Annotated in this window: 59 protein-coding genes (2 of these 59 only partly in view); 32 read left to right on the top strand and 27 right to left on the bottom strand. The window is 58.0% G+C overall.

Features of this window, described 5'->3' with window-relative positions; all coding sequences use genetic code 11:
- From coaBC to RUE5091_RS10935, 3 genes are all read right to left on the bottom strand, one after another.
- On the bottom strand, positions 1-654 hold the 5' portion of the coding sequence (coaBC, locus tag RUE5091_RS10945; RefSeq protein ID WP_058281955.1) for a bifunctional phosphopantothenoylcysteine decarboxylase/phosphopantothenate--cysteine ligase CoaBC. The gene continues 543 nt to the left of window position 1, outside the view; only the first 654 of its 1,197 coding nucleotides appear in the window; its start codon is at positions 652-654; its stop codon lies beyond the left edge, outside the window.
- 63 nt (positions 655-717) lie between these two features.
- Positions 718-1,533: a ChaN family lipoprotein gene (locus tag RUE5091_RS10940; protein ID WP_058281954.1), complete on the bottom strand. Its 816-nt coding sequence runs from the start codon at positions 1,531-1,533 to the stop codon at positions 718-720.
- Positions 1,530-2,408: an RNA polymerase factor sigma-32 gene (locus tag RUE5091_RS10935; protein ID WP_058281953.1), complete on the bottom strand. Its 879-nt coding sequence runs from the start codon at positions 2,406-2,408 to the stop codon at positions 1,530-1,532. Before RUE5091_RS10935 ends, RUE5091_RS10940 begins: the two co-directional genes overlap by 4 nt.
- 100 nt (positions 2,409-2,508) lie before the next feature.
- On the opposite strand from RUE5091_RS10935, the gene cobU reads away from it, so the two are divergent.
- Genes cobU through RUE5091_RS10915 form a run of 4 tightly spaced genes read left to right on the top strand, consistent with a single transcriptional unit; the run spans position 2,509 to position 6,108 of the window.
- Positions 2,509-3,030 (top strand): bifunctional adenosylcobinamide kinase/adenosylcobinamide-phosphate guanylyltransferase, encoded by a 522-nt coding sequence (gene cobU, locus RUE5091_RS10930; protein WP_058281952.1) that lies wholly within the window; start codon positions 2,509-2,511, stop codon positions 3,028-3,030.
- Positions 3,027-3,605 (top strand): histidine phosphatase family protein, encoded by a 579-nt coding sequence (locus RUE5091_RS10925; protein ID WP_058281951.1) that lies wholly within the window; start codon positions 3,027-3,029, stop codon positions 3,603-3,605. The genes cobU and RUE5091_RS10925 overlap by 4 nt, the downstream gene beginning before the upstream one ends.
- Positions 3,606-3,663: 58 nt before the next feature.
- Positions 3,664-4,548: a glutathione S-transferase gene (locus RUE5091_RS10920; RefSeq protein ID WP_058281950.1), complete on the top strand. Its 885-nt coding sequence runs from the start codon at positions 3,664-3,666 to the stop codon at positions 4,546-4,548.
- 45 nt (positions 4,549-4,593) lie between these two features.
- Positions 4,594-6,108 (top strand): YifB family Mg chelatase-like AAA ATPase, encoded by a 1,515-nt coding sequence (locus tag RUE5091_RS10915; protein WP_058281949.1) that lies wholly within the window; start codon positions 4,594-4,596, stop codon positions 6,106-6,108.
- Here the strand turns inward: RUE5091_RS10915 and gshB are convergent.
- The 3 genes from gshB to rsmI all read right to left on the bottom strand — a co-directional run bounded on the left by gshB (position 6,105) and on the right by rsmI (position 8,329).
- On the bottom strand, positions 6,105-7,037 hold the full coding sequence (gene gshB, locus RUE5091_RS10910) for a glutathione synthase (RefSeq protein ID WP_058281948.1): 933 nt from the start codon (positions 7,035-7,037) through the stop codon (positions 6,105-6,107). The two genes, RUE5091_RS10915 and gshB, sit on opposite strands and share 4 nt — an antisense overlap.
- Before the next feature lie 61 nt (positions 7,038-7,098).
- Positions 7,099-7,470: a YraN family protein gene (locus RUE5091_RS10905; RefSeq protein WP_058281947.1), complete on the bottom strand. Its 372-nt coding sequence runs from the start codon at positions 7,468-7,470 to the stop codon at positions 7,099-7,101.
- 1 nt (position 7,471) lies between these two features.
- Complete coding sequence (rsmI, locus tag RUE5091_RS10900; protein ID WP_058281946.1) at positions 7,472-8,329, bottom strand: 16S rRNA (cytidine(1402)-2'-O)-methyltransferase; 858 nt, start codon at positions 8,327-8,329, stop codon at positions 7,472-7,474.
- 88 nt (positions 8,330-8,417) lie between these two features.
- Between rsmI and RUE5091_RS10895 the strand changes: the two genes are divergently transcribed.
- Genes RUE5091_RS10895 through murJ form a run of 3 tightly spaced genes read left to right on the top strand, consistent with a single transcriptional unit; the run spans position 8,418 to position 13,907 of the window.
- Positions 8,418-9,590, top strand: a complete 1,173-nt coding sequence (locus RUE5091_RS10895) for a penicillin-binding protein activator (protein ID WP_058281945.1) — start codon at positions 8,418-8,420, stop codon at positions 9,588-9,590.
- Complete coding sequence (locus RUE5091_RS10890; protein WP_058281944.1) at positions 9,550-12,369, top strand: [protein-PII] uridylyltransferase; 2,820 nt, start codon at positions 9,550-9,552, stop codon at positions 12,367-12,369. Before RUE5091_RS10895 ends, RUE5091_RS10890 begins: the two co-directional genes overlap by 41 nt.
- Positions 12,366-13,907, top strand: a complete 1,542-nt coding sequence (murJ, locus tag RUE5091_RS10885) for a murein biosynthesis integral membrane protein MurJ (RefSeq protein WP_058281943.1) — start codon at positions 12,366-12,368, stop codon at positions 13,905-13,907. The genes RUE5091_RS10890 and murJ overlap by 4 nt, the downstream gene beginning before the upstream one ends.
- Here murJ and RUE5091_RS10880 read toward each other — a convergent pair whose 3' ends face one another.
- On the bottom strand, positions 13,908-14,594 hold the full coding sequence (locus RUE5091_RS10880) for a rhomboid family intramembrane serine protease (RefSeq protein ID WP_058281942.1): 687 nt from the start codon (positions 14,592-14,594) through the stop codon (positions 13,908-13,910).
- Between the two features lie 86 nt (positions 14,595-14,680).
- Between RUE5091_RS10880 and trpS the strand changes: the two genes are divergently transcribed.
- From trpS to RUE5091_RS10815, 13 genes are all read left to right on the top strand, one after another.
- On the top strand, positions 14,681-15,709 hold the full coding sequence (trpS, locus tag RUE5091_RS10875; RefSeq protein ID WP_058281941.1) for a tryptophan--tRNA ligase: 1,029 nt from the start codon (positions 14,681-14,683) through the stop codon (positions 15,707-15,709).
- Positions 15,710-15,767: 58 nt separating this feature from the next.
- On the top strand, positions 15,768-16,631 hold the full coding sequence (locus RUE5091_RS10870; protein ID WP_058281940.1) for a branched-chain amino acid aminotransferase: 864 nt from the start codon (positions 15,768-15,770) through the stop codon (positions 16,629-16,631).
- A gap of 65 nt (positions 16,632-16,696) precedes the next feature.
- The gene (locus tag RUE5091_RS10865; protein WP_058281939.1) at positions 16,697-17,152 is read left to right on the top strand and encodes a universal stress protein; all 456 of its coding nucleotides are present in this window, start codon (positions 16,697-16,699) and stop codon (positions 17,150-17,152) included.
- 9 nt (positions 17,153-17,161) lie between these two features.
- On the top strand, positions 17,162-17,755 hold the full coding sequence (locus RUE5091_RS10860) for a 2-hydroxychromene-2-carboxylate isomerase (protein WP_058281938.1): 594 nt from the start codon (positions 17,162-17,164) through the stop codon (positions 17,753-17,755).
- 69 nt (positions 17,756-17,824) lie between these two features.
- Positions 17,825-18,388: a NifU family protein gene (locus RUE5091_RS10855; protein WP_058281937.1), complete on the top strand. Its 564-nt coding sequence runs from the start codon at positions 17,825-17,827 to the stop codon at positions 18,386-18,388.
- Positions 18,378-18,962: a tRNA (adenosine(37)-N6)-threonylcarbamoyltransferase complex dimerization subunit type 1 TsaB gene (tsaB, locus tag RUE5091_RS10850; RefSeq protein WP_058281936.1), complete on the top strand. Its 585-nt coding sequence runs from the start codon at positions 18,378-18,380 to the stop codon at positions 18,960-18,962. Before RUE5091_RS10855 ends, tsaB begins: the two co-directional genes overlap by 11 nt.
- Positions 18,959-19,372, top strand: a complete 414-nt coding sequence (locus RUE5091_RS10845) for a GNAT family N-acetyltransferase (protein WP_058281935.1) — start codon at positions 18,959-18,961, stop codon at positions 19,370-19,372. Before tsaB ends, RUE5091_RS10845 begins: the two co-directional genes overlap by 4 nt.
- Before the next feature lie 159 nt (positions 19,373-19,531).
- Positions 19,532-20,530 carry a BMP family lipoprotein gene (locus RUE5091_RS10840; RefSeq protein WP_058281934.1) on the top strand — a complete coding sequence of 333 codons (999 nt, stop codon included), beginning with the start codon at positions 19,532-19,534 and terminating at the stop codon, positions 20,528-20,530.
- Positions 20,531-20,615: 85 nt separating this feature from the next.
- Positions 20,616-22,145, top strand: a complete 1,530-nt coding sequence (locus RUE5091_RS10835) for an ABC transporter ATP-binding protein (RefSeq protein ID WP_058281933.1) — start codon at positions 20,616-20,618, stop codon at positions 22,143-22,145.
- Positions 22,146-22,148: 3 nt separating this feature from the next.
- Positions 22,149-23,243: an ABC transporter permease gene (locus RUE5091_RS10830; RefSeq protein ID WP_058281932.1), complete on the top strand. Its 1,095-nt coding sequence runs from the start codon at positions 22,149-22,151 to the stop codon at positions 23,241-23,243.
- Entirely contained in the window at positions 23,243-24,253 is a 1,011-nt protein-coding gene (locus tag RUE5091_RS10825; RefSeq protein WP_058281931.1) for an ABC transporter permease, read from the top strand. The genes RUE5091_RS10830 and RUE5091_RS10825 overlap by 1 nt, the downstream gene beginning before the upstream one ends.
- 344 nt (positions 24,254-24,597) lie before the next feature.
- Entirely contained in the window at positions 24,598-25,518 is a 921-nt protein-coding gene (locus RUE5091_RS10820; protein WP_058281930.1) for a sulfite exporter TauE/SafE family protein, read from the top strand.
- Between the two features lie 2 nt (positions 25,519-25,520).
- The gene (locus tag RUE5091_RS10815) at positions 25,521-26,288 is read left to right on the top strand and encodes a TIGR02186 family protein (RefSeq protein WP_058281929.1); all 768 of its coding nucleotides are present in this window, start codon (positions 25,521-25,523) and stop codon (positions 26,286-26,288) included.
- A gap of 3 nt (positions 26,289-26,291) precedes the next feature.
- Here RUE5091_RS10815 and RUE5091_RS10810 read toward each other — a convergent pair whose 3' ends face one another.
- From RUE5091_RS10810 to RUE5091_RS10785, 7 genes are all read right to left on the bottom strand, one after another.
- On the bottom strand, positions 26,292-27,020 hold the full coding sequence (locus tag RUE5091_RS10810; RefSeq protein WP_058281928.1) for an SDR family oxidoreductase: 729 nt from the start codon (positions 27,018-27,020) through the stop codon (positions 26,292-26,294).
- On the bottom strand, positions 27,017-28,549 hold the full coding sequence (locus tag RUE5091_RS10805; RefSeq protein ID WP_058281927.1) for an ATP-dependent DNA helicase: 1,533 nt from the start codon (positions 28,547-28,549) through the stop codon (positions 27,017-27,019). The genes RUE5091_RS10810 and RUE5091_RS10805 overlap by 4 nt, the downstream gene beginning before the upstream one ends.
- 60 nt (positions 28,550-28,609) lie before the next feature.
- Complete coding sequence (locus tag RUE5091_RS10800; RefSeq protein ID WP_058281926.1) at positions 28,610-29,248, bottom strand: acyl-homoserine-lactone synthase; 639 nt, start codon at positions 29,246-29,248, stop codon at positions 28,610-28,612.
- An 84-nt stretch (positions 29,249-29,332) separates the two neighbouring features.
- The gene (locus tag RUE5091_RS10795; RefSeq protein WP_058281925.1) at positions 29,333-30,052 is read right to left on the bottom strand and encodes a helix-turn-helix transcriptional regulator; all 720 of its coding nucleotides are present in this window, start codon (positions 30,050-30,052) and stop codon (positions 29,333-29,335) included.
- On the bottom strand, positions 29,991-30,209 hold the full coding sequence (locus tag RUE5091_RS22905; RefSeq protein WP_112297167.1) for a hypothetical protein: 219 nt from the start codon (positions 30,207-30,209) through the stop codon (positions 29,991-29,993). The genes RUE5091_RS10795 and RUE5091_RS22905 overlap by 62 nt, the downstream gene beginning before the upstream one ends.
- A gap of 205 nt (positions 30,210-30,414) precedes the next feature.
- Complete coding sequence (gene ccrA / locus RUE5091_RS10790; protein WP_058281924.1) at positions 30,415-31,701, bottom strand: crotonyl-CoA carboxylase/reductase; 1,287 nt, start codon at positions 31,699-31,701, stop codon at positions 30,415-30,417.
- A gap of 135 nt (positions 31,702-31,836) precedes the next feature.
- The gene (locus RUE5091_RS10785) at positions 31,837-33,201 is read right to left on the bottom strand and encodes a 1-acyl-sn-glycerol-3-phosphate acyltransferase (RefSeq protein ID WP_058282073.1); all 1,365 of its coding nucleotides are present in this window, start codon (positions 33,199-33,201) and stop codon (positions 31,837-31,839) included.
- Between the two features lie 144 nt (positions 33,202-33,345).
- On the opposite strand from RUE5091_RS10785, the gene RUE5091_RS10780 reads away from it, so the two are divergent.
- The 3 genes from RUE5091_RS10780 to deoD all read left to right on the top strand — a co-directional run bounded on the left by RUE5091_RS10780 (position 33,346) and on the right by deoD (position 36,485).
- Positions 33,346-35,313, top strand: coding sequence for an ethylmalonyl-CoA mutase (locus tag RUE5091_RS10780; protein WP_058281923.1), 1,968 nt, complete (start codon positions 33,346-33,348; stop codon positions 35,311-35,313).
- A gap of 123 nt (positions 35,314-35,436) precedes the next feature.
- Entirely contained in the window at positions 35,437-35,754 is a 318-nt protein-coding gene (locus tag RUE5091_RS10775) for an H-NS histone family protein (RefSeq protein WP_058281922.1), read from the top strand.
- Between the two features lie 17 nt (positions 35,755-35,771).
- Positions 35,772-36,485, top strand: coding sequence for a purine-nucleoside phosphorylase (gene deoD, locus RUE5091_RS10770; protein ID WP_058281921.1), 714 nt, complete (start codon positions 35,772-35,774; stop codon positions 36,483-36,485).
- Between the two features lie 258 nt (positions 36,486-36,743).
- On the opposite strand, the gene RUE5091_RS23250 is transcribed toward deoD, so the two are convergent.
- The 12 genes from RUE5091_RS23250 to RUE5091_RS10715 all read right to left on the bottom strand — a co-directional run bounded on the left by RUE5091_RS23250 (position 36,744) and on the right by RUE5091_RS10715 (position 46,171).
- The gene (locus RUE5091_RS23250; RefSeq protein ID WP_165590765.1) at positions 36,744-36,884 is read right to left on the bottom strand and encodes a hypothetical protein; all 141 of its coding nucleotides are present in this window, start codon (positions 36,882-36,884) and stop codon (positions 36,744-36,746) included.
- A gap of 153 nt (positions 36,885-37,037) precedes the next feature.
- The gene (locus tag RUE5091_RS10765; RefSeq protein ID WP_058281920.1) at positions 37,038-37,286 is read right to left on the bottom strand and encodes a hypothetical protein; all 249 of its coding nucleotides are present in this window, start codon (positions 37,284-37,286) and stop codon (positions 37,038-37,040) included.
- Between the two features lie 87 nt (positions 37,287-37,373).
- Positions 37,374-38,153, bottom strand: a complete 780-nt coding sequence (locus RUE5091_RS10760; protein WP_058281919.1) for a succinate dehydrogenase iron-sulfur subunit — start codon at positions 38,151-38,153, stop codon at positions 37,374-37,376.
- Between the two features lie 96 nt (positions 38,154-38,249).
- Positions 38,250-39,908, bottom strand: coding sequence for a glycosyltransferase family protein (locus RUE5091_RS10755; protein WP_058281918.1), 1,659 nt, complete (start codon positions 39,906-39,908; stop codon positions 38,250-38,252).
- Positions 39,909-39,976: 68 nt separating this feature from the next.
- Positions 39,977-41,785 (bottom strand): succinate dehydrogenase flavoprotein subunit, encoded by a 1,809-nt coding sequence (gene sdhA / locus RUE5091_RS10750; RefSeq protein WP_058281917.1) that lies wholly within the window; start codon positions 41,783-41,785, stop codon positions 39,977-39,979.
- A 22-nt stretch (positions 41,786-41,807) separates the two neighbouring features.
- The gene (locus tag RUE5091_RS10745; RefSeq protein WP_058281916.1) at positions 41,808-42,179 is read right to left on the bottom strand and encodes a succinate dehydrogenase, hydrophobic membrane anchor protein; all 372 of its coding nucleotides are present in this window, start codon (positions 42,177-42,179) and stop codon (positions 41,808-41,810) included.
- Positions 42,180-42,190: 11 nt separating this feature from the next.
- Positions 42,191-42,574, bottom strand: a complete 384-nt coding sequence (sdhC, locus tag RUE5091_RS10740) for a succinate dehydrogenase, cytochrome b556 subunit (RefSeq protein WP_058282072.1) — start codon at positions 42,572-42,574, stop codon at positions 42,191-42,193.
- Positions 42,575-42,781: 207 nt separating this feature from the next.
- On the bottom strand, positions 42,782-43,450 hold the full coding sequence (locus RUE5091_RS10735; protein WP_058281915.1) for a DUF1194 domain-containing protein: 669 nt from the start codon (positions 43,448-43,450) through the stop codon (positions 42,782-42,784).
- A 54-nt stretch (positions 43,451-43,504) separates the two neighbouring features.
- Positions 43,505-44,533, bottom strand: coding sequence for a MaoC family dehydratase (locus RUE5091_RS10730; protein ID WP_058281914.1), 1,029 nt, complete (start codon positions 44,531-44,533; stop codon positions 43,505-43,507).
- Positions 44,533-44,739 (bottom strand): DUF1737 domain-containing protein, encoded by a 207-nt coding sequence (locus RUE5091_RS10725; RefSeq protein WP_058281913.1) that lies wholly within the window; start codon positions 44,737-44,739, stop codon positions 44,533-44,535. Before RUE5091_RS10725 ends, RUE5091_RS10730 begins: the two co-directional genes overlap by 1 nt.
- 12 nt (positions 44,740-44,751) lie before the next feature.
- Positions 44,752-45,306, bottom strand: coding sequence for an NnrU family protein (locus RUE5091_RS10720; protein ID WP_058281912.1), 555 nt, complete (start codon positions 45,304-45,306; stop codon positions 44,752-44,754).
- A 7-nt stretch (positions 45,307-45,313) separates the two neighbouring features.
- Complete coding sequence (locus tag RUE5091_RS10715; RefSeq protein WP_058281911.1) at positions 45,314-46,171, bottom strand: HpcH/HpaI aldolase/citrate lyase family protein; 858 nt, start codon at positions 46,169-46,171, stop codon at positions 45,314-45,316.
- 169 nt (positions 46,172-46,340) lie between these two features.
- On the opposite strand from RUE5091_RS10715, the gene RUE5091_RS10710 reads away from it, so the two are divergent.
- Positions 46,341-46,640, top strand: coding sequence for a hypothetical protein (locus RUE5091_RS10710; protein WP_058281910.1), 300 nt, complete (start codon positions 46,341-46,343; stop codon positions 46,638-46,640).
- Here RUE5091_RS10710 and RUE5091_RS10705 read toward each other — a convergent pair.
- Positions 46,637-47,392 (bottom strand): sulfite exporter TauE/SafE family protein, encoded by a 756-nt coding sequence (locus RUE5091_RS10705; protein WP_058281909.1) that lies wholly within the window; start codon positions 47,390-47,392, stop codon positions 46,637-46,639. The two genes, RUE5091_RS10710 and RUE5091_RS10705, sit on opposite strands and share 4 nt — an antisense overlap.
- Before the next feature lie 161 nt (positions 47,393-47,553).
- Here RUE5091_RS10705 and mdh point away from each other — a divergent pair, with 161 nt between their 5' ends.
- From mdh to RUE5091_RS10670, 8 genes are all read left to right on the top strand, one after another.
- A complete protein-coding gene (mdh, locus tag RUE5091_RS10700; protein ID WP_058281908.1) occupies positions 47,554-48,516 on the top strand; it encodes a malate dehydrogenase in 963 nt (320 codons plus the stop codon).
- A gap of 320 nt (positions 48,517-48,836) precedes the next feature.
- On the top strand, positions 48,837-50,030 hold the full coding sequence (sucC, locus tag RUE5091_RS10695; RefSeq protein ID WP_058281907.1) for an ADP-forming succinate--CoA ligase subunit beta: 1,194 nt from the start codon (positions 48,837-48,839) through the stop codon (positions 50,028-50,030).
- An 82-nt stretch (positions 50,031-50,112) separates the two neighbouring features.
- Positions 50,113-50,514, top strand: a complete 402-nt coding sequence (locus RUE5091_RS10690; protein WP_058281906.1) for a hypothetical protein — start codon at positions 50,113-50,115, stop codon at positions 50,512-50,514.
- 13 nt (positions 50,515-50,527) lie between these two features.
- A complete protein-coding gene (gene sucD, locus RUE5091_RS10685) occupies positions 50,528-51,415 on the top strand; it encodes a succinate--CoA ligase subunit alpha (RefSeq protein ID WP_058281905.1) in 888 nt (295 codons plus the stop codon).
- A complete protein-coding gene (locus RUE5091_RS23080; RefSeq protein WP_131726299.1) occupies positions 51,415-52,134 on the top strand; it encodes a hypothetical protein in 720 nt (239 codons plus the stop codon). The genes sucD and RUE5091_RS23080 overlap by 1 nt, the downstream gene beginning before the upstream one ends.
- Before the next feature lie 91 nt (positions 52,135-52,225).
- Positions 52,226-52,768 (top strand): DUF805 domain-containing protein, encoded by a 543-nt coding sequence (locus tag RUE5091_RS10680; protein ID WP_058281904.1) that lies wholly within the window; start codon positions 52,226-52,228, stop codon positions 52,766-52,768.
- A gap of 57 nt (positions 52,769-52,825) precedes the next feature.
- Positions 52,826-53,530: a sulfotransferase family 2 domain-containing protein gene (locus RUE5091_RS10675; protein ID WP_058281903.1), complete on the top strand. Its 705-nt coding sequence runs from the start codon at positions 52,826-52,828 to the stop codon at positions 53,528-53,530.
- Positions 53,531-53,568: 38 nt separating this feature from the next.
- A protein-coding gene (locus tag RUE5091_RS10670) for a 2-oxoglutarate dehydrogenase E1 component (RefSeq protein ID WP_058281902.1) crosses the window boundary here: on the top strand, positions 53,569-55,961 show its 5' portion. 565 nt of this gene lie beyond the right edge of the window; 2,393 of the gene's 2,958 nt are visible here — the first part of the coding sequence; it begins with the start codon at positions 53,569-53,571; the stop codon falls past the right edge of the window.

Below are 55,961 nucleotides of genomic sequence, written 5' to 3'. Positions count from 1 at the left end.
CACTGCCGTGCCCTGCGCCCCGGACGAGCGGTTGGCGATGTAACGCACCGGGTCAATCGGTTCATGAGTCGGCCCCGAGGTCACCAGCACACGCCTGCCGCTGAGCGGGCCTTGACCCAGTTCAACCTCAATAGCAGCGACAATCTCCAAAGGTTCGGACATGCGACCGGGGCCATATTCACCGCAAGCCATATCACCCTCGTTCGGGCCGACAAAACGGACGCCGTCGGCCTGCAACTGATTCAGATTACGCTGGGTCGCCGGATGGTCCCACATCCGCACATTCATCGCCGGGGCACACAGAACCGGCGTGTCGGTGGCCATCAACAGGGTCGAGGCCAGATCGTTCGCCAGCCCAGTCGCCATCTTTCCCATCAAATCCGCCGTCGCGGGAGCCACAACGATCAGATCCGCCGAGCGCGACAGTTGGATATGCCCCATCTCGGCCTCATCCGTCAGGTCAAACAGATCGCGATAGGCTTTCTCACCAGTCAGAGCCGCCACGGACAGGGGCGTTACGAATTCCTCGGCCGCGCGGGTCAGCACCGGCGTCACCGCGGCACCGCGTTCCCGTAAACGCCGGATCAGGTCCAGCGACTTATAGGCCGCGATCCCGCCGCCGATAATCAGCAGAATGCGTTTCGATGCCAGCATAATGAGCCCTTCCTGTCCCGGTCGGCCCCGACATTAGGCAAGGGGGCCTGACAGTTCCAGCGGTTAATTCTGCTTTTGAAACGCCCGACATGGGTCTTCGCGTTCCATACTGGGGCTGTCGATCACCGCGTCGAAGGTGCCGTCCACCACGCCATCCTCGGATTGGCCAAGCACAAAGACTTTCAGACCCGGGTGCAGTCGGGACAGAAAGGTAGGAATGCCCCGATCCTTGCGGGCATGGCCATTCCCGGTGATTACCGCAACCGGACCACCGGTTTCGTCCTTAGCGCGCAGGATGGCGCGGGTCAGAACCGCATCGCGCAGGCGCTGAATGGCCACCAGCTGCGGCAAGGTACTTTCGGGGATCGCATCGCAATGGGCGGCCAGTTGATCCGCTTCGCGCGCGGTCTGTTCGTCGGCCGGTAAAGGCACGGTCAGGCCGTAACGCGCTGCATCCGCGCCCAACGCAGTGGCCGCGCCTCGCTCCATCGCAGCACGGGCAGCGGCTCGCGGAACCATAGCCCCATAGACGGGCGCGTCTGATGCCTGAAACACCGGGTAATACATGCTGAGCGGCGGCCATCCGGATTCGAGCCAGTCCAGAATGCGCGCAAGCTCTTCGGGGTCGGATACGGCCTTGTCTGCAAGGCGTTGCGCGCCTTCCTCGGTCACCATCTCCCACACGACGGCCGAGGGTTTGATGGCCTTCAAGGCCTCGGCCTGAATGACATGGTGCTGCGGGTTGTCATGGATTTCGCCCAAGATTACTACATCTGCCGAGGTCATCGCGGCCAAAACATCATCGGAGATCACATCATCGGCATGGCCAGGCTTGACCATAACCACTAGTGCACAAACAAGAATCGCAAGCTGTCTCATGCGATGAAGTGTTGCACCTCGCGCGACTGGGCTTCAAGGTTCTTGCGCATTTTCACAAAAGCCGCGGCCTCAAGCTGACGCACGCGTTCCTTGGACAAGCCAAGCTCCTGCCCCAGGCTTTCCAATGTCCGACAAGGATCGCGCAGCTTGCGTTCGCGCACGATAAAGCGTTCACGGTCGTTCAACGATTGCATCGCCGTCACCAACCATTCGCGCAGTTGTTCGGTATCGTGGCTGTTTTCGACCGTCTCGGCGGCTTGCGCACGTTCATCTTCCAGCGCGTCGATCCATTCCCGACCGTCTTCATCCGCGGATTGCACAGCGTTCAGCGAAAAATCAGACCCCGAAAGACGCCCCTCCATCATCTCGACATCACGCAGGGGCACACCAATTTCGGCTGCAATCATCTGATGCAATTGATGACGATCAAGATCCATCCCTTCTGTCGCCGCTTCTCGCTCCAACCGTGCCTGAACCCGACGCATGTTAAAAAACAGCGATTTCTGGGATGAGGTCGACCCGGTTCGCACCATCGACCAGTTGCGCATCACGTAGTCCTGAATGCTCGCCTTGATCCACCATACCGCATAGGTCGAAAAACGCACGCCACGGTCGGGGTCGAATTTGTCGGCGGCTTTCATAAGACCCAACCCGGCCTCTTGAATCAGGTCATTCATCGGCGCGCCGTATCGTTTGAACTTGGCCGCCATCGAAATCGCCAGCCGCATATAGGCTGTGATCAGCCGATGCAGTGCTTGTTCGTCACGGTCGTCACGCCACGCATAAGCCAGCTTTAATTCAGTTTCTGCGTCCAGCAATTCGGCTTTCATCGCCTGCCGGGACATCGAAAAATCGGTTCCATTATCCAGTGCCATGGAAATCTCCCCTTTTCACAGGCGCGGGCCGGACTTGCCTTACGGACCTAGGGTCGATACGCAGAACAAAACCGGGTGGATCACCAGAAAGGTAATTATAGTGTATCCGGATGTAACCTTTGTGTTGGGCGGTGCGGCCTCTGGCAAATCAGCTTTCGCCGAGCAACTTGTTGTTTCATCAGGTAAAAGTCGCGTTTATCTCGCCACATCACAAGTGTTTGATGATGAGATGCGCGACAAGATTCAGCGCCATATCACGCAACGCGGCGCAGGTTGGAAGACAGTTGAGGCCCCCTTCGATCTTGGCCCGGTCCTGTCCGATCTGACCCCCAATCATGTCTGCCTGATCGACTGCGCTACCATGTGGCTGACCAATCATTTATTGGCCGAAAACGATCTGGAACAGGCGCAGACCGCGCTGATGCAGGCCCTGCGAACCTGCTGCGCTCCAATTGTTATCGTCTCGAACGAGGTCGGCCATGGTATCGTCCCGGACAACGCTTTGTCCCGCCGGTTCCGCGAGGCTCAGGGACGGCTGAACATCGCGCTGGCTTCACAGGCTGATCTCGCCGTGCAGGTCACCGCGGGGCTTCCGTTGGTGCTGAAAGGGCAATTGCCATGACGCGGCTTCATCTTGTCCGCCACGGGCCGACCCATGCGAAGACCATCGTTGGCTGGTCCGACGTGCCTGCGGACCTCGGCGATCACGCCGCTATCGCACGGTTGCACGACCACCTGCCGGCCAAGGCATTGGTGGTATCGTCCGACTTGTTGCGTGCTGCCGATACGGCATCGGCTATTCAGGGCAAACGCCGACGCCTGCCGCATCACAGCGACCTACGCGAGATTCATTTCGGCGCATGGGAAATGCGCAACTTCAAAGAGATCGAGGCCGAGGACCCCGATCTGGCCTTTGCTTATTGGGACAACCCCGGCGATGTGCGCCCGCCCCAGGGTGAAAGCTGGAACGAGGTTCGTGCCCGTGTCGATGCCGTGGTCGACCAGTTTGTTGCTGATCACACAGGCCAAGACCTGATCATCGTGGCCCATTTCGGCGTGATCCTGACTCAGGTGCAGCGCGCCCTTGACGTTGACGCGCAAGAGGCGTTCAGCCATCGCATCGACAACCTCTCGGTCACTGACATCACCCATCACGGAGGGCATTGGTCGGTGGGGCGGATCAATCACTGTCCGTGATAACACCCCGCACAAATCACTGATTTACTGAAGGACCGCGCCGCGTCATCGTAATGGCATGACTTATGATTTGTTTATCGGAGACCGCCTGTTTTCCAGCTGGTCCATGCGCGGATGGCTGATGCTGGAAATGTTTGGCCTACCCTATCGAAGCAAAATGATTGGCCTTTATTCCGGCACCATGACCGAGGATATGAAACCGCTGACCCCAGCGCGCCTTGTGCCTGCCTTGCGCCTGCCGGATGGCACTGTGGTGGGTGAAAGCCTCGCCATGGCTGAGACATTGGCCGAACGGCACCCTGAGGCCGGGATGTGGCCCGAGGATCCCGCCGCCCGCGCAACGGCCCGATGGCTGTGCGCCGAAATGACGGCCGGGTTTACAGCTTTGCGTGGAGAATGCCCGATGCAGCTGTTGCATTGCTGGCATGGATTTAACCCATCGCCTGAAACGCTGGCCGATCTAAACCGGATCGAAACCCTCTGGGCCCATGCTCGCACTATATCCGGAGCAGAAACCGGGCCGCTTTTCGGCAGCTATTCTCTGGCGGATGTGTTTTACACGCCCGTCGCTGCACGCATCACCGGTTACGGTTTGCCGGTGTCTAAAGGCAACCGAGGCTATTGTTTGGAATTGCTGTCCGATCACGCGGTCCGGCAATGGCGCGCCATGGGGTTGACCGTGTCCTATGATCCGTTTCCTTACACATTGGACCTGCCGTCACAGCCATGGCCCATCGGCGCGCAAATCGATGCACGGTCAGTTGAAAACGGGCCATCGATCAACGACACCTGCCCCTTTTCCGGCAAAGCGGTCACTCATTTTCTGGAACTGGATGACCAATGCTGGGGGTTCTGCAACCAGTTCTGCCGCGACCAAACAGTCGCGGACCCCGGTGCCTGGCCAAAATTCTTAGCAATGACTGGCGCCGTTAACCATTCTTAAACCGTGACCATGGCAGCAACGACTTGTTAACCAAACAGGTCGTACATGGTCTCCCGTTCTCATACCGTTGCTTTCCAAGGGGTCGACGCCCGCCCGGTCGAGGTGCAATGCGCCGTCTCGCCGGGTCTGCCCGCCTTTTCCATCGTCGGCCTGCCCGACAAGGCCGTGTCCGAGGCCCGCGATCGCGTCCGCAGTGCGCTGAGTTCGATGGCCATCGCGTTGCCGTCGAAACGGATCACCATCAACCTGTCCCCTGCCGACCTGCCCAAAGAAGGTAGCCATTTCGACCTGCCCATCGCCGTCGCATTGCTGTCTGCATTGGAAATCATCCCTGCGGATGCGGCCGAAGGAGCCGTTTCGTTGGGTGAGCTATCGCTGGACGGCTCCCTGGTTCCGGTTGTCGGGGCACTACCCGCCGCCATGACCGCCGCCGCCGAGGATCGTACGTTGCTGTGCCCGCGTGCCTCCAGCGCCGAAGCCGCATGGGTCGATGCCACGCAGGTAATCGGCGCTGGTTCTCTGGGCGACGTCGTGCGCCATTTCTCAGGCCAGTCACCCCTGCCCGCAGCCCAACCCGGTGAAGTGAACTTGGTGCCCAGTACCCGTGATCTGCGCGATGTAAAAGGGCAGGAACGGGCCAAGCGCGCGTTAGAGATTGCCGCAGCAGGCCGCCACCATCTGATCATGATTGGTACTCCCGGGTCGGGAAAATCCATGCTGGCCGCGCGCCTGCCCGGTGTTCTGCCGCCGCTGACCCCGACTGAGGCGCTGGAAACGTCGATGATCCAATCCCTGTGCGGGCTGCTGGACGAAGGCGGCATCAGCCGCAGCCGCCCGTTTCGTGAGCCGCATCATACCGCCTCGATGGCGGCAATCGTCGGGGGCGGAAAAGGGGCCAAACCGGGCGAGATATCTCTGGCCCATAACGGTGTTCTGTTCATGGACGAATTTCCCGAATTCCCGCGTACCGTGCTGGAAACCTTGCGCCAACCCATTGAGACCGGCGAAGTCATGGTTGCCCGCGCAAATGCCCATGTGAAATACCCGTGCCGGTTCATGCTGGTGGCCGCAGCCAACCCCTGCAAATGTGGATACCTGACCGATCCCGCCCGCGCCTGTTCACGTGCGCCCGTCTGCGGAGAGGATTATCTTGGCCGGATATCAGGCCCGCTGATGGATCGGTTCGATCTGCGGATCGAGGTGCCTCCGGTCGGGTTCACCGATCTGGACCTGCCACCATCCGGCGACGGTTCGGCCACCGTTGCGGCACGTGTCGACCAGGCCCGTGCCATTCAGGCCAAGCGGTTCCGGGACATACCCGCAACTCGCCAGAACGCCGACGTTGAAGGTTCGGTGCTGGAAGAGATTGCCGCGCCGGACGCCGAAGGCAAAGAGTTGCTGTTGAAAGCGGCGGAACAGTTTGGCCTGTCAGCGCGCGCCTTTCACCGCATTCTGCGGGTGGCGCGCACAATCGCCGATCTGGAGGGCGCACCGAACGTCCGCCGCCCGCATGTAGCCGAGGCGCTGAGCTTTCGCATCAGCGCCAAGGTCGCATCTTAAAGTTTGGCTTCAATCGCCTGCCAGATCTTTTCGGCGATGTTCACACCATCGAACCGCTCCAGTTCCTGAATACCCGTGGGCGAGGTCACGTTGATTTCGGTCAGATAGTCCCCGATCACGTCGATCCCTACGAAAATCTGGCCTTTTTCTTTCAACAACGGGCCAATCGCCGCGCAAATCTCCTGATCGCGCTCGGACAGGCCGATCTTTTCGGGCCGTCCCCCCACATGCATGTTCGACCGCGTCTCACCTTTTGCCGGAACCCGGTTGATCGCTCCTACGGCTTCACCATCCACAAGGATCACACGTTTGTCGCCATTGCTGACATCGGGCAGGAATTTCTGCACGATCAACGGCTCGCGCGAGAAACCGGTAAACAGCTCGTGCAACGAGGTCAGGTTGCGATCATTCGCATCCAGCCGGAACACACCCGCGCCACCGTTGCCAAAAAGCGGTTTTAGAATGACATCGCCGTGCTTTTCTTTGAACGCCTTGATGGTCTGCAAATCGCGCGCAATCGTTGTCGGCGGGGTCAGGTCGGGGAAATCCAGAACCAGCAACTTTTCGGGATAGTTCCGTACCCAGAATGGATCATTGACCACCAACACCTGCCCTTTCAGGCGATCCAACAGATGAGTCGACGTGATGTAATGCATATCGAACGGAGGGTCCTGACGCAGCCAGATCACATCGAACTCGGCCAGATCAACCTCGCGTTCCGGGCCCAGTTCCGCCGGATTGCCGGCCACACGCTGCACCGTCATGTCGTGTCCGCGCGCGGTGATCCGCCCTTCCTGATAGGCCAACTGGTCCGGGCTGTAGAAAAACAGCGTATGCCCGCGCGCCTGTGCTTCTTCGGCCAGACGGAAGGAACTGTCTGCGTTGATATCCACGGCCCCGATCGGGTCCATCTGAAAGGCGATTTTCATGGCGTGTCCCTCAGTTTCTCGCCAGATACATGGCCCAGCGCGCCCGAGGGTTCAATGGGTGTCAGCCCTGACCAAACGCGTTTTCGATGATTTGTACAGCGCCCGTGGCATCCACCAGCGCCGCATCAAACCTGACATTTGTCAGTTGCCCATATGGTTCCGTGTCTAGATATTGCGCTGCCGAGGCGAAAATCCGGTTAATCTGCCGCTGGCTGATCCGCGCTGCGGCCATGTCGAAACTGGTGCTTTTCTTGACCTCGATGAACACAAGCCCATCGTCATTCCTGGCAATCAGATCAATCTCACCACCCGCACCGCGCCAGCGATGATGCGCGATTGTAAAACCTCGGCGCTCATAGTCGGCGGCGACCTGCAACTCGGCGGCCTGTCCGGCGTGATAGGAAACCGAACTTCGGACAGATCGCGCGGTCATGTCATCTCTTTCCCAGTTTCAGCGCCTTCTGATAAATCGGACGGCGTGGCAGTTTGTACATCTGCGACACCAAATCCGCCGCATCACGCACCGAATGCGTTTCCAGGGCGCGCGTCAAAGCCTCTTCTATGTCGGATTCGTTAATGGTTTCCGAATGCCCACGGTCGACCAGCAATACAATTTCACCTTTGACCGTCTGCCCTTGCAGGGCCGCAGCCAGTTCCCCCAATGATCCGCGGCGAACCTCTTCAAATTTTTTGGTCAATTCGCGGCACATCGCAGCTTGACGGTCTTCACCCAACACCTCGGCCAAATCCGACAGGCAGGCCGCCACGCGCTTGGGTGACTCGTAGAAAACCAGCGTACCGGGCACATCCCGCAACGCCTCGATCCGCGCCCTGCGCGCGCCGGTCGCGTTGGGCAGGAATCCCGAAAAAAAGAACGCGTCTGTCGGCAACCCTGCCAGCGTCAGCGCCATCAGCGCCGCCGACGGCCCCGGCGCGCAGGTTACCATATGCCCGGCCTCGGCGGCCTGCCGTCCCAGATCATAACCCGGATCAGCGATCAGCGGCATTCCGGCCTCGGACGCGTAAGCAACCGACTTCCCTTCGGCCAGCGCATCCAGAATTTTCCCGCGTGCCCCGGCACCACTGTGGTCGTGATAGGCCAGAATGCGACGGCCTTCGAGCGGGACTCCGTGGATCTCCATCAACCGGCGCAGGCTGCGCGTGTCCTCGGCGGCGATCACATCTGCCGAAGCCAGCACGTCCAACGCCCTGAGCGTGATATCGCGCGCCGCCCCGATCGGAGTGGCAACAAAATACAGGCCAGCGCCCAATCTGACTTTTTGGAAATTCAAAGCTGGACCCTCACAGCGTGACGTTTATTATCGCGACCCAATAGATTGGCGGCATCTCAAGCCGCCGGGACAGGGAGTTTTCATTCAGATGTTTACCGTTTGCAAGCCCGTTCGCAAACTGGCGCGCACCGCCGCCGTACTGGCAACCGCCGCATTTCTGGCCGCCTGTGACGTCGGCACCATCGGCGGAGGACCGTCGATCAACACCTCCGACCCCGTGCCTGTTGCCCTGCTGGTCCCTGCAGGATCAGGGCAAGCCGGTGATGAAGCGTTGGCACGCAGTCTGGAAAACGCAGCGCGACTGGCCATGTCGGATTTGCAGAATGTTCAGATTGACCTGCGCGTCTATGACACACGGGGCAGTTCGAGTACTGCGGCGGCCGTTGCGCAGCAGGCAGTAGCAGATGGAGCGAAGATCATACTTGGTCCGGTCTATGCGCAGGCAGCGAATTCTGCAGGCATTGCGGCACTGAGCAGCAACGTCAACGTATTGTCCTTCTCGAACAACACCAGCATTGCCGGCGGCAACGTATTCGTGCTTGGGCCAACGTTCGACAATACGGCTAACCGTCTTGTCAGTTTTGCCGGATCTCAAGGCAAATCGAACATGGTCATCGTACACAGCAACGATGCTGCAGGGCAGTTGGGTCAAACAGCCATTGCCAACGCGCTTGCCAGCAGCCGCGTGAACAATGCGGGATCGGTGGGATATGACCGTTCGCAGCAGGGCGTCATCAACTCGGTCCCATCCGTCAAAGCGACAGTAGATGCGTCTGGTGCGGATTCCTTGTTTCTCACGTCAACTACAGCTGGTGCACTGCCGCTTTTCACACAGCTGCTGCCGGAAGCAGGCGTGTCTCCGGCAAACACTCAGTTTATTGGCCTGACACGCTGGGACATCCCACCGCAAACACTGGACCTGCCCGGCGTACAAGGTGGCTGGTTTGCGCTGCCGGACCCGTCGAAGGCACAAGCCTATAGGCAGCGGTATAACAATACCTACGGCGAGGCCCCGCACCCGATCAGCGGGTTGGCCTATGACGGTATCGCCGCAATCGCGGCACTTGTCAGCCAGGGCAAATCCAACGCGCTGACCGCTTCGGCGCTGACGCAAAACGCTGGTTTCCAGGGCGTTGGCGGTATCTTCCGCCTGCGGCCGAACGGTACGAATGAACGCGGTCTGGCAGTCGCCACGATCCAGAATAAACAGGTAGTAGTGATTGACCCTGCCCCACAAAGCTTCTCAGGCGCCGGTTTCTGAACAGACGGGTTTGACGCTCACCCCCAGGGGTGAGCTAATCTGTCCGGCTGAAGAAATTTTCGACAGCGCCGCCGTCATGGCACAGTTGTCGGAGGCCTTTGACGGAACCACAGACAATGCAGCACGGCGCAATGAAACCGTGCGCATTCTGCGTGACGCCCAGAAAGCAGGGCGTCAGGCCATTGCCGATGCCTTTGCCAAACGCCCCTTTGATGCGCGGCCGTTGACCCATTCTTACACATATCTGACCGACGGTTTGGTCTGCACGGCGATGAAGGTTTCAAGCGAGGATCTGCACCCTCTGGCCACACCGACGCAGGGGGAACGGATCGCTGTGCTGGCGGTGGGCGGCTATGGGCGCGGGGAAATGGCACCATCATCCGATGTCGATCTGCTGTTCCTGACCCCCTACAAGATCACCGCCTGGGCCGAGAGCGTGATCGAGTCCATGCTGTATATTCTGTGGGATCTGCGGCTGAAGGTTGGCCATGCGTCCCGCACGATCAGGGATTGTCTGCGCCTGGGGGCCGAGGATTTCACCATCCGCACTTCCATGCTGGAGCATCGTTTTCTGGCGGGGGACAGCCAGCTTGCGGCCGAGCTGGACAACCGCCTGAAGGCTGAACTGTTCAAAGGCAGCGAACGAGAGTTTATCGAAGCCAAGCTTCAGGAACGCGACGAGCGGCACCAAAAACAGGGTGAACGCTATATGGTCGAGCCCAATGTCAAAGAAGGCAAAGGCGGACTGCGCGATCTGCAATCGCTGTACTGGATCGCGAAATATATCTATGGCGTTCAAGACGTGGCCGAACTGGTGCCGCTGGGCCTGTTCACGCCCGAGGAATTTAAAACCTTCGTAAAGGCCGAAGATTTCCTGTGGGCGGTGCGTTCGCATCTGCATCTGATTACCAAACGCCCGACCGAGCAACTGACCTTTGACCTTCAGGTCGAGGTGGCCGACCGGATGGGCTATGAAGATCGGGCCGGACGCCGCGCGGTCGAGGTGTTCATGCAGCGCTATTTCCGCGAAGCCACATACGTGGGTGAGCTGACGCGCATCTTTCTGACCAAACTGGAAGCCTCACATATGAAGGGTGAGGCCCTGCTTGAACGCATCTTCCGTCGCCGACCACGGGTCAAGGCGGGCTACAAGGTGGTACATGGCCGTCTGGACGTGGCCGACACCGACGTATTTCTTGCCGACAAGCTGAACCTGCTGCGCCTGTTCGAAGAAGGCCTGCGCACCGGCATGCTGATCCACCCGGATGCGATGCGACTGGTGACGGCAAACCTGAACCTGATCGACGAAGATATGCGCGAGAACCGCGAGGCGCAGCGCATCTTTCTTGATCTGATGCTGAAACACGGCAACCCCGAACGCGCCCTGCGGCGGATGAACGAATTGGGGGTGCTGTCCGCCTTTCTGCCCGAGTTCGAGCACATCGTGGCGATGATGCAATTCAACATGTATCACAGCTACACCGTGGACGAACACACCATCCAATGCATCATCAACCTTGCGCAGATCGAACGGGGCGAATTGATTGAACCGCTGCCGCTGGTGTCGTCCATTTTGAAGGTCGGTGTGAACCGCAAGGTACTGTATGTCGCGTTGTTGCTGCATGACATCGCCAAGGGAAGACCCGAGGATCACTCGATCCTCGGCGCGCAGATCGCGCGCAAGGTTGCGCCCCGGCTGGGCCTGAACAAGGCGGATTCGGAAACCGTGGAATGGCTGGTGCGATATCATCTGCTGATGTCGGACATGGCGCAAAAGCGCGACATCTCGGACCCGCGCACGGTACGCGATTTCGCCAAGGCTGTGAAAACGGTCAAGCGTCTGGATCTGCTGACGGTCTTGACGGTCTGCGACATTCGCGGTGTTGGGCCGAACACGTGGAACAACTGGAAAGCCACTCTGCTGCGCGCCCTGCACGCCGAAACCAAACGCGCCCTTGAGACCGGAATGGAGGACCTCAACCGCGCCAATCGGGGGACCGAGGCTAAAAAGGCCCTTCGCAACGCGTTGTCGGATTGGTCCAAGGCGGACCTCAAGATCGAAACCGGGCGGCATTACCCGCCTTATTGGCAAGGTCTGAACCTGCCCACCCAAATAGAATTTGCCGAGATGCTGCGGATGCTGGAACACAGTGGCGACGCGGGTGGGATGGAAATCCGCCTGCATCCGGACGAAGACCGCGACGCCACGCGCGCCTGTTTCGCCATGGGTGACCACCCCGGTATCTTTGCGCGTATCGCCGGTGCGCTGGCTTTGGTCGGTGCAAACGTGGTGGATGCCCGCAGCTACACCACAAAGGACGGCTATGTGACCGACGCCTTCTGGATTCAGGACGCCGAGGGCCACCCGTTTGAGGCCAGCCGCCTGCCGCGCCTGAATCAGATGATCCAAAAGACACTCAAGGGCGAGGTGGTGGCCCGCGATGCGTTGAAATCGCGCGACAAGATCAAGAAACGCGAACGCGCCTTTAACGTGCCGACCCATATCACCTTCGACAATGACGGATCCGAGATTTACACGATCATCGAGGTTGACACCCGCGACCGCCCCGGTCTGCTGTTTGACCTGACCCGGACGCTGGCCGCCGCCAATGTCTATATCGCCAACGCGGTCATCGCGACCTATGGCGAGCAGGTGGTGGATACTTTCTACGTCAAAGACATGTTCGGGTTGAAATACCATTCGGAAAGCAAGCAGCGCACGCTTGAAACCAAACTGCGCAAAGCCATCACCGAAGGCGCCGAGCGCGCGGTCTCATGAAGCAAATCCGTTTGTTTTCGGGCCTGTTCACGGTCGGGTTCTGGACGCTGGCCAGCCGGATTCTGGGTTTTTTGCGGGAAATCCTGCTGACCGCCTATATCGGGCCGGGGCCAGTGATGGACGCCTTCGTCGCCGCCTTCCGTCTGCCCAACATGTTCCGTCGCTTCTTTGCCGAAGGCGCATTCAACGCAGCCTTTGTGCCGATGTTTTCAAAACGGCTGGAAGGCGAGGAAAACGCCGAAGGGTTCGCGCAGGACGCCTTTAACCTGCTGGCCGTAGCAGTGCTGGCACTGGTCGGGCTGGCGATGGTGTTCATGCCCGCGCTGGTCTGGATCACCGCCGAGGGGTTTCATGGCGATGAACGGTTCGATCTGGCCGTGGATTATGGCTATGTCGTTTTCCCCTACATCCTTTTCATGTCGCTGGCCGCACTGTTCTCGGGTGTTCTGAACGCCACGGGCCGTTTTGCCGCCGCCGCTGCCGCGCCTGTATTGCTGAACATCTTCGCCTGCACGGCCCTTATCGCCGGGGCTGCGGCGGGGGGCGAAGTGATCCGCTGGCTGATCACAGTCATTCCAGTGGCCGGGATCGCACAACTGGCGCTGGTCTGGGTGGCGACCGAACGCGCAGGCATCCGCATCCGTCCAGGCCTGCCGAAACTCAGCCCCGAGATGCGCCATATGGTGCGTATCGCCGTACCAGCCGCATTGGCCATGGGCGTCACGCAGGTCAATCTGGTGGTGGGGCAATTGGTGGCCTCAAATACCGAAAAAGCGGTCAGCTGGCTGTTTGCGGCGGATCGGCTGTATCAGCTGCCACTGGGCGTGGTGGGCATTGCCGTTGGCATCGTATTGCTGCCTGATCTGTCCCGCCGCCTGCGCGCCGGGGACAAGGATGGCGCCCGCAACGCCTTTTCCCGCGCCGGAGAGTTCACGCTATTGCTGACGATCCCCTCGACCGTGGCCTTTGTGATCCTGCCGAATCCATTGGTTTCGGTCCTGTTTGAACGCGGTCAATTCAGCGCTGAAGACACCGCCGCCACGGCGCTGGCAGTGGCAATCTATGGCATCGGCCTGCCTGCCTTTATGCTGCAAAAGCTGCTGCAGCCGCTCTATTTCGCGCGAGAAGATACGCGATCCCCATTCCGCTATGCCATGGTTGCGATGATTGTGAATGCGGCGCTGGCCTTTGGCTTATTTCCACTGGTGGGATGGATCGCCCCGGCAATTGCGGCATCAGCTGCGGGCTGGGCCATGGTTGGTCTGCTGATCCTCGGCGCGCGACGCATGGGTGAAGAGGCGCGGTTTGACGACCGGTTCAAACACCGGGCATGGCGCATCGTGGCGGCATCGCTGGGAATGGGTGTGGTCCTGTACGCCGCCATTCACCTATTCGGCTGGGCATTCGAACTGTCCGGCTGGCGTTATCTGGCGCTGATCATCCTGATCAAAGTTGCCGCGGCCACCTATTTCTTCCTGGGCCACCTGTTCGGTGCCTTCGAAGTGTCGGAATTCCGCAAAGCCTTGCGCCGGTCGTGATCAATCGCGGCGAATGCGCCGCACGATCCGCGCCCAGCCACCCGGTGCCAACAGGAACGAAAGGCCGAAGCCTGTGGCGAACCCGCCCAGATCAGCCACCCAGTCGGACGTGCCGCCGAACAGCAGGCCGAACACCAGTTGGATTCCCATCAGTGCCGCGATCAAACCAAAGGCACGGTGCTGGTTTTCGCCAACCAATGACAGCTTGCGCCACAGCAGCCACGTGAACGCGCCGATCAGTCCATAGACAGGCGGGAACCCTCCGACCAGCGGATAGTTGGGATCCAGCAGCAAGGCATAGGCCAGTGCTCCGCCCACACCTGACAGCACGAAGATCACCAGCATCTGAAATCCGCCAAAGACCTCGGCCACCATTTTGCCCATGGCCAGCAGGAAGACACAGACGAAAACGGCCTGCGTGAAGCTGCCCGACACGAACGGATAGGTCACGAAACGAATTACATGCTCGAACGGCCAGCGCCCATTCTCGACCATCCAATCGAAGATATCGGGCGAAAACGAATAGTTCTGCAACGCATCCAGTCGCCAGCCCACTGCCGACGGCCCTCCGATCAGCCCGCGTGAGCCCAAGGTAAAGGCCAGTTCCACCCCCATGATGAAAAGCACCAATGCCACCACAACGGGCGGCAAAGGGTTCACGGCGGGTGTATAATTCTCACTGCTCATTGGGCTGGCCTTTCGCGGCGGTTGACGTCCCTTGGCCTCATGGGTAAGCGACGGGGGCTGATTTTTCCAGACGGGAGTTCCCTTCGATGACCGAGACCCAGTTCACACCGCGCGTGTTTTCCGGCATCCAGCCGTCAGGAAACCTGCATCTTGGCAACTATCTGGGTGCGCTCAAGCGGTTTGTGGATATGCAGCAGCCGGATATGGAGACCATCTATTGTATGGTCGATCTGCACGCGATAACCGTCTGGCAAGACCCCAAGGAACTGGCGCATTCGACACGTGAACTGTGTGCGGGCTTTATTGCTGCCGGTCTAGACCCGGATAAATCGATCCTGTTCAACCAAAGCCAAGTGCCTGAGCATGCGCAACTGGCGTGGATCTTCAACTGCGTCGCCCGCATGGGTTGGATGCAGCGGATGACCCAGTGGAAGGACAAGGCCGGTAAGAACCAGCAAAACGCCTCGTTGGGTCTGTTCGCCTATCCGTCGCTGATGGCCGCCGACATCCTGACTTATCACGCAACGCATGTGCCGGTTGGCGATGACCAGAAACAGCATCTGGAACTGACCCGCGACATCGCGACCAAGTTCAACCATGACTATGGCGTCGATTTCTTTCCGATTACAGAGCCGGTAATCGAAGGGGCCGCAACCCGAGTCATGAGCCTGCGCGACGGGTCCAAAAAGATGTCCAAGTCCGACCCGTCGGACATGAGCCGCATCAACATGACCGACGACGCCGACACGATCGCCAAAAAGATTCGCAAGGCCAAGACCGACCCGGATGCCCTGCCATCAGAAGTCGACGGGCTTGAAGACCGCCCGGAGGCACGCAATCTGGTGAACATCTATGCCGCGCTCAACGACCAAACGGTCGAGCAGGTTCTGGCAGAGGTTGGCGGCAAGCAATTCGGTGAATTCAAACCGATGCTGGCCGAACTGGCGGTGGCGAAACTGGCACCGATTTCGTCCGAAATGGCCCGCCTGATGGGTGAACAGGCCGAGATTGACCAGATTCTGGCGAAAGGTGCGGAAAAGGCCCGCGCGATTGCCGCGCCGATCCTGCAGCAGACCTACGAAATTGTGGGTATGGTCGGGTCCAAACAGGGCTGATTGCGCTGGACGTTGCCGTGACGCCTTCCTAGGTTTGCGCAAAGCGTGGGAGGGCATCATGGCAGTCGGCAAGAACATCCGCACCTATTTCGAAGGTCAGTGGCATGACGGGGATGCCCCGATCATGCGTGCAGCCGATCACGGTGCATGGCTGGGATCGTCTGTCTTCGACGGCGCCCGGTATTTCGAGGGAATGGCCCCGGATCTTGAGGCGCATTGTGCCCGCGTGAATCGTTCGGCCAAGGCGCTTATGCTGACGCCGTTTGTCTCAACCCAGCAGATGATCGAGATTATCCGTGAGGGGTTGGCTTCTTACGGGCCGGGCGCGGCCGTCTATATCCGCCCGATGTATTGGGGCATCGACGGCGACGCGACCGCGATTGTCCCACAGGAAAACAGCACTGGTTTTGCCATCTGTCTGGAAGAGATTCCGATGGCGCCCGAAACCGCCTCGGTCACTTTGGGCACCACCAGTTTCCGTCGCCCGGTTCTGGAATCGGCGGTGGTGAATGCCAAGGCCGGGTGTCTTTATCCCAACAACGCCCGCATGTTGAGCGAGGTCCGCGCCAAAGGGTTCTCGAACGCGTTGGTTGCCGATGCGCTGGGGCATGTCGCCGAAACCGCCACCGCCAATATCTTTATGGTCCGTGACGGAGAGGTGTTTACACCCACCCCGAACGGCACCTTTCTGGCTGGCATCACCCGCGCGCGCCACATCGAAAACCTGCGCGCCGACGGAACAGTTGTTCACGAAGCCATCCTTAGCTTTGACGATTTTCACAAAGCGGATGAGATCTTTATGACCGGCAACATGAGTAAGATCACCCCGGTCACGGCACTGGAAGACACGCAGTATCAAGTTGGCCCCGTCGCCCGCCGGGCACGTGAGTTGTATTGGGACTGGGCACTGAGTACACGCTAGGCAGCCGCTTATTGCCAGCACGCAATTGGTCGGGCATGATCGCCGGAAATAAACGAGGACACTTCATGCGCAAATTCTTGGTCGTTCTGGATGACAGTCGCGAATGCCTGAACGCGATGCGTTTTGCCGCTATGCGCGCAGCCCACACCGGCGGCGGCGTTACAATCCTGTCGGTCATACCGCCGGATGAGTTCAACCACTGGATCGGCGTGGCCGAAGTGATGCGCGAAGAAGCGCGCGAGCGTATTCACGCCCATTACGAAGTGTTTGCCAAGTGGATGCGCGACAAGCAGAATGTCGACCCCGAACTGGCCATCCGCGAGGGTGAACCGGTCGCTGAGATCATCGAACATGTGCAATCAGACCCCGAGATCGGGGTGCTGGTGCTGGGCGCGGGTGTCGAAAAGAAAGGCCCCGGGCCGCTGGTGACGCAATTGACTAAGAACTCTGGTAATCTACCGATTCCAATCACCATCGTTCCCGGTGACCTGAGCAAGGAAAAGCTGGAAGAAATCACCTGAAGGTCGTCCATGCAGCGCAGCATTCAGTTCTGGTTCGAATTCGCATCGACATACTCTTACCTCAGTGCGATGCGAATCGAGGATTTGGCTGCGCAACACGGGGTGTCAGTTGAATGGCATCCCTTTTTGCTTGGTCCAATTTTCGCATCGCAAGGCTGGGACAATTCTCCGTTCAATATCTATCCCGCCAAAGGGCGCTATATGTGGCGCGATATGGAACGGTTGACGGCCCAACGAGGCCTGAGGTTTAGCCGGCCTGATCCCTTCCCGCAGAATGGTCTGAAAGCCGCACGGCTTGTGATGACGATTGAGGCCCATCCTCAAAGGGCTGCCTTTGTTCGGGCTGTCTATGCCGCCGAATTTGTCGATGGCTTGAATATCGCGGACGACCAGGTGCTGATCGATTGCCTGTCCCAGGCCAGCCTGCCCCCAGATACGCTGGCCCACTGTCATGACACTGAAATCAAGGCAGCCCTGATGCAACAAACACAAACCGCACAGGCCAAGGGAATCTTCGGTGCGCCCAGTTTTCTGGTAGGCGAGGAATTGTTCTGGGGAGATGACCGGCTGGATGAGGCTATGCAATTGGCCGCAGAGATTTAGAATCGTTCCAAATCTTGACTTCCCCCGCCCGGACCCGCATATCAGGTACAACTGAAACGGAGCCGCGCCATGTTCATCCAGACCGAATCCACGCCGAACCCTGCAACGCTGAAATTCCTGCCCGGCCAACCCGTGCTGGAAGCGGGTACTGCGGATTTCCCTACGGCAGAAGCTGGGGAAAAATCACCGCTGGCCAAACGGATTTTTGCGGTGGCTGGCGTCACCGGCGTATTCTTTGGCAATGACTTCGTCACCGTGACCAAATCGGAAGACGTTCAGTGGGATCACATCAAACCGGCCATTCTGGGCGCTGTGATGGAACATTTCCAGTCTGGTCAGCCTGTATTGGGCGAAGATGCCGTTGACGGATCAGGTCACGCTGAACATTTCGGCGAGGATGCCGAAGTGGTCAATCAGATCAAGGACCTGCTGGACACGCGTGTGCGCCCGGCGGTGGCTCAGGATGGTGGTGACATCACCTTTCATGGGTTCGACCGGGGCGTTGTTTACCTGCACATGCAGGGGGCCTGCGCGGGCTGCCCGTCCTCAACCCTGACGCTGAAAATGGGGATCGAGAACCTGCTGCGCCACTACATCCCCGAAGTGACCGAGGTTCGCCCAGTTGCCGTCTGACCAGATCATTCTGGCGTTTGACACATCGGCCGCGCATTGCGCGGCCGCTTTGCTACGTGGCGACACGATTGTTGCTTCGCGCACTGAGCCCATGTCGCGCGGTCAGGCCGAACGGCTGATGCCCCTGTTGGAAGAGGTTCTGGCCCAGGCCGATTGCACTTGGCGCGATCTGACCGCCATTGGGGTTGGAATCGGACCTGGGAATTTCACAGGTATCCGCATCTCGGTCTCGGCGGCGCGAGGGCTGGCGCTGGGGCTGGCCATCCCGGCCGTTGGGGTTTCTGGTTTTGATGCCTTGGCCAAAATCGGGGGAGGTATTCCCGCCATCCGTGCTCCGCGTGAACAAGTTTATGTCGCGGTGCCGGATCAGAACCCGGCGCTGGTGGCACAGGAAAAGGCAGAATCACTTGGGGCTCTGACCCTGAACGACGACCCCGATTTGCAGGTCAGGGCCATTGCCCGGCTGGCCGCACAAAGATGGTCCACCACGACCCTGCCCCCGGCCCCGCTATATGTGCGCCCCGCCGATGCAGCCCCGTCAAAGGATTCACCACCGGTTTTGCTAGACGGATGACACCTCAAGAGTTGGCCCATACCCATGCCGCGGCCTTCACGCAGTCGCGTCCATGGACGGAACCGGAATTCACCGATCTTCTAGCCAATCGGTTCACGCATGTTATTGGCAACGAGGACTCTTTTGCCCTATTTCAGGTCATAGCGGATGAGGCTGAATTACTGACAATCGCGACCCATCCCAATCATCAACGGCAAGGTCTGGCCCTGCGCTGTATGCGGGATTGGCACGCGAAAGCCAGATCTTTGGGCGCAACCCGCGCCTTTCTGGACGTTGCGGCAGACAATCAACCGGCCATCACGCTGTACCAGCGCTGCGGGTACACGGCCTGCGGTCTGCGCAAGGGTTACTATCTACGCGAAAAAGCCGAAAAAGCCGACGCCGTCGTCATGGCCTGTGACCTGAGCTGAGCACCAACACCACATTTTTTCGACCATTTGGTCAAGAATCAGTTGACCGCACCGGTTGCAAACGCCCTTAATTCCCGCCATCACAACAGTTATGCTCGCTCATAGTGGGTAATCGGGGCTATCTTGGTCCTGACTAACAATAACAAACGGGAGTATGAAATGACCCTGATGAAATCCTTGATGGGCGCTGCCGCCGCCGTCGCGCTGACCGCAGGTGCGGCCCTGGCCGAACCGGCCCTGATCTTTGACCTGGGCGGCAAGTTTGACAAATCGTTCAACGAAGCAGCCCATAATGGGGCATCACGTTGGGCGGAACAAACCGGTAAGACTTATCGCGAAATCGAACTGCAGTCTGAAGCCCAGCGTGAACAAGCCCTGCGTCGTTTTGCCGAAGCTGGCCTGAACCCAATCATCACCATGGGTTTCGCAATGGCTGATCCGCTGGCGGCTGTCGCGGGCGACTATCCCGACACCAAATTCGTTGCAGTTGATGTGAATTGGCTAGATGCTCCGAACGTGCGTCAGATCGGCTTTGCCGAGCATGAGGGTTCCTATCTGGTTGGAATGATGGCTGCGATGGCATCTAAGACCGGAACAGTTGGCTTCATCGGTGGCATGGATATTCCGCTGATCCGTCACTTTGGCTGCGGTTACGCGCAAGGCGCCAAAGCCGTGAACCCCGACATCAATATCGTTGCCAACATGACTGGTACCACCCCATCGGCATGGAACGACCCGGTCAAGGGCTCCGAACTGACCAAGGCACAGATCAGCCAGGGTGCTGACGTCATCTATGCTGCTGCGGGCGGCACCGGTGTGGGCGTTCTGCAGACCGCCGCCGATGAAGGCATCCTTTCGATCGGTGTGGACAGCAACCAGAACCACCTGCATCCGGGCAAGGTTCTGACCTCGATGCTGAAGCGCGTGGACGTGGCCGTTTATGACGCCATGAAGGCTGGCGAGGATCTGCAAACCGGCGTTTTCGCCATGGGTCTGGCCGAAGAGGGTGTGGGCGTCGCCATGGATGAATACAACGCTGAACTAGTTACGGAAGAGATGAGCTCGGCCGTTGCAGACGCACGCAGTGACATCATCAACGGAAACGTCACCGTCGTCAGCTATTACGAGAACGACAGCTGCCCGGCACTGCAGTTCTGATACCACGCGGGGCGGGGGTTTGACCTCCGCCTCGTCTCCACTTGGCCGTGCCCTGTGCGGCCCCTTCGGCAATTGAGGACACGACATGACAGTCCCCGCCATTGAGCTCAAAGGGATTTCCAAAGCCTTTGGGCCCGTTCAGGCCAACAAGGACATTTCCATCAGCGTCGCCCCCGGCACGATCCACGGGATCATCGGTGAAAACGGTGCAGGCAAATCCACGCTGATGAGCATTCTCTACGGTTTTTACAAAGCCGATAAGGGTGAGATCTGCATCAACGGAACCAAGACCGACATCCCTGACAGTCAGGCGGCGATTGCTGCGGGAATCGGGATGGTGTTCCAGCATTTCAAACTGGTCGAAAACTTCACGGTTCTCGAAAACATCGTTCTGGGCGCAGAAGATGGCGGGCTGCTGGCTCCGTCATTGTCCAAGGCCCGCAAGGAACTGAAAGAGCTGGAAGAAGAATACGAGCTGTTCGTTGACCCCGACAAACGCATTGACGAGATCGGCGTGGGGATGCAGCAGCGGGTTGAAATCCTCAAGGCGCTGTATCGCCAGGCCGAAATCCTGATCCTGGACGAACCCACCGGTGTTCTGACTCCGGCCGAAGCGGATCAGTTGTTCCGCATTCTCGACCGTCTGCGGGCCGAAGGGAAAACGATCATCGTGATCACACACAAGCTGCGCGAAATCATTGAGAACACCGACACAGTATCCGTGATGCGGCGCGGGCAGATGACGGCGACGGTGAAAACCGCCGAGACCAGTCCCGAAGAGCTGGCCGAGCTGATGGTGGGCCGCAAAGTTCTGCTGCAAGTCGACAAAGTGTCCGCGAAACCGGGTAAACCCATTCTTGAAGTCGAAAACCTGCGCGTGTTCGATCAGGCGGGTGTTGAGCGGGTCAAAGGCATCGACCTGACCGTCCGCGCCGGTGAAATCGTCGGAATCGCCGGTGTTGCGGGCAATGGTCAGTCGGAATTGCTTGAGGTTTTGGGCGGGATGCGCCCCGGTCAGGGGTCGATCAAACTGAACGGTGAACCGCTGGCCCTCAGCGGGCACGGGTCTGATGGGCAGGCTCGGCGCGCGCAGCACATCGCCCACGTGCCCGAAGACCGTCAGCGCGAGGGGCTGATCATGGATTTCCACGCGTGGGAAAACGTGGCGTTCGGTTATCACCGCGACCCGGCCTATCAGCGCGGCCTCTTTATGGACAATGCCGCCCTGCGCGCGGATACCGAGCGCAAGATTGAAAAGTTCGATGTGCGCCCGCCCAATGGCTGGCTGACGGCCAAAAGCTTTTCTGGCGGCAACCAACAGAAAATCGTCGTTGCGCGCGAGATCGAGCGCAATCCTGACCTGTTGCTGGTCGGCCAGCCGACACGTGGTGTGGATATCGGTGCAATCGAATTCATTCACAAACAGATCGTGGCCCTGCGCGATCAAGGCAAGGCGATCCTGTTGGTCTCGGTCGAGCTGGAAGAGATCTTCTCGCTGTCCGACCGGATCGCGGTGATGTTCGACGGACATATCATGGGCGAACGCCTGCCCCATGAGACAGATGAAAAAGAACTGGGCCTGCTGATGGCCGGTGTTGCGGAAGAGGCTGCGTGAAGCATGGATAAAATGCCCAAATGGGCCGACGTCGTTCTGATCCCGCTGATCAGTCTGATACTGGCCGCTATCCTTTCGGCGCTGGTTATTCTGGCCATTGGCGAAAACCCGGTTGAGGCGGTGAACTTGATGGTCACCGGCGCGCTGGGGTCGACCTATGGTTGGGGCTATACGCTCTATTACGCGACCAATTTCATGTTCACAGGGTTGGCGGTGGCCGTGGCGTTCCACGCCCGGCTGTTCAACATCGGCGGCGAAGGGCAGGCCATGCTGGGCGGGCTTGGTGTTGCCATCGTGTGCCTGTATATCCCGTGGCCACATTGGAGCATCGCCCTGCTGGCCGCCTGCGCCGCTTCGATGCTGTTTGGGGCGGCCTGGGCCGCGATACCGGCCTATCTGCAAGCCAAACGTGGCAGCCACATTGTGATCACCACGATCATGTTCAACTTTATCGCCGCGGCTTTCCTGAATTATATGTTGGTCAACGTGATGCGCCCACAGGGCTCGCAAGATCCGGCGACGGCGCGATTCCCCGAGGCGGTGCATCTGCCCACCTTCCAGTCGATGTTCTCGACCGCTGAAAACGCGGTGTTCAAAGGCGCTCCGGCCAATATCTCGTTCTTTGTCGCGATCCTGGCCTGTTTCGTGGTCTGGGCGCTGATCTGGCGGACGCGGCTAGGTTACGAGATCCGTGCCTATGGTCACTCCGAAACCGGTGCTGTCTATGCCGGTATCTCTCCCGTACGCATCACCATCGTTGCCATGCTGATCTCGGGCGCGCTGGCTGGGTTGATGGCCACCAACAACGTGATGGGTGAGGCTGAACGGCTAGTGCTCAACTCGACCGAGGGCGCGGGCTTCATCGGTATCGCCGTGGCGCTGATGGGCCGGTCGCACCCGTTCGGAGTGTTCGTGGCCGCCCTTCTGTTTGGGTTCCTGTACCAGGGCGGCGCCGAACTGGCGCTGTGGACCTCGATCCCACGCGAGCTGATCGTGGTTATCCAGGCGCTGGTGATCTTGTTTACCGGGGCACTGGACAACATGGTGCGCATGCCGCTTGAGAAGCTGTTCCTGGGTCTGCGAAAGGGGGCCGAGTGATGGATATTTTCGTAACACTCATTCAGGTTCTAGATTCAACGATCCGCCTGGCAACACCGCTGTTGTTGGCCTGTCTGGCCGGGCTGTATTCGGAACGCGCGGGTATTTTCGACATCGGGCTGGAAGGTAAGATGCTGATGGCGGCCTTCTTTTCGGCCGCAGTTGCCGCAGTAACGGGCTCGGTCTGGCTAGGGTTGCTGGCCGGTATCGCATCCTCGCTGGTTTTATCCGGATTGCACGGGCTGGCCTCGATCACCTTCAGGGGCAATCAGCTGATTTCTGGTGTGGCGATCAATTTCCTTGCATCCGGCCTTACCGTGCTGATCGCCCAAAGCTGGTTCAAACAGGGCGGGCGCACGCCATCTCTCTTCGGCGGGGGTCGGTTCGAATCCGCAGAGTTCCCTTATGCAATCGGCCCCGAAGATGCTGAGCTGACGGGGCAACCGGTTTCTGAACTGATGTCTGACGCCAATTCAATTCACATGGTGTACTCCGAGCTGCTGTCCGGTCATTCGATACTGGTCTATGTGGCGTTTCTGATGGTGCCGCTGACATGGTGGGTTTTGTTCCGCACCCGGTTCGGCCTGCGTCTGCGCGCGGTGGGTGAAAACCCTGCTGCGGTGGATACCGCTGGAGTCTCGGTCGTAGGTCTGCGCTTCGCCGCTGTGGCCATCTGCGGTGTGCTGTGCGGCATCGCCGGGGCCTATCTGGCCACGGCCCTGCAGGCCGGGTTCGTCAAGGAAATGACCGCCGGGCGCGGGTTCATCGCGCTGGCCGCGTTGATCTTTGCCAAATGGCGACCATGGCACGCGATGTGGGCCTGTCTGCTATTTGGTCTGTTGCAGGCGATTGCGCTGCGGTTCCAGAATATCGATCTGGGCGGCGTGGTCATCCCGGTGCAGGCTATGGATGCTCTGCCCTATATCCTGACGGTCGTCATTTTGGCTGGGTTCGTCGGCAAAGCTGTCCCGCCGCGTGCCGGTGGCGAGCCCTATGTGAAAGAGCGCTGATAAGTCCAGTTTAAAACTCATTTCAGTCCTGTTCGCTGCAGAGCGGCATGCAGAGTTGATTTTGCATGCCGCAAGCGCTCTAAGGGGGTATGTGTTTGTTTCCTGTGATAGCCGAGATCGGATTCGTTCCTGTCAGGGTGGCAAGCACACAAAAACGTCCCGGTTCCGGGGTCCGTTTTTCAATTCAGCCAGATCGGCTTGTCGGTCACGCGGTCTGCGCGATCGGCAGGTTGGTATTCGCCATACGGCCGCATTGCGCGCGCGGTATTAAAGCCTCATCCCTGTGGTATGGGACAGGCCGGATCACTTTGTGTGACGCGTCTGATCTCATCCGGTAAATACACATGCAGATCTACCTTCCAATCGCCGAAGTCTCCGTCAACGCCTTTTTGCTGTTGGGGCTGGGTGGGATGGTTGGCATCCTGTCGGGCATGTTCGGCGTCGGCGGCGGGTTTCTGATGACACCGCTGCTGTTCTTCATCGGCATCCCCCCCGCTGTTGCTGTTGCAACCGAAGCCAATCAGATCGTCGCCTCGTCCTTTTCCGGTGTGCTGGCGCATTTCCGACGAAAAACCGTCGATCTGAAAATGGGAACGGTCTTATTGGTCGGAGGCCTAATGGGCGCCGCGCTTGGGGTGGTGGTGTTCAACTATCTCAAAAGCCTGGGCCAGGTCGATCTGCTTGTGACGTTGTGCTACGTCGTCTTCCTTGGCGTCGTCGGCGGCCTGATGTTCATCGAAAGCCTGCGGGCGCTGCGTAAGGCCAAAAAGGGCGGCGGCGCACCTGCGAAACGGCGTCAGCGGGGCTGGATTCATGCGTTGCCCTTCAAGATGCGCTTTCGCACCTCGGGGCTATATATCTCGGTCATTCCGCCAGTTCTGGTCGGGCTGTGCGTTGGTGTGCTGGCGGCCATTATGGGCGTTGGCGGCGGTTTCATCATGGTGCCCGCGATGATCTATCTGCTGGGCATGCCCACCAAGGTCGTGGTCGGCACCTCACTGTTTCAGATCATTTTCGTGACCGGCTTTACCACCATGCTGCATGCAACCACGAACTATACGGTCGATGTTGTTCTGGCCGTTCTGCTTCTGGTTGGCGGCGTCGTTGGCGCACAGATCGGCACAGTGATTGGCGCAAAGATGCCCGCCGAACAGCTACGCGTACTGCTGGCGGCCCTGGTTCTGGTGGTCTGCGGCAAGCTGGCGCTGGACCTGCTGATCGAACCATCCGAGCTGTATTCGCTTGGCAGCGAAGGGGGGCACTGATCATGCTGAAACGCCTGATCGCGCTGCTGGTTTTCTGCTGCACACCGGCCCTTGCCGAAGATGAGCAGGTGGTGCTGGGTCTCAGCCAGGACCGTGTCGCCATTACAGCAACCTTCGACGGTTCTGAAATCCTGATCTTCGGTGCCGTCAAACGGGAATCACCGATCCCGCCCGGTCCACCGCTTGAAGTGATCGTGACCGTGGCCGGGCCGTCCAGCCCGGTGATGGTCCGGCGCAAGGAACGCAAACTGGGAATCTGGGTCAACACCGACAGTGTTCTGGTCGACCTTGCCCCCAGTTTTTACGCCGTCGCCACCAGCGGACCGCTGGATAGTATCCTCTTGGACACCGAGGACCTACGGTACCGGGTTTCAATCGAGCGCGCCATTCGCTCGGTCGGGGCGGCCATGCATATCCGCGGCGCACAGGATTTCGCAAATGCCGTGGTGCGCATCCGCGAGGATGAGGGGCTGTATTCTATTCGCGAGAACACCGTGGCCGTGGATGAACAGACCCTGTTCCGCACCTCGATCGAAATGCCCGCCGATTTGACCGAGGGCGACTATGCCGCCCGTATCTTCCTGACACGCGGCAAAGAGATCATCTCGGAATTCGAGACAACCATCGACGTGCGCAAAGTGGGGCTGGAGCGGTTCCTGTACAACATGTCCCGCCAGCAACCCGTGTGGTACGGGCTGATGTCGCTGGTCATTGCGATTGCAGCGGGTTGGGGGGCGTCGACGGCGTTCCGACTGCTGCGCGAGAACTAACGCTTAACCGCGCCCGATATAGGGCATCGTGGTGGCCATCACGGTCATGAACTGTACATTCGCTTCGGGCGGCAGGGTCGCCATATGTAGCACCGAGCGGGCGGCATCTTCCACTGCCATGGTCGGGTCGGGCGTCTGGCCCGCCTCAACCGCGGCATCCACCAACCCCTGCACCATCTGCGTGCGCGCATTGCCGATGTCGATCTGACCACAGGCAACTCCGAAGTCCCGCCCGTCCAGCGAAAGGCTGCGGGTCAAGCCGGTGATCGCGTGTTTCGTCGTCGAGTAATGTACCGAATTCGGTCGTGGCACATGCGCGGCAATCGAGCCGTTATTGATGATACGTCCACCCTGCGGCGACTGGTGGCGCATGGTCCGAAACGCCTCGCGCGCACAGAGGAACATGCCATTCAAATTGACGTTGACGGTTTGATACCAATCTTCCAGTGCGATCTCGTCAATCGTACCGCCAGGCGCAAAGATACCGGCATTGTTGAACAGCACGTCCAACTGTCCGGCCTTGTCCTGAAATGCGCCGAAGGCCGCGTGGACCGCTTCGGCATCCGTCACATCCGCGACCAGTGGCACCGCGTTTGCGCGATCCTTGGCCATCTCATGCAACCTGTCGGCGCTGCGCGCCAGCAAGCCCACCGTCCAGCCTTCGGTCAAGAACAATTCCGCCGTGGCGCGCCCTATGCCCGAGCTTGCACCTGTGACGATGATGGATGTCATGTCTCTTCAGCCTCCAATGTCAGTGACGCTGCCGGAACCGCGCGCAGATCATCCACACGCAACGGATGGGTGGGTTTTGCCAAGCGGTTGCGCACAACCCAGATCAACCGCTCTTGTGCGCGGGTGATCGCGACATAGGCCAGCCGTTTCCAAAGCGGTTGCCCGGCCTCGGTTCGGCCCATGCGGGCGGCGGCATAAATGTCCGGTGCAAAGACCTGTACCGTATCCCATTGCGAGCCCTGCGCCTTGTGAATGGTCACTGCCGCGCCGTGCAAAAAGGTTGCGCCCATACGTGCAGCGAAGGGAATGAAGGGTTCTTCTTCATCCGGTTTTTCGATCTTGACGATCGACGCCGCACTGACCTGTGGGTCCTCGGCGCCCATCACGTGCAGGCGTGAGAAGCCCGGCTTGCGACCCGGTCCCAGATAGATGACTTGCGCGCCCTTGATCAGCCCGCGCGCCTCAAGGTCCAACCGTTTCTTGCGATGCTTCAAGGGCAGTTCGATGCCGTCACAGATCAGCGGCTCGCCTTCCAGCAGTTCGGTGTCTGGCGCACCATGGACATTCCGGAATGCCTGTATCAACCGAATGCGGGTCGCGTTGCGCCAGACCAGAACCGGGCTGCGCGCCATCAGATCAACCTCGACCCGCTGCCCCCAGACCACGCGGTCATCCTGACGGGCGGTCTGTTCCACAAGACGTTCAAAATCCTCGAACCCCATCTGAGGGTCCGCCAGCGCGTGGGCCAGATCCAGGATAGGATTGTCCGCCTCTTGCCGATGGACCCGGTGCAGGATTTGTTTGCGCGGTTCCGGCAAGGCTTCAAACACCATGCTGCCCGATTGATTGACAGGGGCAAGCTGTGCCGGATCACCAAACAATATCAGGGTCGGAAAAATCTCTTGCAGGTCCTCGAACTGCCTGTCGTCCAGCATCGAGGCTTCATCCACAAACCCGATATCCAGCGGCTCGTCCCGACGTTTCCAGCCGGTGATGAAATCCGACCCGCGCAATCCGGCAGCGGCTAACGCACCGGGGATGGATTTGTTGTTCGCATAGAACGCTGCGGCGCGGTCCAGCGCCTCGTCCGTCAGACCTTCGATTTCGGGGCGCTCGTCATTGCCCGCCAGCCATTCGGCGATGCGCTCATATTCCGGGTCATAGACCGGGGTATAGAGAATGCGGTGAATGGTCGTTGCCGGCACTCCACGCAGGCGCAACACACTAGCGGCCTTGTTGGTGGGGGCCAGGATCGCAAGGCTGCGCTTGTCCCGCGCCTTGCGGCTTTCGAAATCACCCGACACGATCTGAACGCCAGTTTCGGCCAGTGCCTTGTACAATTCGGCCAACAGCAGGGTCTTGCCTGAACCCGCTTTGCCGATCACCGCCATCACACCGGATTTGCCACTACCCGGCAATTTCAGCAGGGCGTCATCATCCAGGTCGACACCAGCTGATCGCAGCATTTCAGAGATGCTGTCATAGGCGGCGGCCTGATCGTCAGAGAAGGTCACGGGGGGCAAAGACATGGCGCGACCCTACAGGGCCGCGCCAGCTATCACCAGAGAAGGATTGGGGATTTCGCCCGATCAAGCCGACAGTGAAAACCGGTGGTGCCGTCCGATGCCAAACGCCGTCTTGAACCACAGGCGCGACAGCTCTCGCGGGATGTCCGCGCGTTCGGCCACGCGGTTGCAGTCATCGGCCGAATAGGGCCACAGGCCGATCGAAATCTGATCGCGGCCCTTCCCTTCTGTCCCCAAAACCACCGGCGACGATCCGATCAGGCGATAAATCCGAATCATCCGCGCATCGAAAACCCCCGCGATATGGGTCAGGCCAAATCCTTCCATCATCTCGCCCCCGCTGAGCATGATAGCGCCTGCCGTATGCGGGCTGGCGGTGCGTGACAGGCAAAACCGGGTGACCTCCCAAATCAACGGGCTGCAAACCGGCTGGCCACCGTTCAGATGGCCAAACACCTCGTTTATCATGACCGGGCCGGTTGTCGGCAGCACACGCATCGAGCCGCCATGACTGCCGTCTTCTTCTTCCCAGATAACATAGAGCGGATTCAGGTCGTCATACTGATCCCGCTCTTCTCCTTTTTTGTTGACGTGAACGTCCCAACCCAACCGGGTTTTGAACTGATCCGCGCGATCCCGGAACATCCCGTCGGCCAGATCCGGAAACTTGTGCAACTCATCAGCATACAAATAGCGCAACATGACTTTTTTCCCCTTGTCGTCCTGTGCAGGAACGAAGGGGGTACAAAGTCATGGTTAATTTCTCGTTCTGAGAGCGCGCGCCTCTTAAACCACTATTAATCCTCGACTGAGCGCCGTGGCGATGGCGTGGGTGGTATTCTGTGCCCCTAGCTTGGCACGGGCACCTTCGATATAGACCCGCAGCGTATGCTCAGAGATAGACAGCGAATGGGCCACCTGTGCCCGGCTGTAACCCAGCGCCAGCAAGGTCATGGCATCAACTTCGCGCGGTGAAAGTCCGCGGGCCGAGTCGGGCTGGCGGTCACTCTCAAACTCCAGCGCTTTGCGGTTGAAATAATGGGCGATCAGGATCAACTCGCGCCCATGACGTTCAATGAACCGCTGCCACGTTTCGTCATCACAACTATGGTTGACCGTGAACAAGGCGAATTGCCCGTTCGGCCCTCGGATCGGAATGGAATAGCCCTGGTTGCCGACGCCGTGGTTTTGCGCATCTTGCAGGAAGGCCTTGGCCACCTTGCTGGACCAATCCAACGTTTTCCAATCGACCGGATGGAAGCGTTGGAAACAACCAAGAATAACGGGGTCTATGCGGTGATAGTTCTTCTCCAGATACCGTTCAGCCCAGGCATCTGGATAGGTTGTATAGCCGTATTGATCGCCGGCCCCATCAACCCAGTGATATATGAGATGTTCAACTTTCAGTCTGTCGCGCAATCGAACGGCGACATTGCTTAACTCATCAAGCGTGCTGGTGTTTTCCAAGTCCTCCAGGACTTGGCTCATATCGAGTTTTGTTCCCATCCGCGGGCGTCCGTACCTCAGCCTTCATGGACGCGATCTCGGCTGCGGCGATCAGCTTGGTGTCGTCCAGCTGTTCGGCCAGCGCGATCAAACCATTCTCAACGGCAAAGGCGTTGAGGTCCGACAACACGTCCAGTATCCACTCATTCTGCGCCATCAGGGTCTCTCCGAAAGGGTTAACGAAGGGTTAACACAACCATAACATGTGCAGTATTTTTTTGCCTATTCGCTGCTTTCTTCTCCCCAAAAACAGCGGGGTTAATACTTTCAAACCATTAAAAAGACTAGGCTTAACTTCAAAAAACGACGCCCGCGAGCCGTCAGAACGAGTCGCGGGCGCAAATTAATAATTTACGAGCGGCTCAACCGCGAGCCTCTAGAACCTCTTCCAGCGTGCGCATCCCGGTCTGCGGTGCCTGGACCAGAACCGACATGTTGCCCGGCTTATGCTCGTTGCGCATCATCTTCATGTGGGCATCGGGCAGCTCTTTCCACGAGAACACTTCGGACATGCACGGATCCAGTCGACGCTCAACCATCAGCTGGTTCGCAGCAGCCGCTTGTTTCAGATGCGCAAAGTGCGAACCCTGCAGGCGCTTTTGGTGCATCCACATGTAACGCACGTCGAAGGTCAGGTTATAGCCGGTGGTCCCGGCGCAAATCACAACCATGCCGCCCTTTTTCACCACGAAGGTCGACACCGGGAAGGTGCTTTCGCCCGGATGTTCGAACACCATGTCGACATTGTTGCCTTTGCCGGTGATGTCCCAGATGGCTTTGCCGAACTTGCGCGCCTCTTTGAACCACTCGGCGTATTCCGGTGTGTTCACCGTGGGTAATTGGCCCCAGCAATTGAAATCTTTACGGTTCAGGACGCCCTTGGCACCCAGCCCCATCACGAAATCACGTTTGCTTTCGTCCGAGATCACGCCAATCGCGTTTGCACCTGCGGTGTTGATCAGCTGGATTGCATAAGAACCCAGACCACCCGACGCGCCCCAGACCAGAACGTTCTGGCCGGGCTTCAGATCGTGCGGCTCGTGGCCAAACAGCATCCGGTAGGCAGTAGCCAGTGTCAGCGTGTAGCAGGCGCTTTCTTCCCAGGTTAGATGCTTGGGACGTGGCATCAACTGCTGTGCCTGAACGTTGGTGAACTGTGCGAACGATCCGTCCGGAGTTTCATAGCCCCAAATCCGCTGGCTGGTCGAAAACATCGGATCGCCGCCGTTACAATGTTCATCGTCACCGTCATCCTGGTTGCAGTGGATCACGACCTCGTCGCCCACTTTCCACCGTTTGACCTTATCGCCTACGGCCCAAACGATGCCCGAAGCATCCGAACCTGCAATGTGGAACGGCTGACCATGACCATCAAACGGGCTGATCGGTTTGCCCAGCGACGCCCAGACGCCGTTGTAGTTGACGCCTGCGGCCATCACCAGAACCAACACCTCGTGGCTGTCCAGCTTGGGGACATCAACCACTTCCAGCTGCATGGCCGTGTCCGGCTCGCCATGGCGTTCCTTGCGGATCGCCCATGCATACATTTGTTTCGGGACATACCCCATCGGAGGGATTTCCCCCATCTCATAGAGGTCTTTTTCCGGTGCCTCGTACGACGCGATGCCGCTATCGGTGTCCAGAGCCATGTTGGCCTCCTTTGTTCAAAATCCTCGCCGCGATGCAGAATCGGCGGCTTTACCCGATGAGTATTTTCCATCGAGCAATATTGCAACCCATTTTGAGTTTATTTTGTAATTTTATGACCCAGCGGTTGCAGAAAACTACTTCGCAGCCGCAGAAACTACCTGTTCCACATCCAGCGGAGCCGAGGCTGCATAGTACTCTAAAAGATCAAGCCTCTGACCGGACGACGATATTTTTCCGTCCTCGCGCTTCAAAATACGCCGAACCACCAATTGCTGGATAGCAGCCTCGATTTCACAGCGCTTCAAGGGCGTGGGATTTCCGTTACGTCGCAGCAGCTGTTCGATCAGGGCCACCGCGTCTGCCTCGGGGATTTCACCCTTTTCACGCACCAGCCAACACGCAGCAGGCCCTGGCACCAGTGGAATCGCCTTACCAATGCCCCCCATGAGATCACGCGCAAGATCGGTCATCAGGTTAGCTTCGTGCTCAGCCCGAAACACCCGAAGCGAAACCGGCTCTCCATACCGTACCGATGCTACACCGAATCGCTGATAGCGACCAACCAGCCGCCGACCGATCTGTTTGAGCAACCACCAGGCGATCACCCCAATTCTGGCCCGAAACCGGCGTTCGGTGCCCAATGCGGCCTTGGTGAGGATCGTATCCTCAAGCACGCGGTCGTAATTCAGGGCAACCGGTACGAACACAACGTCCCGCCCTTCGGGGTGGGTTGCGTCAATGATGTATTTAAGCAGCCCCAGCTTTGGTCGCCCCAATGCGCCAGTCAGGCTAAGACCGCCCTCGGGGAACATGGCTTGAGTCACGCCCGCTTCGGTCGCGTGGCGCACGTAACAGGCCAGCACCTGCCGATAGAGCTCACTGCCCGATTTGCGGCGGATAAAGTAAGCCCCCATCGCCCGGATCAGGCGGCTGAGCGGCCACACGCGTGCCCATTCGCCTACCGCATAAGACAGGGCTGATTGTTGCGCCGCCAGATAAGTCACCAACACGTAATCCATGTTGCTGCGGTGATTCATGACGAAAACAACCGTGGCTTCGGGGTCAATTTTCCGCAGGGCTTCTTCGTCAACATAACTAAGCCGAACATTGTAAAACGCGTTGCTGAGCATGCGGGTCAGCCGGATCGCGACACTGAAATAGGCCACCGCGGAAAAAGACGGAACGATCTCGCGTGCGTAACGGCGGGCGGTTTCAAAGGCCACGGCCTCGGGCACACGTTGCTCATGAGCAAAGTTCTGAACGGCCTGTCCGACCTGCGGGTCATAGATTAGCCGCTGAATCATGTCGTGCCGATGGGCCAGCTTGAACGGCTGGATCGGCCGTTGCAGACGTGTGTTCAGGCGTTTGACCGCACGCTCAAGCCGGCGGCGAAAAAACCAACGCACCGAAGGGAACAGAAAATGCGAAGCCAGAGTGATCGCGGCAAAAACCAGGATCAGCAAAAACAGCCAAAGCGGAAGTTCCACGGTCTGAGTCATGGGCGCACCCTGCCACCAATCCGAGCGGCCTACAATCTGAAGAACCTGAAATGCCGCAACGCAGCGAATTGACATGTCCCGAAAATTGCGCTTAACAAGCTTCAAGCGTAATTTTCTTACCCACCCGACACACGAGGCCCCGATATGACGCAGACGCAGAAAGATCGCCCCTGGCTCATCCGAACCTATGCTGGTCATTCCACCGCCAAGGCTTCGAATGCGCTGTATCGTGGCAACTTGGCCAAGGGTCAGACGGGACTGTCGGTGGCCTTCGATCTGCCAACGCAGACCGGATATGACAGCGACCACACGCTGGCACGCGGCGAGGTGGGCAAGGTTGGCGTGCCAATCAGCCATCTGGGCGACATGCGGGTTTTGTTCGACCAGATTCCATTGGAACAGATGAACACCTCGATGACAATTAACGCGACGGCGCCTTGGTTGCTGGCGCTTTATATCGCTGTGGCCGAGGAACAGGGCGCGGATGTGTCCAAGCTGCAGGGCACGGTTCAGAACGATCTGATCAAGGAATACCTAAGCCGTGGCACCTATGTCTGCCCGCCGAAACCGTCGCTGAAGATGATCGCGGACGTGGCCGAATATTGCTATACCAACGTGCCGAAATGGAACCCGATGAACGTGTGTTCCTATCACCTGCAAGAGGCCGGCGCGACGCCGGAACAGGAGCTGGCCTATGCATTGGCGACCGCCATCGCCGTTCTGGATGAGCTGCGCCCCCGCGTCCCTGCCGAGGATTTCCCGGCGCTATGTGGGCGCATTTCATTCTTTGTGAACGCAGGCATTCGCTTTGTCACCGAAATGTGCAAGATGCGGGCTTTCGTCGATCTTTGGGACGAAATCCTGCAACAGCGCTATGGTGTCGAGAACCCGAAATTCCGCCGGTTCCGCTATGGCGTTCAGGTGAACTCGCTGGGCCTGACCGAGCAGCAGCCTGAAAACAACGTCTATCGCATCCTGATCGAGATGCTGGCCGTGACCCTGTCGAAAAAGGCCCGCGCCCGGGCCGTGCAACTGCCCGCATGGAACGAGGCGTTAGGCTTGCCGCGTCCGTGGGATCAACAATGGTCGATGCGCATGCAGCAGATTCTGGCCTATGAAACCGACCTGTTGGAATATGGCGACCTGTTTGATGGCAACCCCGCTGTGGATGCCAAAGTTGAAGAGCTGAAAGCAGGCGCACGGGCCGAGTTAGACAATCTCGAGTCCATGGGCGGCGCCGTGGCATCGATCGAATACATGAAATCCCGTCTGGTCGATTCCAACGCCGAACGCCTGAACCGGATCGAACGCAATGAAACCGTTGTGGTCGGTGTGAACAAGTGGACCCAAGGAGAACCTTCACCACTGGAGACAGAGGATGGCGGTATCATGGTCGTCGACCCAGCCGCCGAGCAGGAGCAGATCGACCGCCTGAATGAATGGCGCACCGATCGCGACGACGCAGCCGTTACGGCGGCCCTGGCCGCGCTGCGCGCGGCAGCGCAATCCGGAACCAATGTCATGGAACCATCGATTGCCGCCGCCAAGGCTGGCGTCACCACTGGCGAATGGGCCGAGGAAATGCGCAAGGTCTACGGCACTTATCGCGGTCCGACCGGTGTTTCGGGTTCGGTTTCGAACAAGACCGAAGGATTGGAGGACCTGCGCGCCGCTGTTGATGCAGTTAGTGACAAGCTGGGGCGCCGCCTAAAGTTCCTGGTTGGCAAGCCGGGGCTGGACGGCCATTCCAACGGTGCCGAGCAAATCGCATTTCGCGCCCGCGATTGCGGCATCGATATCAGCTATGAGGGCATCCGCCTGACGCCCGAGGAAATCGTCACTGCAGCCATAGAAGATCAGGCCCATGTGATCGGCCTGTCGATTCTATCCGGCAGCCACATCCCATTGGTGCAGGATGTCATGACCCGCCTGCACGAGGCCGGGTTGGACGATATCCCCGTTGTGGTCGGAGGGATCATTCCCGATGATGATGCGGCAAAACTCAAAGCAATGGGCGTTGCCAAGATATATACGCCCAAGAATTTTGAACTGAACGTAATCATGGGCGATATCGTGACTCTGGTAGATCCACAAAATATTGCGGCGGAATAATTCCGCGCTTTTTGGGAACCTCCATTTCTATTGCCTTTTAGGAAGGGATAGATAAATTCCGAAGATGGAATTACGGTGGCCTATTGCGCCCACTTGCGGTGATATTCGGAATGGAGAAAACGAATGGCGATCAGCCTAGATAAAATGTCGCGGAAAGAACTGCTTGAATTGCGCGACCAGGTGGAAATCGCGATTAAAAACGCCGAAAAGCGTGATCGCAAAGAGGCATTGAAAGCAGCAGAGAAAGCTGCTGCTGAATTTGGGTTTTCCCTTTCGGACCTGTCAGGCACTGGTTCAAAACCATCTAAAGGCGTCAAAGCCAGCGCAAAATACAAAAATCCATCCGATCCGGATCAAACCTGGTCGGGTCGTGGCCGCAAGCCGCAATGGGTACATGATGCGTTGAAAGCGGGCGCTGATATCTCGGATTTGGAAATCTGACAGGAATTGAGTGAAGAATGACAATTCATATCGGCGCGGAAAAAGGTGAAATTGCAGAAACCGTATTAATGCCAGGTGACCCGTATCGGGCGAAATGGGCGGCGGAAACTTTTTTACAGGATGCCAGGCTGGTCAATAACGTACGGGGCATGCTGGGATTCACTGGCACATGGAAGGGGAATCCAGTCTCAATTCAGGGCAGCGGCATGGGCATGCCGTCCTTGTCGATTTACGCCAATGAACTGATCCGCGACTTTGGTGCCAAAACTCTGATCCGCATCGGATCGTGCGGCGGGATGCAGGACAGTGTGGGTATCCGTGATGTGATCTTGGCGATGACGTCGACCACGCTCAGCACGCCATCGCGCGGCATACTGAAAGAGCTGAACTTTGCCCCCTGCGCCGACTGGGGTTTGCTGCAGGCCGCTGCACAGGCTGCAGCTGCGAAAGGAACACCTACCCATATCGGCGGGATTTATTCGTCGGACGTGTTTTATGACGAGCGCCCCGACCTGAATGAACAGATGGTGCGGCACGGCATTCTGGGGGTCGAGATGGAAGCCGCCGAACTATACATCCTAGCCGCGCGTCACAACTGTCGAGCGCTGGCCGTTCTGACCGTGTCCGATCACCTGCTGACGGGTGAGGCACTGCCGTCGTCCGAACGGGAAAGCAGTTTTGGAGATATGGTTGAAATCGCGCTGCAAGCGGCATTCCCCGACGCGGATTAATCCCAGACAGGGCGAAAGATCGCCCTGCTATTCTACTTCCCTTTCAGGCAACTGGTCGGTGTATCCTCGCCTTGGTGCCGGGCACCGCAATAGGCACAAGTCCAGACGCCTTCCTTTCGGTGCTGCCGCCATCGGCAGTCGCGCGTCAACGACGTCGTCCGTGATCGCCAGATAAAATAGGCGAACACTCCGGCCGCCAGCACTAACAACAGAATGGGCATGCTTATGCATTGCCCAATCCGAGGAAAAATTCAAGCGTCAGGCGGCGCTCGCGTATTCGAACAATTCAGGTTCGTGTGCGTCAGCCAGCGGCGCAGGCTCTGGCGTGTAATAAGCCCAAGCTTGCTCCAGCAGTTCCAGAGCTTCGGCAGCGTTCGTCTTAGAGTTTTGGTCTTGCATCGGAGCGATCCTGTTTCGGTTCCATCACTCCTCCCCTGTTGAAAGGTTAAGCAGTCCAACAATAGAATTCATCACATCTTTTTGCAATCTCGGTATGAAAAAATCGCACAAAAGGCTGGCACTTGCATCTGCCAGCCTTACTCTTTTTGCCAACTACGCGGTCATGCAAGCATTCGCCTTTGCGGCTTGTTCTTCGCTGATGCCGTTACCGGGAACGAACACCTCAGTCTGTTTACCATCCTGAAGGGTGTATTGAGTAGTAAATGAACCCCCAATTCCCGCCTGTTTTGCGCAATCCACCTGCTTAAAAGCAAGTTCTGCCCGATCGCTGCCCGATCCGCCACACGCTGAAAGAGCGGTGATCGCAGAAATAGACAGGGCTTTAAGTAGTGTGTGGGTCATTGATTTACTCCGATATTTCAATACCCGCATAACACGAAAAAACCCGGGAAGTTTCCATCCCGGGTTTTGTCTTTTTTTCGAGTGTGATCAAACGGACCGGTCGACCATCATTTTCTTGATCTCGGCAATCGCCTTGGCCGGGTTCAGACCTTTGGGGCAGGTCTTGGCACAGTTCATGATCGTATGGCAGCGGTACAGCTTGAAGGGATCTTCCAACTCGTCCAAACGCTCACCCGTGGCTTCATCGCGGCTGTCGATAATCCAGCGATACGCGTGCAACAAGGCGGCGGGCCCAAGATAGCGGTCGCCGTTCCACCAATAGCTCGGGCACGAGGTCGAGCAACTGGCGCACATCACGCATTCATACAGGCCATCCAGTTTCTTGCGGTCTTCGATCGACTGCTTCCACTCTTTCGCGGGGCGGTTTGTCTTGGTTTCCAGCCACGGCATGATCGAGGCATGCTGAGCATAGAAATGTGTCAGATCGGGTATCAGGTCCTTGACCACCGGCATATGCGGCAGCGGATAGATTTTCACGTCGCCCTTGATCTCATCCATGCCATAGATACAGGCCAAGGTGTTGATCCCGTCGATATTCATCGCGCAGGAACCACAGATGCCTTCGCGACACGACCGGCGGAAAGTCAGGGTCGGGTCGATCTCGTTCTTGATCTTGATCAGCGCGTCCAGAACCATCGGGCCACAGCTGTCCATATCGACGAAATATGTATCGAGCTGTGGGTTTTTGCCATCATCCGGGTTCCAGCGATAAATCTGAAACTTTCGGACATTGGTCGCGCCATCAGGCTTGGGCCAAGTTTTGCCGGTGGTGATCCGGGAATTCTTGGGGAGAGTCAGTTGTACCACTTTAGAAACCTCCGGAAGGGCTGGGACAAATTGAAGATGCAACCAATCTGTATGAGATCGCAAAATCCGTAGCTATCGGGGCACGGTGCTGATTAATCACGCGTCGTCTCCAACTTTCATACGGGTTTCTTTCTCTGTGATCAGTTGATCGAATACTGTCAGGATCTTTTTCGCACGATCGTTGAACGAGTGCTTCTCCTGCATAAGCTTAGCAAATTCGAGACGTTCCTGACGCTTTGCATCCGATTCCGATGATGCGGCGTCTACCGCTGCGTCAAAGCTGTCTTGGTCGTTGAACAGGTACACAAATTCGCGCAAATCATCGGGCAGCCAGGCAACGTCATCAGATATTGGGACGGCTCCACAGGCCAGCGTGTCGAATATCCGGTTCGACACAAATCCTCTTTCTTTCATCTGAGGTGTGTGGTCATTCAACACGATGTCGGCCGCGGAATAGATCTGGGGCAACAGATGATTGTCTATGCTGTCACCGCGCAGAAACTCTTCCTGCTCGGTTCCTTTCCAGCCAGGGCCCCAGATTTTCAAGTCATGCCCAGACCGCGCCGCAAATGCAGACGCGTCGCGGTCAAAACCATCTCTGTTTCTTCCAACAAATACCAACCCATTACCGCGAAGGGTTTGGCGCGGGATCATTATTTCAGCGTCAAAACACTGCGGCAAATGCGAGGACTTCTCACCATTACCATTTGCAATGGCCTCTTCATACATTTTGCCGGATGCCCAGAATACTTGATCCGCATGAGCAAAATTTATTGACCGCATTCCTTTTGAGATTGCCCAAAAAAAACAGGCTCGGCCGGGTTGTTTGGTAAAATTCGCGCGCCCCCGCAATACGATATCCAATCCTCCGGGCCGGCTATTTGCATACCATTCGTCCTGAGGATCAATTGCCGTGCGATACCCCATACGGGAAAACGCCTTAGCCAAACCAAGCGCAAAATAGTAATCCCCCCAGGCATCCATAACCTCGCGGGTTGGTGCTGCTATCTTGATTGCTATGTCCGGATTCTGCCGCCACCCGCTATCCAGTATCCGTGGACAAGCCGAGCTCCATCTGCTTTGTGCCGCAGGCACAATGTCGAGCTCATCAAAGTATTTTTCGACGCCGTAGTCTTCGATCTCAATCGAAACATATTCCGAGACAATCTTGTCATATGCCTGGCTCAACACGGTGTTCTGGGCATCAAGACCCGATACAATCACCAGCCCTGTAGGTTCACAATCAACAACCTCGACATCCAGATCCGGCCTGTATTTCTGCAGGATCGGAACCATCTTCCAGACATCGCCTGTCCAGCTTTGCGTCTCGCGCTGCCGTCTTGTCATGGCGCCGTTCCACGGAATGCAATCGTGCATAACAATTACGCTGTCTTCGCCGCAGTGCCGCTCGGTATTAATGAAATCCCGCAGCAGAAATTCCATCAGATGCATACCATCCAAAAAGGCCAGATCGACCTTGGCACCCAGAGCGGACAGACGGTTCGACGCAAAGAAATCGTCGCTTTTGCACTGGAACAGATAGAGTTCGGGCTTTGGCCCAATCACCTCGTGACGAAGGGCAAAAACAGGATCAACAGATATGGATTTGGCGTCGCTCAGCCGAAGACTGGCCCCGGTTTGGGTTCCAACTTCGAAATACCAGTCAGGCTTTAAACTCTGGTGCATGGTTTTGAGGAAATCGAGATAGTTCAGCCCGCTGGCTGCGCGAAAACCGTCTTGCGGCTTGTTAACCATTCCCGACCTCCCTTGATTCTCAATTACACCAGAAAGACATGCTCATCTGAACTTTCAGACGGATGGCCTTAGAACGTCCGTGCCTTGGGCGCGATCTTCTTGAGGCTGATGCCACCTTCTTCTTCAGTGGTCAGCGGATCGGCGATGACCGGGCGATAGCTGAGTTCAACTTTGTTGCCCTCGACCCGCGAAACGGTATGGACACGCCAGTTTTCATCGTCACGCTCGGTGAAGTCCTCATGCGCATGGGCACCACGGGATTCCTTGCGCGCCTCGGCACCGACGATGGTGGCCAACGCACTTGGCATCAGGTTGGTCAGCTCCAGCGATTCCATCAGGTCACTGTTCCACACCAGCGATCGGTCACTGACTTTCAGATCGTCCATCTTGGCGGCAATCACCGTCATCTTCTCGACGCCTTCTGCCATGGTCTTGGCAGTCCGGAACACGGCTGCGTCTTCTTGCATGGTCCGCTGCATCTCAAGCCGCAGATCGGCGGTGGGGATCGCGCCGCTGGCGTTGCGCACAGCATCGAACCGGTCAAATGCCTTGTCGACCGAAGCCTGGTTCAGAACCGGATTCGACGCCTTGGCATCAACCACCTCACCAGCCCGGATCGCTGCCGCACGGCCAAACACCACAAGGTCGATCAGCGAGTTCGAACCCAAACGGTTCGCGCCATGGACCGAGGCACAGCCCGCTTCACCCACAGCCATCAGACCCGGCACTACAGCGGTCGGATTGTCGGCGGTGGGGTTTAGAACCTCACCCCAATAGTTGGTCGGGATACCGCCCATGTTGTAGTGCACGGTCGGCAGAACCGGGATCGGTTCCTTGGTCACGTCCACACCAGCAAAGACACGTGCCGATTCCGAAATACCTGGCAAACGTTCCGCTAGCGCTTCGGCCGGCAGGTGGCTGAGGTTCAGGTGGATGTGATCGCCATTGTCACCATGGCCGCGGCCCTCGCGGATTTCCATGGTCATCGAACGCGAGACGTAGTCACGTGGCGCAAGGTCCTTGTACTGGGGCGCGTAACGCTCCATGAACCGTTCGCCTTCCGAGTTGGTCAGGTAACCGCCTTCACCCCGTGCGCCTTCGGTAATCAGGCAGCCTGACCCATAGATGCCGGTCGGGTGGAACTGAACAAACTCCATATCCTGCAGCGCCAGACCCGCGCGGGCCACCATGCCACCACCGTCACCGGTGCAGGTATGCGCTGAGGTCGCGCTGAAATAAGCCCGGCCGTAGCCGCCGGTCGCCAGCACCACCATCTTGGCGTTGAAGACATGCATGGTACCATCGTCCAGCTTCCAGCAGACGACACCCTGACACTGCCCGTCATCGGACATGATCAGGTCGATGGCGAAATATTCGATATAGAACTCGGCATTGTTCTTCAGCGACTGACCATACAGCGTGTGCAGGATCGCGTGACCGGTCCGGTCGGCGGCGGCACAGGTGCGCTGAACGGCAGGGCCTTCGCCGAATTCGGTTGTGTGGCCACCGAACGGGCGCTGATAAATCTTGCCTTCTTCGGTCCGGCTGAAGGGCACGCCATAGTGCTCCAGCTCGTACACCGCTTTGGGCGCTTCGCGGGCCAGATACTCCATCGCATCGGTGTCACCCAGCCAGTCCGAGCCCTTGACGGTGTCATACATGTGCCACTGCCAGTGGTCCGGCCCCATGTTCGACAGAGATGCCGCGATACCGCCCTGCGCCGCTACAGTGTGCGAGCGTGTCGGGAACACCTTGGTGACGCATGCTGTGCGCAGGCCTTGTTCAGCCATGCCCAGCGTCGCCCGCAGACCTGCACCACCTGCGCCTACGACAACGACATCGTATTCGTGGGTTTCATATTCATATGCTGCTGTCATTGTTCTTGTTCCTTACCGCGCATCATAGGGCCAGCTTGACCAAGGCGAACAGCCCGGCCGCAATCAGCGTGTAGCCCAGGGCCCACATCGCAACGAGCGAGACTTTCTCAAGCACGCCATGCACATAATCTTCGATGGTTTCCTGCGCCTCATACATCAGCTGCTGCATACCCACGACCAACGTCAGGGCAGTCACAATTGCCGGGAACGGGCGGCTGAAATAGGCCAGAACCTCTTCGTAGGTTCCGCCGATGCCCGCACCAAAGGTGAAAATGAAGATCGGCACCAGCACGGTCAGGATCATCGCCCGGACCATTGTGCGCCAATGCGTTTGTGTGCCGGATTTCCCTGCGCCCAGACCCTGCGCGCGTTTACGGTCAGTCAGATATCGCATGTGCCGTCTCCTTACACCACAAGCACGGTGATTATGGTCAAGATGGTCGCACCGACGAACATGCCCAGACCCAGTTTTTCGGAGACTTCAACGTCAAGGCAGTAGCCGAAATCCCAAAAGACGTGACGCAGACGGCCCAGCGTGTGATACCACAGGCCCCATGTCGCGGCGGTCAGGACAATATCTCCGAACCAGCTGCGCAGAAATCCGTCGATCCCGGCGAACCCGGCCTCTGAGCTGGAAGCAGCCAGCAGCCACCAGACAACCAGAATTGCAACGGCGAAAACCCCAAGCCCGGATAGACGAACCATGATCGACGACAGGGACGTCATCTGGGGACGATAGATCATAATATGTGGCGAGAGCGGGCGGTTGCCCCGATTGACATCGGCCATGTCGGCTCCTCTTTCGTTGGCTACCGGTGGTTTTACCGGATTTTGCTCTTCTGTCACGTGCTGCATGCGCAAAAATGGGCAAAATAGGTGCAAAAATGTAGATTTCTGCAATTTGTGATCACGCAAAATATTACTGTGATCACAAAAATCGTTCACTCCCTTGAATGTTAGCGTTTTCAGGGCGCAAGGGTTGTGATCACGAATCTGCTACTGCCGTTCCAAGGCCGCAGATTGCTGCGTTACTTCGCGCAACAGCTTTTTTCTGATCCGTTCGGGGTAATCGGCAAAACCCGCTGCCGACACCACAAAGGCGCCCTCTCCGACAATGACATTTTCAAAGAAATAAGCAGTCAGGTCAGGTTCGCTTTCCTCGATGGCAATGGCGTTCACTGTCACCCCACGCGTCCGTAACGCCCTGTGCGTCTCGGACGGCTCGACCCCTTCGTTCGAAACGCCATCGCCGGAAATGTCGATCAGGTGCCGTTTGCAATCTTCTACCGCGTCGAAGCTGGCCATGGTCATCTCAAGTGCTTCACCGATTGCGGTTGAGAAGTTGCGCCAGACCCTTGGGTCGTCGCCAACCTGATCGGCAAACTTTTCAAGGGTGTCGAAGCTGTCGATCCGGGTCCAGGGAATCGTCACCTTTTGGCGTGATGACCCGGTCCATTGCACAAGCATCAACTGCGCCTGCCCCCGCACCAGTGCCTCGGACACCAAGGGGTCGCGCAGCCCGGCGGCCAGCCCATCCATCTGAATTCGGTATTCCGCCGTATCGACCGAACCGGATACATCCACGGCCAATGCCAGCGCCAGATCGCACGCCAAGACAGGCGGTGTCAGAAACAGGCAGGCAGCGAGTGAGCGAAGCAGGACCATGATCGCAGCCTAGCATGATAAACGCAGGCTGCGATCAAATGAATGTGGGCGTGGTCAGATTGGCATCAGCGCCCAATAATCAAGGTCCAACAAGACGTTCGGCTGATACCGACCGTCTTCGTTTTTCAACGCAAACGGCTCGCCACCCTTTGTCGCAACCAGCCGCAGACGGATGGCGCCCACGCCGGGAACACCCGTTTCGGCCTTGTCCAGAACCTCGGACCAGGCCTTGATTGTGTCCCCTGCGAAGCAGGGGTTGGCATGGGCACCGCCGTTCAGACCGACAATCATCTGCGCATTGGCCAGGCCGTTGAACGACAATGTCCGCGCCATCGAAATCACGTGGCCACCATAAATCAAACGACCATCGGGCCGGAAGGTCAGGTCGAAATGCACCTTGGCTGTGTTCTGCCAAAGACGGGTGGCCAGCATATGCTCGGCCTCCTCCACCGTCACACCATCGACATGGTCAATGGTTTCGCCGATCTCGTAATCGCCCCAGCGATGTGGCTCGCCCGCAAGCCCGAAGTCGTAATTCGAAAAGTCCAGCCCCTCGGGGATCGCCAAATCACTGGGCTCCAGCACCTTTTTTAACTCTGGTACCACCGTCTCAGGTGCAGGCGCATCTGGGTTTGCTTTTCGCACCATGACCCAGCGGACATACTCCATGACCACTTCGTCCAACTGGTTCAGGCCGCGTGTCCGCACCCAGACCACACCGGTTTTACCATTCGAGTTCTGTTTGACCCCGATCACCTCAGACACCGAGCGCAGCGTGTCGCTCGCATAAACCGGAAGCAGCCAACGCCCCTCGGCATAGCCTAGGTTGGCCACAGCATTCAGCGAGATATCCGGGACGGTTTTTCCAAAAACCACATGAAACGCAGCCAGATCATCAATGGGGCTTTCCTGCAATCCGCAGGCACGTGCGAACTCATCCGAGGAATAGAGTGCATGGCGTGCAGGATAGAGCGCATGATAGAGGCCGCGTTCACCTTCTGTCACAGTGCGCGGTACCGCGTGGGGCAGCACTTGCCCGACAGAATAGTCCTCGAAAAAGCGGCCCGGGTTTGTCTTTACCATTACTGCTGTCCCAGTTTCATGTCCGGCGAATAATCGGCCTCGACCTCTTTGGTCACAGCCTGCGCGCAGCGCATCATGCGGCTGTTTTCGTCATAGGCGTAGGACGGGTCGCCATACAGCTCCCACCCTTTTGCCAGCGCGTCTGACACTTTGTGACAGAAGGCAGCGGTGTCTTCCTCGGTAAGCAGGCGATAGAGTTTTGCCATGATGTCACTTCCTTATGAGGGGAACGGAGACGGGCCAACCAGCCCGTGAAAATAGCCGATCACACCCAGCAACACGATCGAGGCGACAAAAAACATCGCGTCCTTGCCATAGGTGCCTGGTTCGCCGGGCGTCCAATCGGGTTCGGATTTGTTGATCACGATGACTTCGACAACGGCCCAAGCCAACAGCCCGCCGAACAGGATGATCGAGGCCAGGTCGCCATTCACCAAAAGATGCGCAAAGGCCCAAAGCTTGAAGCCGCCCAGCATCGGGTGACGCAGCTTGTTTAGCAGGTGCCCCTTCTTGCCGGCGGGGCTCATCATATAAATCGCAATCAACACCAGCAGGTTGTTGATATGGATCATGAAACTGGGCGGTGCCCAGACATAGATGAAATCGGTCATGCGATAACCGAAGATCATCAGCAGGATTGCCGCAACCAACGCCAGCGCGACCGCGCCCTTGCCTGCGTTACCCATCGCCGCGCGCTGCGCTGGCATGACACGTTTGAACAAATGTGCGGCCCACCATAGTGCCACACCAAGGATCAGAAGAACAAAGCCCATAGCTGGCTTACCCCGCTTGCAATGCTAAAATTACCTCGGCTTTTGCCAGAATTTCGCGGGCTGTTACAACATGCAGGTTTTCAACAATCTTCCCATCCACAACAGCAACCCCCTGCCCCTGCGCCTCGGTCTCTTCAAACGCCGCGATCTGGCGGCGGGCCAGATCTATCTCGGCATCCGATGGCGCAAAGGCCGCATTGGTGATGTTGACCTGCGCCGGGTGGATCAGCGTCTTGCCATCAAAACCCATGTCGCGGCCCTGTTCGCATTCTGCCGCCAGACCGTCCTCATCCTTGAACGCGTTATAGACACCATCCACAATGATCAGCCCTTCGGCTTTGGCGGCCAGCAAACACAGGCCCAGCGAGGTCATCAACGGCAGGCGGTCCGGGCGGAATCGGGTCTGCAGGTCTTTGGCCAGATCGTTAGTGCCCATGACAAAGCCCGCCATCAACGGATGCGCCGCGATCCCGGCGGCGTTCAACATCCCCTGCGGCGTTTCCATCATTGCCCAGATCGGCATATCGCCAGTGATGGCGGCCAGCGCGTCCACGTCGGCCGCCGAGCCTACTTTGGGCAATAGCACTGCATCCGCGTTCATCTCGCGCACAGCCTCGGCATCGGCGCGACCCCATTCGGTATCCAAACCGTTGATGCGCACGATCTTGACCCGCTCGCCATAGCCGCCCTCAGCCAGCGCTGCCTTGAGCGTTTCCCGCGCATTGGCCTTTTCATCGGCGGCAACCGCGTCCTCTAGGTCAAAGATGATCGCATCCACCGGCAATGTGCGGGCTTTGTCCAGCGCCCGGTCGCGCGAGCCAGGGATATAGAGAACGGAACGATAGGGGCGCTGACGGGGGTCCATTGGCCTCTCCCTTTGAAAGAATGTTGCGCGGAATGGGGCATTTTTTGCCGGAAAGTTCAAGAACAAAATCGCCGCGCTGCAGCATTTGCGACGCAACGTGCGGAGCTTTAACCGGATTTCTGCTCACCAGACGCACCCTGACAACAGATGGAATCGAAAGGGGTGACTGATGAAAGCGACGTTTTTTAGGATGACCATGTGCCTCGGGATCATGGCACTGGCCGCGCAACAGGTTCAGGCCCGCACCTGTGCCCCGCGTGAGGATATAGTGAAACGACTGACCGAAACTTACGGCGAAACGCGCCGCGGTATCGGCATTGCGCGTCAAGGGGCGGTGATGGAGGTCTATGCCTCGGACCAGAGCGGCAGCTGGACAATCACTGTAACATTGCCGGACGGGATGACGTGTCTTGTCGCTTCGGGCCAGGCTTATGAAAATATGGCCGAGGCGCTGCCGCCCAACGCCTAGGCCAGCGCGTCCCAAATCAGCTTGCTGCCCGTCAAGATCAGCAGCACATATGCAATGCCAAAAAACAGGCGTTCGGACAGCATAAAATGTGCCCGAACGCCCAGCCAAGCGCCCAGAATTGCAAAGGGCGTTAATAGCAGATCAGCCAATGCGGTGTGCCAGGTGAACAGCCCCAGATAAGCATAGGGCACGAATTTCGCGATATTGATGACCCAGAAGACCAGTACGGTCGAGGCCTGAAACTGAGTCTTCGTCAGACGCTGCGACAGCAGGTAAACGGCTGCCGGAGGCCCCCCGGCATGACTGACGAAACTGGTGAACCCGGCAATCAGACCCGCAAACAGCCCGGCAGGTGGCGGCAGGCGATTGGCAAAGCCGCGCACCCAACCTTTGGTCTGCGAGAAATGCCAGATCACAAATCCGACGGAAATTCCGCCGATCAGCAATCGCAGCAGATCGTCATTCGTGACGCGGTACAACCATGCGCCCAGCGCTACACCCGGCACGGCCCCCAACATCAACAGGCGCGAATCCGGCCAGCTCCAGCGTTTCCAATAGGGCCCAAGGGTGGCCACATCGATCACCATCAGGATCGGCAACATCAGCGCAAGCGCCTGCCCCGGCTCGAGTATCAAGGCCAGAATCGACGAGGATGCAAAGGCCACGCCGGACCCGAACCCGCCCTTCGAGATACCGGCAAAGACCACCGCAGGGATCGCCACGGCAAAAAACATCAAATTCAGCTCGAACATGCGGCATCCTGCAAATAGGCCTGTCTAAAAGGCCGTTTAGCGCAATCACCTGCCACTGCGCAAATGGTATGCGGTTGCATGCCGCGCCCAAGGGCCCTTGCGCGAAACCCATTTAGCGACTAGCAAAACCGCGATTTCAAAACCGACCGGAGATAATCCAAATGGCCAGACCCAAGATCGCGCTGATCGGCGCAGGTCAGATCGGCGGCACGCTCGCCCACCTCGCAGCAATGAAAGAACTGGGCGACGTCGTCCTGTTCGACATCGCCGAAGGCACCCCCGAAGGCAAGGCGCTGGACATCGCTCAATCCGGCCCGTCCGAAGGCTTTGACGCCAAGCTGAAAGGCACTCAGTCCTACGAAGATATCGCGGGTGCCGACGTCTGCATCGTGACCGCTGGTGTGCCCCGTAAACCGGGCATGAGCCGCGACGACCTGTTGGGCATCAACCTGAAGGTCATGAAATCGGTCGGCGAAGGCATTGCGGCCAACGCACCCGACGCGTTCGTCATCTGCATTACCAACCCGCTGGATGCGATGGTCTGGGCGCTGCGTGAGTTCTCGGGCCTGCCGCACAACAAAGTCTGCGGCATGGCGGGCGTTCTGGATTCGGGTCGCTTCGCACATTTCCTGGCCGAAGAGTTCAACGTCTCGATGCGCGACGTCACCGCCTTCGTATTGGGCGGCCATGGCGACACCATGGTGCCATCGGTCCGTTACTCGACCGTTGCTGGTATCCCGCTGCCTGATCTGGTCGAAATGGGCTGGACCACGCAAGACAAGCTGGACGCCATCGTACAACGCACCCGTGACGGTGGTGCCGAGATCGTTGGCCTGCTGAAAACCGGTTCGGCCTTCTATGCTCCGGCCACGTCAGCAATCGAGATGGCCGAAGCCTATCTGAAAGACCAAAAGCGTGTTCTGCCCTGCGCCGCCTATTGCGATGGTGAGCTGGGCGTCAGCGGCCTTTACGTGGGCGTGCCCACCGTAATCGGCGCTGGCGGCATTGAAAGGATCGTCGACATCAACTTGAACGAAGAAGAGCAGGCTGGTTTCGACAATTCGGTCAACGCGGTTAAGGGCCTGATCGAGGCGTGCAAGGGCATCGACAGCTCGCTGGCCTGATCCCTTCTGTGAGAATTCTGAAAGCCGGTCCTTTTCAGGTCCGGCTTTTCTTTTGCCCGTTTGCCCAAGTCCGAATGGTGCTACCGAAAATGTTGGCGCAAACGTTTTAATTTTTGTTTTTGAATGTGTTTTTGGCAAGTTTGGTTTCAGATTCGAATCAAGTAACCGCCCGAGGATGAATTGTGATCACACCCCAAAAAACTGTGATCACAAATGACAAAAATCTTCACTAAAAAGCTCTTTGTCGTCAAAAAAGCCTTTTTATTTGCGCTCTACAGCCCTCTATAACGGGTTAATCGTAGTCAGACGGGACAGTGTTGATGAACATTCACGAATATCAGGCCAAAGCTCTTCTTCGCAGCTATGGCGCTCCGGTCTCCGAAGGTCGCGCGGTTTTGCGCGCCGAGGAAGCCAAAACCGCAGCTGGCGAACTGGACGGTCCGCTTTGGGTTGTCAAAGCGCAAATCCACGCGGGCGGCCGTGGCAAGGGTTCTTTCAAAGAGACCGACGCCGGTGAAAAAGGTGGCGTCCGTCTGACCAAATCGGTGGAAGAAGCCGCCGAAGAAGCGAAAAAGATGCTGGGCCGCACGCTGGTTACGCATCAGACCGGCCCGGCGGGCAAACAGGTTAACCGCATCTATATCGAAGCCGGTTCCGGCATCGAGCGTGAACTGTACCTGGCCCTGCTGGTGGATCGCCAGACCAGCCGCATTTCCTTCGTCTGTTCGACCGAAGGTGGCATGGACATCGAAGAAGTGGCCGCTGCCACGCCCGAAAAAATCCTGTCCTTCTCGGTTGACCCGGCGACCGGTTATCAGCCTTACCACGGCCGCCGCATCGCGTTCTCGCTGGGTCTGCAGGGCGCGCAGGTCAAGCAATGCGTCAAATTGATGAGCCAGCTGTACGCCGCCTTCGTCGAGAAGGACATGGAGATGCTGGAAATCAACCCGCTGATCGTGTCCGACAGCGGCGACCTGAAAGTGCTGGACTCCAAGGTCGGCTTTGACGGCAACGCGGTCTACCGCCACCCCGACATCGCCGAACTGCGCGACACGACCGAGGAAGACCCCAAGGAACTGGAAGCCTCGAAATACGACCTGAACTACATCGCGCTGGATGGTGAGATCGGGTGCATGGTCAACGGTGCCGGTCTGGCGATGGCGACGATGGACATCATCAAACTCTACGGGGCCGAGCCTGCCAACTTCCTCGACGTAGGTGGCGGTGCGACCAAAGAGAAGGTGACCGAGGCGTTCAAGATCATCACCTCGGACCCGCAGGTCAAAGGCATTCTGGTCAACATCTTCGGTGGCATCATGCGCTGTGATGTGATTGCTGAGGGTGTTGTGGCCGCGGTGAAAGAGGTCGGTTTGAAAGTGCCGCTGGTCGTGCGTCTGGAAGGCACGAATGTCGAGAAAGGCAAAGAGATCATCAACACCTCTGGCCTGGACGTGATCGCGGCGGATAACCTGAAAGACGGTGCCGAGAAGATCGTGAAGGCGGTTAAGGGGTGAGGGCCAATCCGGGGCTTTTGCCCCGGCAAACGCTCCAGCGGTGCGTTTGAGGCACGAACGGGCGGAGCCCCGGGGGTATGTGATGCAATATGTAGAAGCCTTCAATTCACTTGGGTACGAAGTTCCAAATCCACGTCAGGATTGGAGTGCCGAGAAAGATGATGGAGTCTGCATCACACTCTGGAAATCCGAAGTTCAATGGACCCCTGTACCTCCGCGTCTTGATCTTTGGACACGGGGGACGCCTGGCTCAACTGATTGGGAAAACCAACCCGGACACAAAAAGCGCGCAAACCACGTTGAGCGTGCAGTTTCGGAGTTCGATGGTTGGGTAGATGTGATCGTAGTCAATGGTGTTCCCGGACAAGGATATGGCGCTGCTGATCCTTGGTTGCCCGCGCAGCGCGCAAACCATGGTTGGCGCATCCAAGAATTCGATAAGGCGACGGGCTTCTTTTCTGTCGCCGCAGAGAAACTGAAATAGGAGACTCCTAAAAATGGCAGTCCTCATCGACGAAAATACCAAAGTGATCTGTCAGGGCTTTACCGGCTCGCAGGGCACATTCCACTCTGAACAAGCCATCGCTTATGGCACCAAGATGGTCGGCGGTGTGACCCCCGGCAAAGGCGGGATGGAGCATCTGGGCCTGCCCGTGTTCAACTCGGTCCACGAAGCCAAGCACGTGACCGAAGCCAATGCCTCGGTGATCTATGTTCCGCCACCCTTTGCGGCTGACTCGATCCTCGAAGCGATTGACGCCGAGATGGAAGTGATCGTCTGCATCACCGAAGGCATCCCGGTTCTGGACATGATGAAGGTGAAGCGCGCGCTGGAAGGTTCGAACTCGCGCCTGATCGGCCCGAACTGCCCCGGTGTCATCACGCCCGACGCCTGCAAGATCGGCATCATGCCCGGCCACATTCACAAGCGCGGCTCGGTCGGCGTTGTGTCCCGCTCGGGCACTCTGACCTATGAGGCCGTCAAGCAGACCACCGATGTGGGTCTGGGTCAGTCCACCTGCGTCGGCATCGGCGGCGACCCGATCAAAGGCACCGAACATATCGACGTGCTGGAATGGTTCCTGGCCGATGACGAGACCGAGTCGATCATCATGATCGGTGAGATCGGTGGCTCGGCCGAGGAAGAAGCCGCGCAATTCCTGGCGGATGAGGCCAAGAAGGGCCGCAAGAAGCCAACCGCCGGTTTCATCGCAGGCCGCACAGCCCCTCCGGGCCGCCGCATGGGTCACGCGGGCGCGATTGTCGCCGGCGGCAAGGGCGGTGCCGAGGACAAGATCGAAGCCATGCGCTCGGCCGGTATCGTTGTGGCCGAAAGCCCAGCGCAACTGGGTGAGGCTGTGCTGGAAGCGATACAGAACGGCTGATGCAAAACCTACCCGCCTCCTTGCCGGATTCGGTAGCCACGGAACACGCCAAAGCCAGTCTTTGCGCGTGTTTCGAAGAATTTCCAAAACAAGGTGGCGAGTTTCTTGCCGAAACATTGTCGGAAGCGGGTTGGTACCGCGTTGGAACAACCAATTTGGTTCGTTTGAGGCGGAGAGTAACGCTCAATCAACTTGGCATGAGTTTTGGAATTTTGGACCCGAGGGGGTTCCGAAGCATTTTCAACTTTTATCGTCATATGCGCATCCCAATGGGGACTCGTAGCCCAAGTTTCCTGCGTCACATAGATGGCTCTCTTGCGGTTCGAACGGATGTGCTACGCAACGACAACTGGCCGGATGCAAAGGTTGTTTTGGCTCGAACCCGTAGCGAAGAAAAGGCTTCGTCTGGGTTTTCGATTGGCGTGTGGGCATTTGTTCCGAGAGACGTCACGCTGATTGAAACAGAGAATCTTCGGGAAAAATTCAATGGCAGCTCTTCAGCTTTTTTCACCCCTGTTGGAAATTGGCGCGGGCTTCAGCATAAATGGGAGGACCGAGGCGAAGGCGGATCGCAATATGGTCGGATCGCCAGAAGTGGTAGAGATCCGTACACAATTGAATTCGCGCGAGAACGCTTTCCCGGCAAACTATTACCTCAACTAGAGCTCGCCGAAATTGGTGCTTTGTACCGGTATGAAAAAAGCGAACGTCTTCATTAGTTTGTCGGCTTGGAGTTAGAATTGAAGCTATGACCAGTTCGTACTTTTTTAGTCTACCTAAGGTTTCGCGATCTTTTATGGAGTCCGCGCCATGACCTTCTCTGACGCCATCCGCACTTGTTTCTCCAAGTTCTTCACCTTCTCGGGTCGTGCCTCGCGGCCCGAATACTGGTTCTTTTTTCTGTTCATCGTGATCTGGAACATCATCGCCGGGATCATTGACTGGCAGTTCTTCACGCAGGTCTCGGTCAGCCAGACTGACGAGGTCAAAGCCGTAACTGCGACGTCCACTGCGCCAGTACAAAGCATCGTCGGCCTGATCGTCTTTTTCCCGCATCTGGCCGTCGCGTGGCGGCGGATGCATGATACCGGGCGCAGCGGGCTATATGCTCTGTTGCCGTTCCTGCTGATCCTCGGGGCGTTTGCAGTTTTGATCTTTGGCATCGGTCTTGCGTCGCATTTTCAGCACGGCGGCAGTCTGGACATCCTGTTCACCCGCGCCACGCTGCTGATCGTAATTCCGACGCTGATCGTTCTGTTTGTGTCGCCCCTACTGGTGTTGTGGTGGCTGACCCGCCCAAGCCAGCCAGGTGCCAATAAATACGGCCCCAATCCAATTGAGGTGCCCCAGTGAACGGACTTGGAATGTATAAAAGACCCCAGCCATCGTCTTCTGGAAAGGACCGCTGAAATGGTTCTGGTGTGCCACAAGCATAAATTCATCTACCTGAAAACCACGAAGACGGCCGGCACGTCGACGGAAAAGGTCCTGCAGCCGCTCTGCGAGAAACCGGGCCTGGGTGAATTGAAAAACGGACAGGTCAGGATCTCAAGATACGGGATCGTCGGGGCCAGAGGACCGGGACGCGCGGAACCGCATCCGGATTGGCAATTCTGGCGCAAGCACAAACACCCATGGCGCAACCACATGCCCGCTTGGAAAGTTAAAGAGAACCTGGGCGCAGAAACATTTGATGCCTACACCAAGATTGCGAATGTTCGCGATCCCTTTGATCGTGCAGTATCTCAGTTCCACTTCATGAAACACCAGAAGAACCTGCCTTCGGAAGATCCTAAAATGGAACTCGAGCAGTTCAGATCGTTTGTCTTGTCGGAACTGTGGTCCATAGATTGGGATATTGTCTCGATCGACAATATGCTGGTCGTGGATCGCTTTGTTCGAAAGGAACATCTGGTTACCGATCTGAGCAGTCTTTTCGCTGATTTCGGCCTGCCGGAAGACAGCTTTAACCTTGGGCACGATAAATCAATGAAAGACCGACGAAAGGGAATACCTGTACCGGATTACTATGACTCGGAAACGATAGATACCGTCCGACGTAAGATGGCCTGGGTGTTTAGCAATCTGGGTTACCCGGACAGCCCGCAACACTGAGACCAAAACGAAACCGCCAGCCCATTCGAGGTTCGCACATGACCGAACACACACCCAATTCCGCGTTTCACGCCTCAAGCTTTATGCAGGGGCACAATGCCGAGTATCTGGAGCAGCTCTATGCCCAGTACACCAAGAATCCCGGTGCGGTAGATGCCGCCTGGGCCGAGTTCTTCAGGGCCATGGGCGATGCCACGCCGGACGTTCAGAAAGAGGCCGAAGGGCCATCCTGGGCGCGCACCGACTGGCCGCCGATGCCAGCAGACGACCTAACCGGCGCGCTGACCGGAGAATGGGCCGAGATCGACGCCAAGGCAGCGGGACAAAAGATCAAGGAAAAAGCTGCGGGCAAGGGTGTTGAGGTCAGCGAGGATCAGATCAAGCGCGCTGTTCTCGACAGCCTGCGGGCGCTGATGCTGATCCGGGCCTATCGTATCCGGGGTCACCTGGCCGCCAATCTGGACCCGCTGGGTATGCGCGCCGCCAGCACGCACCCCGAACTGGACCCCAAGACTTATGGCTTCACCGAGGCCGACATGGACCGGCCGATCTTTATCGACAACGTGCTGGGCCTGCAGATGGCCAGCATGCGCCAGATCGTCGAGATCGTGAAACGCACCTATTGCGGCACCTTTGCGCTGCAATACATGCACATCTCTGATCCCGAACAGGCCGCGTGGCTGAAGGAACGGATCGAAGGCTATGGCAAGGAAATCGCGTTCACCAAGGAAGGCCGCAAGGCGATCCTGAACAAGATGGTCGAGGCCGAAGGTTTTGAGAAATTCCTGCACGTCAAATATATGGGCACCAAACGCTTTGGTCTGGACGGCGGCGAGGCGCTGATCCCGGCGATGGAGCAGATCATCAAACGCGGTGGCGCCCTGGGTATCCGGGACATCGTCATCGGCATGCCGCACCGGGGCCGTCTGAACATCCTGGCCAACGTGATGCGCAAACCTTACCGCGCGATCTTCAACGAATTCCAAGGCGGCAGCTTCAAGCCCGAGGATGTGGACGGTTCGGGCGACGTGAAATATCACCTCGGCGCGTCCAGCGACCGTGAGTTTGATGGCAATTCTGTCCACCTGTCCCTGACCGCGAACCCTTCGCACCTTGAGGCGGTGAACCCGGTGGTTCTGGGCAAGGTCCGCGCCAAGCAGGACCAGTTGAAAGATGACGACCGGACCACGGTGATGGGCATCCTGCTGCACGGCGATGCGGCCTTTGCCGGTCAGGGTGTCGTGGCCGAGGGCTTTGGCCTATCGGGCCTGCGCGGTCACAAAACTGGTGGCACTATGCACATCGTGGTGAACAACCAGATCGGGTTCACCACTGCGCCGCACTTCTCGCGCTCCAGCCCTTATCCCACGGATATCGCGCTGATGGTCGAAGCGCCGATATTCCACGTGAACGGCGACGACCCCGAGGCCGTGACGCATGCGGCGAAGGTGGCAACTGAGTTCCGTCAGAAATTCCACAAAGATGTGGTCATCGACATCTTCTGCTATCGCCGGTTTGGTCACAACGAGGGCGACGAGCCCATGTTCACCAACCCGATCATGTACAAGAAGATCAAAACCCATAAGACCACGCTGTCGCTGTACACTGAGCGTCTGGTCAAAGACGGCCTGATCCCCGAGGGCGAAATCGAGGATATGAAAGCCGCGTTCCAGGCCCATCTCAATGATGAGTTTGAAGCAGGCAAAGACTATAAACCCAACAAGGCCGACTGGCTGGACGGGCGCTGGTCGCATTTGGATAAGAACAAAGAGGAATATGTTCGCGGCGAAACCGCTATCACGCCGGATACACTGACCGAGATCGGCAAGGCGCTGACACACGCGCCAGCGGACGTTGCCTTGCACAAGACTGTGGGCCGTCTGCTGGACCACAAAAAGAAGATGTTCGACAGCGGCAAGGGCTTTGACTGGGCTACGGGCGAGGCACTGGCCTTTGGCTCGTTGCTGACCGAGGGTTTCCCTGTTCGCTTGTCCGGTCAGGACGCAACACGCGGCACATTCAGCCAGCGTCACTCGGGCTTTGTGCACCAGGAAAGCGAAGAGCGGTATTATCCGCTGAACAACATCCGCGCGGGTCAATCGAAATACGAAGTCATCGACTCGATGCTCAGCGAATACGCTGTTCTGGGTTTTGAGTACGGGTTTTCGCTGGCAGAGCCGAATGCACTGACCCTATGGGAAGCGCAGTTTGGTGATTTCGCCAACGGTGCACAGATCATGTTCGATCAGTTCATCAGCTCGGGCGAAAGCAAATGGCTGCGTATGTCCGGATTGGTTTGCTTGTTGCCGCACGGGTTCGAAGGGCAAGGGCCGGAACACTCTTCCGCGCGGCTCGAACGCTTCCTGCAGATGTGCGGGCAGGACAACTGGATCGTGGCGAACTGTACGACGCCTGCGAACTATTTCCACAT

This window comes from Ruegeria denitrificans (assembly GCF_001458295.1).
Taxonomy (GTDB): domain Bacteria; phylum Pseudomonadota; class Alphaproteobacteria; order Rhodobacterales; family Rhodobacteraceae; genus Ruegeria; species Ruegeria denitrificans.
Note: the sequence above shows the minus strand (reverse complement) of the source record. Positions and strands in the feature narration are given on the sequence as shown.

Excerpts from the sequence above, each read along its gene's own strand:
- RUE5091_RS10940 (WP_058281954.1), bottom strand. The coding sequence starts at position 1,533 with ATGAGACAGCTTGCGATTCTTGTTTGTGCACTAGTGGTTATGGTCAAG.
- RUE5091_RS10935 (WP_058281953.1), bottom strand. The coding sequence starts at position 2,408 with ATGGCACTGGATAATGGAACCGATTTTTCGATGTCCCGGCAGGCGATG.
- RUE5091_RS10925 (WP_058281951.1), top strand. The coding sequence starts at position 3,027 with ATGACGCGGCTTCATCTTGTCCGCCACGGGCCGACCCATGCGAAGACC.
- RUE5091_RS10920 (WP_058281950.1), top strand. The coding sequence starts at position 3,664 with ATGACTTATGATTTGTTTATCGGAGACCGCCTGTTTTCCAGCTGGTCC.
- RUE5091_RS10915 (WP_058281949.1), top strand. The coding sequence starts at position 4,594 with ATGGTCTCCCGTTCTCATACCGTTGCTTTCCAAGGGGTCGACGCCCGC.
- gshB (WP_058281948.1), bottom strand. The coding sequence starts at position 7,037 with ATGAAAATCGCCTTTCAGATGGACCCGATCGGGGCCGTGGATATCAAC.
- RUE5091_RS10905 (WP_058281947.1), bottom strand. The coding sequence starts at position 7,470 with ATGACCGCGCGATCTGTCCGAAGTTCGGTTTCCTATCACGCCGGACAG.
- RUE5091_RS10895 (WP_058281945.1), top strand. The coding sequence starts at position 8,418 with ATGTTTACCGTTTGCAAGCCCGTTCGCAAACTGGCGCGCACCGCCGCC.
- murJ (WP_058281943.1), top strand. The coding sequence starts at position 12,366 with ATGAAGCAAATCCGTTTGTTTTCGGGCCTGTTCACGGTCGGGTTCTGG.
- RUE5091_RS10880 (WP_058281942.1), bottom strand. The coding sequence starts at position 14,594 with ATGAGCAGTGAGAATTATACACCCGCCGTGAACCCTTTGCCGCCCGTT.
- trpS (WP_058281941.1), top strand. The coding sequence starts at position 14,681 with ATGACCGAGACCCAGTTCACACCGCGCGTGTTTTCCGGCATCCAGCCG.
- RUE5091_RS10870 (WP_058281940.1), top strand. The coding sequence starts at position 15,768 with ATGGCAGTCGGCAAGAACATCCGCACCTATTTCGAAGGTCAGTGGCAT.
- RUE5091_RS10865 (WP_058281939.1), top strand. The coding sequence starts at position 16,697 with ATGCGCAAATTCTTGGTCGTTCTGGATGACAGTCGCGAATGCCTGAAC.
- RUE5091_RS10860 (WP_058281938.1), top strand. The coding sequence starts at position 17,162 with ATGCAGCGCAGCATTCAGTTCTGGTTCGAATTCGCATCGACATACTCT.
- RUE5091_RS10855 (WP_058281937.1), top strand. The coding sequence starts at position 17,825 with ATGTTCATCCAGACCGAATCCACGCCGAACCCTGCAACGCTGAAATTC.
- RUE5091_RS10845 (WP_058281935.1), top strand. The coding sequence starts at position 18,959 with ATGACACCTCAAGAGTTGGCCCATACCCATGCCGCGGCCTTCACGCAG.
- RUE5091_RS10840 (WP_058281934.1), top strand. The coding sequence starts at position 19,532 with ATGACCCTGATGAAATCCTTGATGGGCGCTGCCGCCGCCGTCGCGCTG.
- RUE5091_RS10835 (WP_058281933.1), top strand. The coding sequence starts at position 20,616 with ATGACAGTCCCCGCCATTGAGCTCAAAGGGATTTCCAAAGCCTTTGGG.
- RUE5091_RS10830 (WP_058281932.1), top strand. The coding sequence starts at position 22,149 with ATGGATAAAATGCCCAAATGGGCCGACGTCGTTCTGATCCCGCTGATC.
- RUE5091_RS10825 (WP_058281931.1), top strand. The coding sequence starts at position 23,243 with ATGGATATTTTCGTAACACTCATTCAGGTTCTAGATTCAACGATCCGC.
- RUE5091_RS10820 (WP_058281930.1), top strand. The coding sequence starts at position 24,598 with ATGCAGATCTACCTTCCAATCGCCGAAGTCTCCGTCAACGCCTTTTTG.
- RUE5091_RS10815 (WP_058281929.1), top strand. The coding sequence starts at position 25,521 with ATGCTGAAACGCCTGATCGCGCTGCTGGTTTTCTGCTGCACACCGGCC.
- RUE5091_RS10810 (WP_058281928.1), bottom strand. The coding sequence starts at position 27,020 with ATGACATCCATCATCGTCACAGGTGCAAGCTCGGGCATAGGGCGCGCC.
- RUE5091_RS10805 (WP_058281927.1), bottom strand. The coding sequence starts at position 28,549 with ATGTCTTTGCCCCCCGTGACCTTCTCTGACGATCAGGCCGCCGCCTAT.
- RUE5091_RS10800 (WP_058281926.1), bottom strand. The coding sequence starts at position 29,248 with ATGTTGCGCTATTTGTATGCTGATGAGTTGCACAAGTTTCCGGATCTG.
- RUE5091_RS10795 (WP_058281925.1), bottom strand. The coding sequence starts at position 30,052 with ATGGGAACAAAACTCGATATGAGCCAAGTCCTGGAGGACTTGGAAAAC.
- RUE5091_RS22905 (WP_112297167.1), bottom strand. The coding sequence starts at position 30,209 with ATGGCGCAGAATGAGTGGATACTGGACGTGTTGTCGGACCTCAACGCC.
- ccrA (WP_058281924.1), bottom strand. The coding sequence starts at position 31,701 with ATGGCTCTGGACACCGATAGCGGCATCGCGTCGTACGAGGCACCGGAA.
- RUE5091_RS10785 (WP_058282073.1), bottom strand. The coding sequence starts at position 33,201 with ATGACTCAGACCGTGGAACTTCCGCTTTGGCTGTTTTTGCTGATCCTG.
- RUE5091_RS10780 (WP_058281923.1), top strand. The coding sequence starts at position 33,346 with ATGACGCAGACGCAGAAAGATCGCCCCTGGCTCATCCGAACCTATGCT.
- RUE5091_RS10775 (WP_058281922.1), top strand. The coding sequence starts at position 35,437 with ATGGCGATCAGCCTAGATAAAATGTCGCGGAAAGAACTGCTTGAATTG.
- deoD (WP_058281921.1), top strand. The coding sequence starts at position 35,772 with ATGACAATTCATATCGGCGCGGAAAAAGGTGAAATTGCAGAAACCGTA.
- RUE5091_RS23250 (WP_165590765.1), bottom strand. The coding sequence starts at position 36,884 with ATGCAAGACCAAAACTCTAAGACGAACGCTGCCGAAGCTCTGGAACTG.
- RUE5091_RS10765 (WP_058281920.1), bottom strand. The coding sequence starts at position 37,286 with ATGACCCACACACTACTTAAAGCCCTGTCTATTTCTGCGATCACCGCT.
- RUE5091_RS10755 (WP_058281918.1), bottom strand. The coding sequence starts at position 39,908 with ATGGTTAACAAGCCGCAAGACGGTTTTCGCGCAGCCAGCGGGCTGAAC.
- sdhA (WP_058281917.1), bottom strand. The coding sequence starts at position 41,785 with ATGACAGCAGCATATGAATATGAAACCCACGAATACGATGTCGTTGTC.
- RUE5091_RS10745 (WP_058281916.1), bottom strand. The coding sequence starts at position 42,179 with ATGCGATATCTGACTGACCGTAAACGCGCGCAGGGTCTGGGCGCAGGG.
- sdhC (WP_058282072.1), bottom strand. The coding sequence starts at position 42,574 with ATGGCCGATGTCAATCGGGGCAACCGCCCGCTCTCGCCACATATTATG.
- RUE5091_RS10735 (WP_058281915.1), bottom strand. The coding sequence starts at position 43,450 with ATGGTCCTGCTTCGCTCACTCGCTGCCTGCCTGTTTCTGACACCGCCT.
- RUE5091_RS10730 (WP_058281914.1), bottom strand. The coding sequence starts at position 44,533 with ATGGTAAAGACAAACCCGGGCCGCTTTTTCGAGGACTATTCTGTCGGG.
- RUE5091_RS10725 (WP_058281913.1), bottom strand. The coding sequence starts at position 44,739 with ATGGCAAAACTCTATCGCCTGCTTACCGAGGAAGACACCGCTGCCTTC.
- RUE5091_RS10720 (WP_058281912.1), bottom strand. The coding sequence starts at position 45,306 with ATGGGCTTTGTTCTTCTGATCCTTGGTGTGGCACTATGGTGGGCCGCA.
- RUE5091_RS10715 (WP_058281911.1), bottom strand. The coding sequence starts at position 46,171 with ATGGACCCCCGTCAGCGCCCCTATCGTTCCGTTCTCTATATCCCTGGC.
- RUE5091_RS10710 (WP_058281910.1), top strand. The coding sequence starts at position 46,341 with ATGAAAGCGACGTTTTTTAGGATGACCATGTGCCTCGGGATCATGGCA.
- RUE5091_RS10705 (WP_058281909.1), bottom strand. The coding sequence starts at position 47,392 with ATGTTCGAGCTGAATTTGATGTTTTTTGCCGTGGCGATCCCTGCGGTG.
- mdh (WP_058281908.1), top strand. The coding sequence starts at position 47,554 with ATGGCCAGACCCAAGATCGCGCTGATCGGCGCAGGTCAGATCGGCGGC.
- sucC (WP_058281907.1), top strand. The coding sequence starts at position 48,837 with ATGAACATTCACGAATATCAGGCCAAAGCTCTTCTTCGCAGCTATGGC.
- RUE5091_RS10690 (WP_058281906.1), top strand. The coding sequence starts at position 50,113 with ATGCAATATGTAGAAGCCTTCAATTCACTTGGGTACGAAGTTCCAAAT.
- sucD (WP_058281905.1), top strand. The coding sequence starts at position 50,528 with ATGGCAGTCCTCATCGACGAAAATACCAAAGTGATCTGTCAGGGCTTT.
- RUE5091_RS23080 (WP_131726299.1), top strand. The coding sequence starts at position 51,415 with ATGCAAAACCTACCCGCCTCCTTGCCGGATTCGGTAGCCACGGAACAC.
- RUE5091_RS10680 (WP_058281904.1), top strand. The coding sequence starts at position 52,226 with ATGACCTTCTCTGACGCCATCCGCACTTGTTTCTCCAAGTTCTTCACC.
- RUE5091_RS10675 (WP_058281903.1), top strand. The coding sequence starts at position 52,826 with ATGGTTCTGGTGTGCCACAAGCATAAATTCATCTACCTGAAAACCACG.